The sequence below is a fragment of the Nocardioides zhouii genome, assembly GCF_004137345.1.
Classification (GTDB): domain Bacteria; phylum Actinomycetota; class Actinomycetes; order Propionibacteriales; family Nocardioidaceae; genus Nocardioides; species Nocardioides zhouii.
In genome coordinates this window covers 1-56,636 of record NZ_SDWV01000018.1, presented here as the reverse complement: position 1 = coordinate 56,636, position 56,636 = coordinate 1, and the positions used below count along the sequence as shown (strand labels likewise).

Genomic DNA, 56,636 nt, shown 5'->3' with positions numbered 1-56,636 from the left:
ACCTCAACGCCCTCCTCGGGTTCGCCCGGCCGGGCGAGTTCGGCGGCGACGTCTCGCACCTCAACCTGCACAAGACGTTCTGCATCCCGCACGGTGGCGGCGGCCCCGGCGTCGGCCCGGTCGCCGTCCGCGCGCACCTCGCGCCGTACCTGCCCTCCCACGCCGCGCACCCGGAGTCCGAGAAGCGCGAGGGCATCGGTGCGATCAGCGCGGCGCCGTACGGTTCGGCGGGCATCCTGCCGATCACCTGGGCCTACATCCGGATGATGGGCGGCCCCGGCCTGACCCGCGCGACCGCGGTGGCCGTGCTCTCGGCCAACTACATCGCCCACCGCCTCGAGGAGCACTTCCCGGTGCTCTACCGCGGCCACGGCGACCTCGTCGCCCACGAGTGCATCCTCGACCTGCGCGGCATCACCAAGGCGAGCGGCGTGAGCGTCGACGACGTCGCCAAGCGGCTCGTGGACTACGGGTTCCACGCGCCGACCATGTCGTTCCCGGTCGCCGGCACCCTCATGGTGGAGCCGACCGAGTCGGAGGACCTGGCCGAGATCGACCGCTTCTGCGACGCGATGATCGCGATCCGCGGAGAGATCGCCCGCGTCGAGGCGGGGGAGTGGACGCCGGAGGACTCGCCGCTGCGCCACGCACCGCACACGGCTCGCGCCCTCGTCGGCGACTGGGACCGCTCGTACACCCGCGAGCTCGCGGTCTTTCCGCAGGGCATAGACCCCGACAAGTACTGGCCCCCGGTGGCGCGCATCGACCAGGCGTACGGCGACCGGAACCTGGTCTGCGCGTGCCCGCCGCCGGAGGCGTTCGCCGAGAACTGATCGGGGCGCCCGATGGTGGACCCCCACTAGGGTCTCTCCATGAGTGACCAGCGCCAGCGACTGCTGGACGTGGCGCAGGCCGAGGGCCGGCTGACGTCCGTGGTCGGTGCCGTCTTCGACCGCTACGGCGCGGTGTGGGCCGGCGGGGCGGGCGACGCGCCGGGGCTCGACGGCCAGTACCGGATCGGGTCCATCACCAAGACGATGACCGCCGTCCTGGTGATGCAGGCCCGCGACGCGGGACTGCTGGACCTCGACGACCCGCTGTCGGCCCACCTCGGCGAGGTCGGCTACGGCGAGGTGACCGTGCGCCACGCGCTGGCGCACGCGTCCGGCATGCAGAGCGAGCCGCGCGGACTGTGGTGGGAACGCACGCGGGGCCGCGACTTCACCTCGCTCGCCGCCGCCAACGACGGCTCCGGCCGGGTCGCCGGGCCGGGGGAGTGGTTCCACTACTCGAACCTCGGCTACGGACTCCTCGGTGAGGTCGTCGCGCGGCGCTTCGGCGCGCCCTGGCGCGAGCTGGTCAACGAGCGGCTGCTCCGGCCGCTCGGCATGCGGTCGACGTCGTACCTCCCGAGGCCAGGAGCCCAGCCCGGCTGGAGCGTCGACCACTTCACCGGCATCCGCGTGCACGAGCCGCTGACCGAGACCGGTGCGATGGCGCCGGCCGGCCAGCTCTGGTCGACGCTGGCCGACCTCGTGACGTGGGGGCAGGTGCTCGGCGGCACGCGCCCCGACCTGCTGACGCCGGAGACGCTGGAGGAGATGGGCCGCCCGGTGCAGCCGGGCTACGGCCTCGGCCTGATGCTGGGCGTGCACCCGGGCGGCCGGCTCGTCGGGCACGACGGCTCGATGCCCGGCTTCATGGCGTCGCTGCACGTGGATCCCGACAGCGGCATCGGCGCGGTGGTGCTGACCAACGCCACGACCGGCATCGCCCCGCAGGACCTGGCCGTCTCCCTGATCGAGGGTGATCCGGACGCCTCGGAGGACCGACCCGCGCCCTGGCGGCCGACGGCGGTCCTGCCCGACGACGTGGCCGGCGTGCCGGGGGTGTGGTTCTGGGGCAACACTGCGTACGACGTGCGCTGGCACAACGAGGGTCTCGAGCTGCGGCTGATGGCGCGCGGCGGGCTGCTCAAGGAGCGCTTCGAGCTGTCCGGCGGCGTGCTGCGCGGCGTCCTGGGCTACCACCGCGGCGAGCCCCTCGACGTCGTACGCCGTCCGGGCGGGTCGATCAGCCACCTCGAGTGCGCGACCTTCGTCTACACGCGGACGCCCTACGACCCGTACGTCGACATCCCGGGCGGCCACCCGACCCGGCTCGCCTGACCGGAAGAGCCTGCCGCGGCGGGTCTCCGAGCGCTACTGTTGCGGCCGTCGGGGGCGGCTGCACCCGCGTGGATCCTTCCGGAGGGAATCGGCAATGGGACTCTTCCAGGCTGTGAGCGGCGCCATCGGCGGCACGCTGGCCGACCAGTGGCTCGACTTCTACACGGTTCCCGACGGGCTGCCCGCCACGGCCGCGGTCTTCCCGGCCGTGCGCCGGGACGAGAACCAGGGGCGCGGCGCCAACGCCGGCGCGTCCGACGGCGTGATCACCAACGGCTCGAAGATCGTCGTGCCGGAGGGCTACGGCCTGGTGTTGATCCAGGACGGTGCCTTCACCGGCTTCGCCGCCCAGCCCGGCGGCTACATCTGGGACTCCGAGGAGTCGGCCTCGCAGTCGGTCTTCTCCGGCGGTGGCCTCGTCGACTCGCTGATCAAGCAGAGCTGGGAGCGCTTCAAGTTCGGTGGTCGCCCCGGCTCGCAGCAGACCGCGATCTTCGTCGCGCTCAAGGAGCTCCCCAACAACAAGTTCGGCACCCAGTCGGAGATCTACTGGGACGATGCGTTCCTGAACACGCAGGTCGGCGCCATCACGCGCGGCACGTACACGCTCAAGATCACCGACCCGCTGACCTTCATCCGCAACTTCGTCTCCGCGGGCGTCATCAGTGGCAAGGGCGTCTTCGACTTCACCAACATCGACAACCCCGCGGGCGAGCAGCTCTTCAACGAGGTCGTCGGATCGCTCGCGCCGGCCTTCTCGATGTACACCAACGACCCCGCCAAGGGGAACCGGATCGCGCGGCTCCAGCAGGACTCCGTCGGCTTCGCGCAGTCGCTCTCGGCCGCGGTCGAGGAGAACTACCGGTGGCGCACCGACCGCGGGCTGGAGATCGTCAAGACGGCGATCATCTCGATCGAGTACGACGAGAACACCCGCGAGCTGCTCAAGAACGTCCAGCGTGCCGACGCCCTGTCGGGCTCGCGCGGCAACTCGAACCTCCAGGCGTCCGTCGCCGCGGGCATCGAGTCCGCCGGCGAGAACGCCGGACCGGGCGGGCTGATCGGGATGGGCATGGCCACCGGTGGCATGGGCCTCGGCGGCCTGCAGCAGCCGACCCAGCAGGCGCCGGCCGCTCCCCCCGCTCCGGCGGCACCGGCTCCGGCCGCCGCACCCGCCGCCGACGACCCGGTCGCGGTGCTCAAGCGCGCCAAGGAGATGCTCGACGCCGGCCTGATCACGCAGGAGGACTACGACGCCGCGAAGGCCAAGGCTCTTGGCATCTGACCAGCCCCCGCCGCGCGACCCGGACGGCCCCGTCTTCGACGGTCCGCCGCTCTCCCTCGAGGAGGAGCTGGCGGCAGCGCGCGCCGAGCCCGAGCCGGGCCCGGACATCGACACCGTCAACGAGTCACTGAACGACGGCATCAACCGGTGCCCGAAGTGCGGGTCGACCGACGTACGCCAGCGCGCCACCACCGGCATGCTGGTCTGCCTGTTCTGCCGCCACGAGTGGCAGGAGGCGCGGGTCGAGGAGGAGTTCGGCCTGGGCGTCGGCATCGACGAGCTCCAGGGCGTCGTCATCGCCGGCGGAGCGGGGGAGATCTCGTCCGACGACGACGTCATCACGATGACCTGCGGCGGGTGCGGTGCCGACGTCGTGGTCGACACGGCCCACGCGATGAATGCCCGCTGCCACTGGTGCCGCCACACCCTCAACGTCAACCAGCAGACGCCGAACGGAGCGGTCCCCGACGCGGTGCTGCCGTTCCGGCTGACGCACGCCGAGGCCGTCGAGAAGATCCGCGAGTTCGCCTCCAAGCGGCGGCTCTTCGCGCACCCGCGGTTCAAGAAGGAGTTCATCCCGGAGAACGTGCTCGGCGTCTACCTGCCCTACCTCGTGATCGACGCCCGCGCCGAGGCGGCGTACGCCGGGACGGGCGAGGTGGAGACCCGACGGTGGACCGAGAAGAACGGCGACAACTCGACGACCTACTACGCCGCCGATGTCTACCGCCTCGATCGCTCGGTCGCCTTCACCGTCGACGACCTGACCGTCGAGGGCGCCGCGGACCGCGCCCAGATGGGCGGCTCCACCACCAACAACATCGTCAACACTGTCCTGCCGTTCGACACGAAGAACGCGGTGAAGTGGAACTCCAGCTATCTGGTCGGCTTCACCAGCGAGAAGCGTGACCTCGACGTGAGCGACCTGGAGCCGGTGCTGGAGGACCAGCTGCTCTCGATCGGTCGCTCGCAGGTGGAGGGCTCGCTGACGCAGTTCGACCGGGGCGTGCGCTGGGAGGCGGAGAAGGTGGACGTCGGCGGCTCCCGCTGGGTGTCCATGTACCTGCCGGTGTGGCTCTACTCCTACTACCAGGAGAACACCAAGATGCTGCACTACATCGCGGTCAACGCGCGTACGGGGGAGACGATGGGCAGCGTCCCGGTCTCCCAGTGGCGGCTGCTCGCCGCGGCGCTGACGGTCGGCACGGTCCTCGAGGGCATCGCGGGCTGGATCCTGGTGGTGTCCGCATGATCGCCGAGATGACCCAGGTGGTGGTGATGGCGGGCGACGGCGCCCCTGGGTGGATCCTCGCCGCCGGCCCGGCGGGTGGGGCAGCGACGTACTGGGCGCTGTACCGCTACTACCGCAACACCGACAAGTCGCACGCCTACGAGCGCGACACCCTCATCGCCGCGCAACCGGTGCAGGGCAACCAGGAGAAGGTCGACCACATCTCACGGACCCGCGACTCCGACATCGACGGCGACAACTCCGGCAACCACCGGGCGCGCGTCCAGCGGCTCGGCTGACCTCGCGCTCTGTACGTTCCGGCGCTTGGCGCCCGGAGGCGGTGCGTGAGGGGGGAGTCCGATGGTCCGGGAGCCCCCTCAGACACCGCCCGGGGATGTGCGCTGGGCTGGGACGGGAGCGGGGTCAGACGCCCTGCGACACGCTCGACATGTTGAAGTCGGGGATCCGCAGGGCGGGGGTCGCCGTACGCGAGAAGTAGTCGTCGCCCCACTCGCGGCTGAAGCTCGGCACCGACTCGGTGGCGGCGCTGAAGCGGTTGAGCAGGTCGATCGGGCTCTCGTTCCAGCGGAAGTTGTTGGCCGCGCCGACGATCTCGCCGTCCTCGATGACGTACACGCCGTCACGGGTGAGGCCGGTGAGGAGCATGGTCTGCGGGTCGACCTCGCGGATGTACCAGAGGCAGGTCAGCAGCAGCCCGCGCTGGGTGCCGGCGATCATGTCGTCGATCGTGCCGGCGCCGTCACCGACCTCGAGGACGAGGTTGTCGATCATCGGCGTGACCGGCTGGCCGGTCATGCCGGCCGAGTGGCGGGTCTGGAGCAGCCCGGTGAGGAGGCCGTCCTGGACCCAGTCGGTGCGCTCGAGCGCGAGGCCGTTGTCGAAGACGGAGTCGGTGTTGTCGGAGGAACCGGTGATCACGAACGGCGCGCACTCGAGTCCGGCGTACGTCGGGTCCGAGAACAGGCTCACGCCCGGCGCCGCGACCTTGTCGCCGATCCGGGTGCCGCCACCGCGACGGCTGTAGACCGACTCGCCCTCGTGGGCGACGCGGGCACCCGCGCCCCAGTAGGCGTCGATCATCAGGTCGGCGACCGACGAGGGCGGCAGAATCGTGTCGTAGCGACCGGCCGGCAGGTCGATCCGGCGCTCGGCCCAGCCCAGGCGCTGCTTCACTGTCGCGGCCATGGCTGCCGCGTCGACGTCGCGGAAGTCGCGGGTGGCGCCGCCGGTCCAGGCGCTGCGGGTGAGGGAGGTGTCCTTGCCCGTGCAGGCGTAGTGCCCGGTCGGCTGGACGTGCCGCAGGCGCAGGCCGCGGCTGGAGCCGAGGTAGGTGGTGGCGACCTCGTGGTTGACGAAGCCGTAGAGCAACCGGTTCTCCGCCGTCGCCTGGACGAAGGCCTCGCCCAGCGCCGGCGCGAACGCGCGGTAGACGCCGATGTCGGTCGTCTCCGGCTCGGTGTCCCAGTCGGACGAGGTCACGTCGCCGATCAGCTCACCCGCGTCCTCGGCGGGGGAGCCGGCGCGAGCGGCGGCATCGGCAGCCTGCACGAGCGCCGTGACCTGGTCGGGCGTGGACGCACTGCCCGACACCGACCCGGTGGCGATCCCGCCGTCGACCGCAGCGAAGCTGACCACGGTCACCGAGACCTCGGTCATCACGCCGTTGGTGGTCAGCGTGTTGTTGGCCCACCGCAGGTTGGCGCTGGTGATGTCGCGGACGATCGCGACGCAGTCGTCGGCCGTGGAGGTGGCGAGCGCGTGCTCGACCAGCTGCTGGGCCGTGGTTGTGCCGCGCAGGGAGATGGTCATCAGTGGCCCGCCTCGTGGATGGTGTTGAGGATGTTGATGCCGCGGAAGAGCGACGTGGGGCAGCCGTGGCTGACCGCCGCGACCTGGCCGGGTTGGGCCTTGCCGCAGTTGAAGGCGCCGTGGAGCTCCCAGGTGTCGGGTCCGCCGACGGCCTCCATCGAGCCCCAGAAGTCCGTGGTGGTGGCCTGGTAGGCGACGTCGCGGAGCATGCCGTCGAGCTTGCCGTCGGTGATCTTGTAGAACCGCTGGCCGGTGAACTGGAAGTTGAACCGCTGCATGTCGATCGACCACGACTTGTCGCCGACGACGTAGATCCCGCGCTCGACGCGGGAGATCAGGTCGTCGGTGGAGAGGTCGTCGGTGCCCGGCATGAGCGAGACGTTGGCCATCCGCTGGATCGGGATGTGGCCCGACGAGTCGGCGTACGCGCAGCCGTTGCTGCGGCCGTCGTTGAGCTCGGGCTTGAGGTGGCCCATCGAGCGGTCGAGCTGGTAGCCCACCAGCACGCCGTCGCGGACGATGTCCCAGGTCTGGGTCTGCACGCCCTCGTCGTCGTAGCCGACGGTGGCCAGGCCATGCTCCTGGGTGCGGTCGCCCTGGACGTTCATCACCGGCGAGCCGTACTGCAGCGTGCCGAGCTTGTCGTACGTGGCGAACGAGGTGCCGGCGTAGTTTGCCTCGTAGCCCAGCGCCCGGTCCAGCTCGGTCGCGTGGCCGATGGACTCGTGGATGGTGAGCCAGAGGTTGGACGGGTCGATGACGAGGTCGTACGTGCCCGCCTCGACGCTCGGCGCGACCAGCTTCTCGGCGAGCAGGTCGGGCGTGGCCGCGAGCTCGGCATCCCAGTCCCAGTGGGCACCGGTGAGGTACTCCCAGCCGCGGCCCGCGGGCGGCGCGATCGAGCCCATCGAGTCGAAGATCCCGGTCGTGGCGTCCTCGCCGCTGGCCTCGAAGCCGGGCTGCAGTCGTACGCGCTGCTGGGTCGTCCGGGTGCCGGCGAGGTCGGCGTAGTACTTGTTCTCCTGCACCTGCTGCAGGAAGGCGGTCGCGTGTGCGACGGCATCGCCGGCGCGCAGCCGCTCGGTCCAGCCGACCAGCAGGTCCGCCTTCTCCCGGGTCGGGACCTCCAGCGGGTTGATGTCGTAGCCCGAGACCCAGGTGACGTTGTCGTGCACTGGCTCGGGTGCGAGCTCGACCGGCGTCGTGGTCATCGCCGCCGCCACCTTCGCCACCGCGACGGCGGTCTCGGCCACCCGGCGGGCCTCGTGGTCGGTCAGCGCGACCCCGGAGGCGAACCCCCAGGCGCCGCCGTGGACGACGCGTACGGCGAAACCGAGGTCCTCGGCGTCGCTCGCGGTCTGCAGGATGCCGTCGCGGGCACCGAGGTACTGGTAGCGGATCCGCTCGAGCCGGAAGTCGGCGTGGCTGGCTCCCAGCTCCTGGGCGCGGGCCAGGGCCACGTCGCCGAGGCGACGGTGGGGCAGGTCGCTGAAGGTCGGGTCGAGCCCGGGCGCACTCATGTCTCCGAACCTATCCGGAGGTCGTACGCCGACCGCGACCGGCGTCCCCGCGGTCCGCCCGACCGGGCGGCGAGGCGGCGCAGTCAGCCGAGGGTGAGCGACGTACGGCTGCCGTTGCGGCCGCGGTGCACGCGGAGCTGGGTGGGGATCCGGGTCTGCAGCTCGGGGACATGGCTGACGACGCCCACGACCCGGCCGCCGTCGCGGAGCGTGTCGAGGGTGTCCATCACGTCCTCGAGGGTCTCGGAGTCGAGGGAGCCGAAGCCCTCGTCGACGAAGAGCGTGTCGAGGTCGGTGCCGCCGGCCTCGTCGGTGATCACGTCGGCCAGGCCGAGGGCGAGAGCAAGGGAGACCACGAACGTCTCGCCGCCCGACAGCGTCGCGGGGTCGCGGCTGTCGCCCGTCCAGTCGTCGCGTACGAGCAGGCTGAGGCCGCCGCGGGTCTCGCCGGCGCCGCGCTCACCGGAGTGGACCAGCGAGTAGCGCTGGCCGCTCATCGTGGCCAGGCGGAGGTTGGCCGCGTCGACGACCTGGCCGAGGCGGTGGGCGAGGACGTAGGCCGACAGCCGCATCTGGAGCCGGTTGTCGGGGTGCTTGCCCTCGACGAGTGCGGCCATGTCGGCCGTGAGGTCGTAGTCGGCGCGGACGGGTGCCCACGCAGTGAGCGCCGCGTCGACCTGTTCGGCCAGCCCCCGCAGGCGCCGGCCGCGGTCGCGGAGCCGCATGTCGGTCTCGCGCGCGAGCGCGGCGTCCTCCTTGGCGCGGTGGTGCTGCTGGGCCAGGGCCTCGAGGTCCGGCGGGTCGGCGGCGGCCGACAGGACCAGCGCCTCGTCGGCGAGCAGGTCCGCGACCCGGGCCGCCTCACGGTGGTGGCGGTCGATCTGCTGCTGCAGCACAGCCAGGTCGGCGTCGGACAGCCAGGCGGCCGCGGCCCACGCGGAGGAGTCGAACCCGGCCGATGCCGCGAGGGCGTCGGCGGCCTCCTGGGTGCTGGCGGCGGTGGCCCGGGCGCGGGTGAGCTCGGCGGTCTGGGCCAGGCAGTCGCGGGCGAGCTGCTCGGCCTGCTGGTGGCGAGTGGTCAGCGTGTCGAGGTCGACGCCCTCGGCGCCGACGGCACCGATCTGGTCGCGCAGCCCCTGGACCTTCGAGTCGAGGACGGCGATCTCGGTGTCGAGCCGCCCGGTCGTCGCGGCCAGCTCGTCGTGCTCCCGGGCCAGGTCGGACTGCTCGGCGGTCAGGGCCTCGACACGCGTCGCCCACGCGTCGACCGTCGAGGCCTCGCCGCGGGCTCGCTCGAGGTTGCCGAGGGCGGCCTCCTCCTCGACCAGGAGATGCTCGACCGAGTCACCGGACTCGGCGAGCGCGGCGGCCCGCTGGGTCTCCAGGCCGCGCACCTTCTGGGCATGGGCCTCGACGACGACCTCGAGGTCGTCGACCTCGCGCCGCGCTTCGCGTTCGGTGCTCTCGTCGGGGGCACCGGGAGCGGGGGAGGCGGGGGAGGGGTGGTCGACCGAGCCGCACACCGGGCAGTCGGCGCCGACGGCTAGCTTGCCCGCGATCTCGGCGGCCATCCCGTCGAGGCGCTGCTCACGAATCTCGACCAGGGTCTCGCGGGCGAGGAGCCGCGACTGGGTGGTCGCGGCCAGCGCCTGCTCGGCCATCTTGAGCTGCGTCGTCAGCGACTCTGCGGTCCGGGCCGCCCGGGTGCGGGAGCGGAGCACCTCGAGGTCGGCGGTGAGCGCCTCGGCCAGCGCCTGGGACTCGCGGGCCGCCTGGAGGCGCGGCTCGAGTGCCCCGAGCACCTGGGGGATGTCCTCGGACCGGGCCTGGATGCGGACGAGCTCGGTGGTGGCCTCGTCGCGGGAACGGGTCAGTCGCCCGAGGTGCCGCTCGAGGTCGGTGGCCTGCCGCTCGAAGGGGCGTACGCGGGCGATCTCGGTCAGCGTGCTGGTCGCCGTGCGCTGGTGCTCGGCGATCTCCTGGTCGTCGAGCGACGGCACCCCGAGCATCGTCGCGAGCTCGTCGCGGGCCGCCCTGCTCTGCTGGTCGAGCTCGCGCACCTCCGCCCGCGCGCTGACCGCGAGCTCGTGGAGGGGACGTACGCCTGCCGCGCGCTGCGCCTGCGCGACCTGGTGCAGGCGGTCGTCGTGCTGGGGCGTGGCCGCCTCCACGGCGGCGCGGGCGCGACGTGCGGCGGCATAGGTCGCGCGACGTCCGGCCAGCTCGATGCCGGCGGCGGAGGCCTCGGATGCGGCCACCTCGGCCATGGCGGCGGCATCCACCCGGAGCGTCTGCTCGACCGACGCGGTGACAGCGGAGGTGGTCAGCTCGCCGATCCACCCGCGCAGGCCTTCGGGGTCGGCAGCCCAGTCGTCGGGCGCCGAGTCGCCGGCGACCTCGCTGACCCGGCTGACCAGGTCGGCGACGCCACCCTGGTGGTCCTGCGTGGTGCGACGGAGCTGCACCCGTCGATCGCGCAGCCAGCCCTCGATGCTGTCGAAGCGACCGGTCTGGAAGACCTGCTGGAGGAGCGCCTGCCGTTCGTCTGAGCGGGCCCGGAGGAACGCCTGGAACCTGCCCTGAGGCAGCATCGCGACCTGGCAGAACTGGGTGAGCGTCATCCCGACCAGGCGGGTCACGAGGTGCCCGGTCTCGTCGAGCCGCGTGCTGAGCGGCTGCCACTCGTCGGCGCCGTCCTCGCCCGCGCGGCGCTCGGAGATGACCACCCGGGCCTGCTCGGTCGTGGTGCCGGCGCCCCGCTTCTTGGCCCGGGTCCAGGCAGGCGAGCGGTCGATGCGGAACCGGCGGCCGGACAGGGTCGCCTCGAGGACGACGCGCGGCACGACGTCGTCGTCGGCGTGGTCCGAGCGCAGTCGCTTGGCGACCGCGCGGTCACCGGGGACGTCGCCGTAGAGCGCGAAGCAGACCGCGTCGAGGACGCTGGACTTGCCGGCGCCGGTCGGCCCGCTCAGCAGGAACAGCCCCGCGTCGGAGAGCGCGTCGAAGTCGACGGTCGTGGCCTCGGCGAACGGGCCGAACGCCGTGATCTCGAGCTGGTGGAGCCTCATCCGGCTCCACCCGTGTCGGCGGTGTTGGTCGCAGCACCGACCAGCACGTCCTGGTCGGGGTCGTGGCAGCACCCGTCGACCGCCTCCTGGAGGAGCGTGGTCTCGACCTTGTTGGCCTTGGTGCCGCGCACGTGGCGTACGAAGTCGAGCGCGATGTCGTGGTCGCTGGTGCCGGACGCGGGCCGGGCCGGTGCCTTCGGGTCGACCGTCGACGCGGGGAACTGCAGCACCAGGGTGTGCGGGAACCGACGGCGCAGCTGCTCCATCGCCCGGGCGGGTCGAGGCACGTCGGACAGCGTCACCTGCACCCAGTCGCCCTCGCGGTCGGTCAGGGACGGGTCCTTGAGCAGCTCGCTGAGCTTGCCCGAGATCCGCGAGAGCCGGCGGGGGACCGGAGCGTCGATCCAGCTGGCGCTCGCCAGCCCCTTGGCGCTGAGATCGACGAGCCACGAGCCCTTCACCTGGTCGGCCTCGGAGAACGAGTAGGCCAGCGGCGACCCGGAGTAGCGCAGGCCGGGGGCCAGGACGTGGGACCCGTGCAGGTGACCGAGCGCGGTGTAGTCGATGCCGTCGAAGACGCTGGTCGCGACGCGCGAGACCCCGCCCACGCTGATGTCGCGCTCGGACTCCGACGGCTCGGCGCCGGCCACGAACGCGTGGGCCAGCACGACCGAGCGGGTCTTGGTGCGCGCGGCCAGGTCGGCGCGTACGCGGGTCATCGCCTGCGTGAGGGCGGCCTCGTGGCTGCGGTGGCTGAGCCCCCAGGGCTCCAGGAGCGCCGACGGGTCGAGGTAGGGGATCGCGTGGATGGCCACGTCGCCGAAGCGGTCCTTGAGCACGACCGGCGTGCCGACCGAGGACGCGTCGGTGCGGACGTGGACGCCGGCGAAGTCCATCAGCCGCGAGCCGAACCCGAGCCGCTGGGCGCTGTCGTGGTTGCCGCTGCTGACCACCACCTTGGCGCGTGAGGCAGCCAGCCGGGCGAAGGTCTCGTCGGCGAGCGCCACCGCGTCGACGTGGGGGAGCGCGCGGTCGTAGACGTCGCCGGAGACGACCACGACGTCGACCTTCTCCGACTCCACGACCGCGAGCAGGTGGTCGATGAACGCACCCTGGTGGCCCAGGAGGTCTTCGCGGTGGAAGGACCTCCCCAGGTGCCAGTCGGAGGTGTGGAGGATGCGCACGAGGTGACCGTAGAACGCGGCACCGACAGTCGTGGGCCACCACGCCGCCAGCGCAGATCAAGGCTCAGCAGTAGTTCACCGTACGACCGGGTGAGGTGAAGCCCCAGAGCTCGATTCCTGCCTCACGGGCCAGCCGCGCGGCGAGGCTGGTCGGTGCGCCGACCGCGACGATGGAGCCGATGCCGCTCGCCGCGGCCTTCTGCACCAGCTCGAAGCCGACCCGGCCGCTGAGGACCAGGCACGCGGCCGCCGGCGGGTCGCCGCCGAGCACGCGTGCGCCCACCACCTTATCCACGGCGTTGTGCCGCCCGACGTCCTCCCGCACGACCAGCATCGTGCCGTCGGCGTCGGCCAGCGCGGCCGCGTGGACGCCGCCGGTCCGCTCGAACACCACCTGCCGCTCGCGCAGCGCGTCCGGCAGCCGGCGTACGACGTCCGCGCCGGGGCGTACGCCGGACCAGGGTGTCGCCGAGACGATCTGCAGGGCCTCCGCCACGCTGTCCTTGCCGCAGACCCCGCAGGCCGACGAGCCTGCGGACGCGGCAACGTGGCGGTGTGGCAGGTCGGCGGCGCCGGTGAGCGTCACCGTGACGACGTTGAACTCCTGCTCGGGGTCGAGGTCGTCGTCGGTGCAGTAGGCGACCTGGCCGAGGGTGCTCGGCGACGCGAGGCCCTCGTTGACCAGCCAGCCGGCGGCCAGCTCGAAGTCGTGGCCGGGGGTGCGCATGGTGACCCAGGCGCGCCGCGGCTCGAGACCGCCGACGCGGACGCGGATCTCGAGCGGCTCCTCGGTCACCAGACGGTCCTCGCGCTCGATCTCGGAGTCGCCCGCGTGCTCGACGACGCGCGTCCTCACCGAGGGTCCGGGCCGTCTCGCGCGCTCGATCGTCACCCCTCGACCCTAGCCCGCCGGTGGCCGAGATCACGTCGCCCTCGATGCGTGGTCGGCGTACGAGGCTCCCTAGAATGTAAGAGCCGCATCGGAGCGGTTACGTCTTACACATTGCACGCTCATCACTGAGGACCGGGAGTCCTCGGAAGGACAGATCTCCATGACCACGCAGCTCCACCTCGCCAACAGCCTCGTCCACGCGCGGGCGTACTCGGCCGAGGACCGCGCCCTCCTGCGCAACGTGGAGATCGCCCGCAGCGAGGAGCGCCGCGCGCGCCGCGCCGCCCGCCGCTCCCGCTGACACCACCCGAGCTGCGTCCGACCCCCACTCGGACGCGTTGCGGCGCTGCCGCAGCACCCGACACCCTGCCAGGGCACGCTCTGGCAGGGTGTTCTGCATGAGCACCCCACGACGTTCTTCTCCTCCGCTCCGCTCCTCCGAACAACGCCGCAGGGACCCCGCATGATGGACGACCTGCGCAGCGTCGAGCTCACCCGCATCGGACCGGCCCGCTTCAAGGCCACCAACTTCCGTGGCGGCGAGACCTTTTTCGGGACCGGGGGAGAGGACCCCGACTTCACGCCCGTGGAGCTGTTGCTCGCGGCGATCGCCGGGTGCGGTGCCCTCGATGTCGAGGCGATCACCCACAAGCGGACGACGAGCACCACCTTCGAGGTCCACGCCGAGGGCACGAAGGTGCGCGACGAGCACGGCAACCACCTGGCCGGCCTGCGGGTGTCGTTCGACATCGCGTTCCCCGACGGGCCCGACGGCGACGCCGCCCGCGACCGGGTGCAGGGCGCGATCGAGATGTCCCGCGACCGGCTGTGCACGGTCTCGCGGACCGTCCAGCTCGGCGAGGACGTCGCCTACGACGTCAGCCGACCGTGACCTTCTCGATGGTGACGTCCTCGTTGGGGGTGCCTCCGCCGGCCGGGTTGGCGCCGTCGTTGCCCACGGCCGCGATCGCGTCGATGGTCGTGAGACCGGCCTCGTCGATCGTGCCGAAGACGGTGTAGCTCGGCGGGAAGTTCGAGTCGCGGAAGACCAGGAAGAACTGCGAGCCGTTGGTGTCGGGGCCGGCGTTCGCCATCGCGAGCGTGCCGGCGGGGTAGGTCTCGTCGCCGGTCAGCTCGTCGGCGAACGAGTAGCCCGCGCCGCCCGAGCCGGTGCCGGTCGGGTCGCCGCACTGCAGGATGCCGAAGCCGTCCTGGTCACCGATGCGCGGGCACGGGGTGTCGTCGTAGAAGCCCTGCTCGGCGAGCGAGACGAACGAGTTCACGGTGCAAGGCGTCGCCGCGGCGTCGAGCGAGAGGCCGATGTCGCCGAAGTTGGTGGTGATCGTCGCGGTGACGGTGCCTCCGGCCGGTGCGTCGGCCGCGGGCGGCTCGACCTCGCGCGCCGGCTCCTGGCCGTCAGCCGGGTACTCGCAGGTGGCGGTCTCGCCGCCCGCTCCCTCATCAGCCGACGCGGAGGTCGACTCCGACGGCGATGCGCTCGAGGTGTCCTCGGCAGTGACGTCCGCCTTCCCGTCGCTCTCGTTGCCGCAACCGGCAAGGGTGAGCACGGACAGGCAGGCCGCTACGGCGGCGAGTCGCTTCAGCATGTCGACGATCGTAACCAGCGGCCCGTCACATCTCCTCGTGGGTGTCCGGGTCGCCGCCGAAGAGCCGACCGTCGTCCTCGCCGAGGCCGGTGATCGCCGACATCTCCGCCTCGCTGAGCTCGAACTCGAAGACGTCGAGGTTCTGCGCCTGGCGCTGCGGGTCGCCGGACTTGGGGATCGGCAGCGACCCGAGCTGCACGTGCCAGCGCAGGATGACCTGGCCGGGGGTGACGCCGAACGCCTCGGCGGCCGCGGTGACGGCCGACTCGTCCAGCGGCGCGCGCCGCTTGCCCATCGGGCTCCACGCCTCGGTGCGTACGCCGAGCCGCTCGTGCACCGCGCGCATCCCGGCCTGCGGGAAGCGCGGGTGCAGCTCGACCTGGTTGACCGCGGGCGTGACGCCGGTGTCGTCGATGATGCGGGCCAGGTGCTCCTCGGTGAAGTTGGAGACGCCGATCGAGCGGACCAGCCCGTCCTTCTGGAGCTGCACGAGCGCGCGCCACGCCTCGACGTACGTGCCCTGCGACGGGTTGGGCCAGTGGATGAGGTGGAGGTCGGTGCGCTCCACCCCGAGGCGCTCGAGCGACCCGCGCACCGAGGCGATCGCGTCGTCGTACGCGTGGTGGCGGCCGGGGATCTTGCTCGCGACGACGACCTCGTCGCGCGGCAGGCCCGAGCGGCGGAGCGCCGCGCCGACCTCGGCCTCGTTCTCGTAGTTCACGGCCGTGTCGAGCATGCGGTAGCCGGCCTCGAGGGCGGAGACCATCGCCGACGTCCCGTCCTCGCCCCGGAGCGGATAGGTGCCGAAGCCGATCGCCGGGAGGCTGGTGCCGTCGTTGAGGACGTACGTCGGGATCGAGATGTCTGCCATGGCTCCAACGTAGGCCGTCCGCGAAGCGTCAGCGTTCGAGCCGGAGCTCCTGGGCGTCGACGTCGGCCGAGCGGCGCTGCGCGATCACGTCGCGGCCGTGCGTGTCGGACGTGTGGCGATGTGGGCGTCCAGGCGACCGCATCGTCACACGTTGGCTCGAGGGGAGGTGCTGGGCGAGTGGACCTGCCTTAACTGACATAATGTCAGTTATCGGCGATATTCGTACGCTCGAAGACCCCTTCTGGCACTGCTCCTCACGGTGTCACTGCTCCGGACAGGAGCTCCACCACGTGCGGGTCGATCTCGCGAGCCGCTTCGCGGTGCCACAACGTCCTGAGGAGAACCTCCGCCGGGGCGACGACGTCGACGGGATCGCCGTTGCCGATCACGACGCTCTCGTCGAGGTCCGAGGCCGTCAGCCGGACCGCGGTTGCCAGAGGCGTCGTACGCCCCAGTCGTACCTGACGTGGGTACAAGACGTCGACGACCTCCGCCACGCCGTCCCAGGCGAGCTCCGGGTCGATCGGCCGCGCCACGCCCAGGGCGTGCTCGGCGTCCCAGAGGTGCATGGTGACCTCGTGGACCTGGCGCCGACGCCAGAATCCGGCGGTCCTGTTGTCGCGATCCAGGGTCCAGGCGGGTGCCTCGGCCGGTCGAGCCGCGAGGACGTCGATGAGGGCCGAGGCGTGCAGGAGGTACCAGGCGGAAAGTTCGATGGCGTCGCCGGCCGGTGTTGGCGCGGGCTCGAGGCTCGGGTCGCCCTCGACGACGGCATGAGCGGCCCACTGGTGCACGCCGCCGAGGTGGTCGGTCAGGTCACGCAGCGTCCATCCCGGGCACGACGTGACCTCCCGGGCCGGGTCGCCGTGCTCGACGACCTCAGCGAACCGCTCGGCCTGCGTGCGCAGCAGGTCGAGCCAGCTGCGGTCGAGCGCCGGGCTCACGCGAACTTGCCGTACTTCTTGTGCATGGCCTGCTTGCTCACGCCCAGCATGGTGCCGATCTCCGCCCAGCTGTAACCGTGGATCCGGGCCCGGCGTACGGCCACCGCCTCGGCCGCGGCCAGCTCGTGCTTGGCGCGCGCGATCCGCATCAGCTCCGTCAGGGGACTCTCCTCCCCCGGCTCCTCGGCGTCCACGGCGGTTCTCACATCGTCAATCTTGATTGACGATCGAGGATCTGTCAACCCACGTTGACGGCCTGTTCCTTCGTCAGGTGGAGGAGCCACTGGTTGCCTCCGGTGTGGATCAGCGCGAACCGACGCACACCGTCGCGACCGTGCAGCGAGAAAACGAGCCGACGCTCGTCCCGGTCGTGCTCCTGCCACGTGCCGGTGTCGGCGATCGACTTGTGTTCGTCCTCGAAGTCGATGTGGTCCAGCTCGTGGTCGTCGACCCCGATGGCCAGCCGGTCGTGTGCCGGGTCGTCGGGCAGGCCCTTGGGCACCGCCCAGCTGCGCAGGACGCCGTGCTCCTCGAGTCGCAGGTCGAAGTGCGGGCTCGGCTTGCGGTGGTCGTGCAGCACGAAGCGCGGCTCTGCTGGCATGTCGACGACGCTACGCCGGGGCTCGGACAGCCCGGAACGACGTCGAGGCGAGCCCGGAGGCCACCAGCGCGAAGACGACCGCCGCGACCACCAGCATCGGGCGGATGCCGATCGCGTCGGCGAGCACTCCGGCGATCGGCGCGACGACGACGATCACGGCACGGTTGATGGAGCGCAGGGTGGTGTTGGTGCGGGCCTGCAGCTCGTCCGGTGTGACGAGCTGGCGATAGCTCATCTCGTGGGAGTTGCTCATGCCCATCGCGAGTCCGTAGAGGCCCTGCCCGAGCATCAGCAGGGCAATCGCTGCCGCCCGTGACGTCGGCTCCCCCGCCAGCACCATCGCGACGACGCCGCACGTGATGATCGAGTGGCACAGGATGATCGTGCGACCGGTCCCGAGCCGCCTGCCGACGGCTGTCGTGATCGTCGTCCCGACGACTGCCCCGACTCCCCCGATGGCTCCGACGAGACCGAACTGGAAGGCGGTCAGGTCGAGGGTGAGAAAGGCGTACGGAGCCAGCACGACGCCGACGATCGCGTGGCCGACGAACCAGCCGTGGGTGGCGATCGCCAAAGTGCGCAGGCCGGATCGGCCGTACGCCCAGCGCACACCCTCGACGATGTCGGCCAGGAGCCCGCGCGCCGTGACCCCGGTGCGCGTGGGTGGCTCGTCCACCTTGATCCGGCGCAGGGTGATGGCCGAGTAGAGGTAGGTGAGCGAGTCCACCAGCACCGCAAGAGGAGCCCCGATCGTGCTGACGAGCAGGCCGCCGAGCGCCGGCCCGGCCATCGACCCGACGGCGTCCGCACCGTCGACCCGGGCGTGCGCGGGCTGCAGCTGGGCCGGCTCGACCAGGCGCGGCAGGAACGACATCGTCGCGGCCATGTTGACCACAGCGGCACTGCCGTACGCGAAGACGATCACCAGCAGCGCGCCCAGCGACAGCGCGTCGAGCCACCACAGCAGCGGCACGATCAGCAGGAGCACCGCCTGGACGAGATCGGTGCCGATCATCAGTGGCAGCCGGCGACGACCATCAACGAGGGCGCCGACGACCAGACCGAAGACCAGGTAGGGCAGCCACCGCGACGCGTTGAGCCAGCCGACATCGGAGGCGGTCCCGTCGAGGGTCAGGAGCACCAGGGCCTGCAGCGCGAAGAGGGTGACGTACGTCCCGAGCGTCGACACCGCGTCGGCCCGCCAGTAGAGCGAGAAGGATCGCGAGACGAACACCCCGCTGTCGCTCACCCGGGAAGTCTCCCATCCGCGGCTCGCTAGGTTCGTCGGCATGGGACACCGCGTGCCGTTCTCGTCGTTGCCGATCGACCAGTCCGAGGTGGCGTACGACCACGGCCCCTACTCCGTGCCACGACCGGACGTCGCGCGCGGTCGTACCACGCAGTGGAAGCTGTCCGATTCGCGCGCCTATCCCGGCACCAGCCGCGAGATGTCGGTGCACGTGCCGGCGAGCGCTCCGGCAGGACCCCTGCCGGTCATCGTCTTCCAGGACGGCGCCGACTTCCTGGACCCCGGCGACGAGATGCGTGCTGCGGTCGTGCTCGACAACCTCGTGGCGGACGGGGCGATCCCGCCGGCCGTTGGTGTCTTCGTCGACCCCGGCAACCGCAACGCCGAGTACGACGCGGCTGACGCGACGTACGCCGGCTTCCTCGTCGACGAGGTTCTCCCCCGCGTCAGCGAGGTCGCGCCGATCAGCGACCGGCCGCAGGACCGGGCGCTGTGCGGGTTCAGCAGCGGCGGGAACGCGTCCTTCACCGCCGTCTGGCACCGCCCCGACGCCTTCGGCAAGGTCATCGGTCTCTCCTCGAGCTTCCCGCAGGTGCACGGCACGCCGTTCCCGCAGTGGATCGTCGACGAGCCGGTGCGCGACCTGCGGATCTTCCTGCAGGTCGGCCACCGCGACCTCGGCTGGGACGAGCCGAACGACAACTGGCTCGCTGCCAACCTCGAGGTCGGCGCCGCGCTGCTCCGCCGCGGCTACGACGTACGTCTCGTGGTCGGCGACGGTGGCCACGACGGCAACCACGGCGGTGTGCTGCTGCCCGATGCGCTGCGCTGGCTCTGGCGCTGAGCGTCAGCCGAACCGGCGGACCTGGTAGGTCCCGACCGTGGTGGCGACGACCTCGCCGCCGGCGTCGGTGAGCGTCGCCTCCAGCACGAACTCGCCCTTGCCCGTCGACAGGGCGTCGCGCCGCACGCGCGCGACCTCGTCGTCGGACAGCGACGCCGAGGCGCGTACGACGCCCAGCGCGGGCCGCCGGAACCGGATGGTCGACTCCTTGACGAGCGGCACGAAGCCCGCGAGCTCGCCGTCGAAGTCGAACGTCGCGAGGGCCAGGACACCGCCGAGCATCTCGGCCACGCTGTAGAGAGAGCCGGCGTACGTCACGCCGAAGTGGTTGACGTTGGGCTCCGGCGGCAGGTCGGCGATCGCACGGCCGGGAGCGACCTCCACGACGCGGATGCCCATGGCCTCCAGGATCGGCACGGACCCCACGCCTGCCTCCACTCCCAACGTATAGGCCATCAGGGGGCTTGCCGCAAGGCCCCGGTGGTCCTTCACACTGCACGGCGTGATGCCGCACGACACCGCTCCCTTCGCCCTTCCCGACACCCTCGCCGCCAAGTTCGACCCGGCGCTCATCGACCAGGACCGTGCCCACTTCCGGGCCATCGCGACCAGCCTCGAGCACGCGATCGCCGAGCTCGGGGCGAGCCTCGCCGAGACCCGCAGGGGCACCGCCCGCTACGGCACGGCGGCCCTCGAGCGCGACCAGGAGGTGCACCGCCAGACCGCTCGTCTGCGTGCGCTCCGCCGCTTCGACCTCGACCTCTGCCTGGGCCGGATCGTCCACGAGGATGGCGCAGAACCGACGTACGTCGGGCGCTTCGGGCTCGCCGACCCGGACGGCCGGCGGCTGCTGGTCGACTGGCGCTCGCCCGCGGCCGAGCCGTTCTTCGCCGCCACCCACGCCCAGCCGTACGGCCTCGTGAGCCGCCGCCGCTACCGCTGGACCGGCGGCCGGATCGTCGACTACTGGGACGAGGCGTTCACCGAGGAGGGTCTCCGCCACACCGCGGCGCTCGACGACCAGTCCGCGTTCATCGCCACCCTCGGCGGCAGCCGTACGCCCCGGATGCGCGACGTGCTCGGCACGATCCAGGCCGACCAGGACGCCATCGTCCGCGCGGGCTCCCGCGGCGCGCTCGTGGTCGACGGCGGTCCGGGCACGGGCAAGACGGTCGTCGCGCTGCACCGCACGGCGTACCTCCTCTACGCCGACCCGCGACTCGGGCACCGACGCGGCGGCGTCCTGTTCGTGGGGCCGCACCAGCCCTACCTCGCGTACGTCGGCGACGTGCTGCCCAGCCTGGGCGAGGAGGGCGTGCAGACCTGCACCATCCGGGACCTGGTGCCCGAGTCGCCCGCTGCCGTCCCCGAGCCCGACGACCGCGTCGCCGCGCTCAAGGCCGACGCCCGGATGGTCGCCGCGATCGAGCCCGCTGTCGCGCTCTACGAGGAACCACCGACCGAGTCGCTGCTCGTCGAGACGCCGTGGGCAGACGTCCGGATCACCGCCGCGGAATGGGCCGAGGCGTTCGATGCTGCCGATCCCGGCACGCCCCACAACCTCGCCCGCGACGACGTGTGGGAGGAGGTGCTCACGATCCTCACGGACAAGATCGACTCGGACGAGCTGTCGGCCGATGACGTCCGGTCCGTCCTGGGCAGGCATGCCGGCCTGCGCGACACCTTCGACCGCGCCTGGCCGCTCCTCGAGCACACCGACGTCGTGGGTGATCTGTGGACCGTCCCGGCCTACCTCCGCCGGTGCGCACCCTGGCTCGAGCCCGACGAGGTGCAGGCGCTGCGCCGCGCCGACGCGGAGGCATGGACGTACGCCGACCTCCCGCTGCTCGATGCCGCCAGGCTGCGGCTGGGCGACCCGGAGGCCTCGCGGCGCCGACGGCGTACGGAGGCCGCCGAGGCCCGCGAGCGCGCCCGGATGAGCGAGGTGGTCGACGACCTGCGCACCACCGCTCGCGAGTCGGGCGCAGACGAGTTCGGCGACGGTCTCGTGTCGATGCTCGTGCACGACGACCTGCGGACCGCTCTGGTCGATGACGGGGCGTTGCCGACGGCCGACCCCGACCTGCTGGCCGGTCCGTTCGCCCATGTGGTGGTCGACGAGGCGCAGGAGCTCACCGACGCCGAGTGGCAGATGCTGCTGCGGCGCTGTCCGTCACGCAGCTTCACCATCGTCGGCGACCGCGCCCAGGCCCGGCACGGCTTCGCCGAGTCGTGGACCGACCGGCTCGAGCGCATCGGGCTGCCCGGTGTGACCGTCGCTCCCCTGACGGTCAACTACCGCACGCCGGCCGAGGTGATGGCCGAGGCGGAGCCGGTGATTCGCGCCGTGCTGCCGGAGGCCAACGTGCCGACCTCGATCCGCGAGAGCGGCATCCCGGTGCTCCACTCCCCCGCGGCCGACCGCGACGCGATCATCGAGGAGTGGCTGGCAGCGCACGCTGACGGCACGGCGGTCGTCATCGGCGATCCGACGTACGTCGGCGCGCCGCGCGTACGCTCGCTCGCGCCCGAGCTGGCCAAGGGCCTCGAGTTCGACCTGGTCGTCCTCGTCGACCCGGACCGCTGGGGTGACGGCGTCACCGGCGCCGTGGACCGCTACGTCGCGATGACGCGGGCGACCCAGCGCCTGGTCGTGCTGACGTCATGAGAATCTTGGGTGCGAACCTCGCATTCTCATGACGTCACGATCGGTCCGGGTCGTCCTCGTCGGCGCTCGAGACCATGAACTCCCAGACCAGTCCGTGGGCGATCAGCACGAGGAAGATCAGCAGGATCGCCTCGGCCTGGATCGGCTTGATCTGCAGGGGCGTCACGATCTCGGGGACGGCACCGACCACCGCGACCAGGGCATAGACGGCGACGACGACCCACTGGTGTCGCATCAGCGGCCCCTGGATGCCGGGTCGGGCCCTCGAGCGCCGCAGGAGCCGCATCGTCGACACGCCACCGATGACCGCGATCCCGACGAAGCTGACCCGCCAGATGGCCGGCGTCTCGGTGCCGCCGACCTGGGCGAACAGCCCCATCAGCGCCGGGAGCAGGAAGGACAGGTAGACACCGCCGACCACGGCGCGGTGGCCCGGGTCGCGCAGCCAGGCCTCGTGGCGCTGCACGACCGACCACCACAGGCCGAGCAGGGTGAAGCAGGTGGCGGAGAACAAGGCGTAGAAGGTCGTGACGTCCATGGCGCTCCTGGCAGGTTGCCGACCATGCTAGAGCGCGCGGCCGGCCTCCAGCACGTCTCGCAGCGCGGTGATGTCCTCCGGCGCGACGCGGCAGCAGCCGCCGACCAGACGGGCGCCGGCGAGGAGCCACGCCGCCACGTCTTCGGCGGAGAAGGCGGACGGGCCTTCCCACGCGCGGGTCTCGGCGTTCCAGGACTGGCCGGAGTTGGGGTAGACGACGGCTGCGCCGTGCGCGCCGGCCAGCGGCACGGCGTCCCGAGCATCGACGGGTGACGTGCAGTTGATGCCGATGGCGATCACCTCGGCGACGTCGGCCGCCATGTCGAAGGCCTCGCCCAGGTGCTCGCCGGCTCGCGTACGACCGGCCGCTGCGGACAGCGACAGCCAGGCGGGCACGCCGCTGCCGTCGAGCTCGGCGAGGACGGCCTCGACCTCGGCCAGGCACGGGATGGTCTCGATCGCGAGCACGTCGGCGCCCTCCCCCACCGTCGAGGCGAGGACGTCGAGGCGAGGCCGGTGGAAGGCGCGCAGGCCGGCGACGTCGAGGTCGTAGTCGCCTCGGTACTCCGAGCCGTCGGCCAGCACGGCGCCGTACGGACCGACGGACGCAGCGACCCAGGCACCGGGCGCGGCCTCGTCCCGGGCGGCTGCTGCGAGCGCCACGCTGCGCCGGAGGAGCAGCTCGACCTCGTCGCGGTCGACGCCGGTGGCGCCGAAGCCCTCGAAGGAGACCTGGTAGGACGCCGTCGTCGCGACCTCGGCGCCCGCGGCGAAGAACTCGCGGTGCGCCCGCTCGATCGCTGCCGGGTCGTCGCGCAGCAACCGCGCGGACCAGAGGTCGGACGACAGGTCGTGGCCGTGGCGCTCGAGCAGCGTGGCCAGCCCGCCGTCGAGGACGACGGGACGCTCGGCGATGGTGTCGCGGAGGGAGGCGTGAGGAGTCACGGGACGAGTCTGGCACCCGAGGGGTGTGCCCGCGCCTTGGTCTCGTCGGCAACGATCGCCGCGTGCCAGAGGGACACACGATCCATCGCCTCGCGCGCCGCCATGCCCGGCTGCTCGTGGGCCGGCCCGTGTCCGCCGACAGCCCGCAGGGCCGCTTCGAGGACGGCGCGCGGCTGCTCGACGGACGGGTCCTCGGGGCGACCGACGCGTGGGGCAAGCACCTCTTCCACCGCTACGACGACCTCTGGCTGCACGTCCACCTCGGCCTGTACGGGAAGTTCCGCGACGGCACCCTGCCGGCACCGCCCGCCGTCGGCGCCCTGCGGCTGCGGCTCGTCGGCGCCGGCCACTGGCTGGAGCTGCGCGGGCCTACGGCGTGCGAGGTCCTCACCACCGCGGAGCGCGCGGTCGTCCTCGCCCGGCTCGGCCCGGACCCGCTGCGCCGCAGGCCGGACGTCGAGGCGTTCGTGGCGCGCGTGCTGCGCAGCCGGGCGCCGATCGCCACCCTCCTGATGGACCAGTCGGTCGTGGCCGGCGTGGGCAACGTCTACCGGGCCGAGGTGCTGTTCCGGCAGCGGCTCGACCCGTACCGTCCGGGGCGCGACCACGACGCGGCAGTCCTGCATGCCCTGTGGGACGACCTCGTCGTCCTGCTGCGGGCCGGTGTCCGGGCGGGCCGCATCGTCACGACCCTGCCGGACGACCGCGAGCGCCCGGCGGGGCGGCCGCGCAGGGTCGACGCGCACTACGTCTACGGCCGCGCGGGCCTGCCGTGCCGCGTCTGTCGTTCGCCGGTGCTGGACGCCCAGATCGCCGCGCGGCGGCTGTTCTGGTGCGCGGTCTGCCAGGCCTGACCGCGCTCAGCCGCCGACGTACGCCGACAGGTGCTTGCCGGTCAGCGTCGGCTTCTTCGCCGACACCATGTCGGCCGGTGGACCCTCGAAGACGATCGTGCCGCCGTCGTGGCCGGCGCCCGGACCGATGTCGATGATCCAGTCCGCATGGGCCATCACGGCCTGGTGGTGCTCGATCACGATGACGGACTTGCCGGAGTCGACGAGGCGGTCGAGCAGGCCCAGCAGGTTCTCCACGTCGGCGAGGTGCAGGCCGGTCGTGGGCTCGTCGAGGATGTAGATGTCGCCCTTGTCCCCCATCTGCGTCGCGAGCTTGAGCCGCTGGCGCTCGCCGCCGGACAGCGTCGTGAGGGGCTGGCCGATCGACAGGTAACCCAGGCCGACGTCGACGAGCCGCTCGAGGATCTTCGCCGCGGCCGGGATCTTCGCCTCGCCGTCGCCGTTGCCGAAGTGCTCCAGTGCGCCGACGACCGACATCTCGTGCACCTCGGCGATGTCCTTGCCGCCGAGCGTGTAGTCCAGCACCTCGGCCTTGAAGCGACGGCCCTCGCACTCCTCGCACGGCGACTCGACGGTGGCCATCGGGCCCAGCTCGGTGAAGATCACGCCGGCGCCGTTGCAGGTCGAGCAGGCACCTTCTGAGTTGGCGCTGAAGAGTGCTGGCTTGACGCCGTTGGCCTTGGCGAACGCCTTGCGGATCGGCTCGAGCAGTCCGGTGTACGTCGCCGGGTTGCTGCGCCGCGAGCCTTTGATCGCGCCCTGGTCGATCACGATGACCTCGTCGCGACCGGCCAGCGAGCCGTGGATCAGCGAGCTCTTGCCCGAACCGGCCACCCCGGTGACGACGGTCAGCAGGCCGAGCGGCACGTCGACGTCGACGTCCTTGAGGTTGTGTGTCGACGCCCCCCGGACCTCCATCGCACCGGTGGACTCCCGTACGGCCTCCTTGAGCCGCGCCCGGTCGTCGAGGTGCTTGCCGGTGATCGTCCCGCTCGCGCGCAGGCCCTCGATGTCGCCCTCGAAGCAGATCGTGCCACCACCGGCGCCGGCACCCGGACCGATGTCGACGACGTGGTCGGCGATGGCGATGGTCTCCGGCTTGTGCTCGACGACGAGGACCGTGTTGCCCTTGTCGCGCAGCTGGAGGAGCAGGTTGTTCATCCGCTCGATGTCGTGCGGGTGCAGCCCGATGGTGGGCTCGTCGAAGACGTAGGTGACGTCGGTCAGCGACGACCCGAGGTGCCGGATCATCTTGGTCCGCTGGGCCTCCCCGCCCGAGAGCGTGCCCGCGGGGCGGTCGAGCGAGAGGTAGCCCAGGCCGATCTCGGAGAACGAGTCGAGCAGGTGCTGCAGTCCCTTCAGCAGCGGCGCCACCGACGGTTCCTTCAGCTTGCGCACCCAGTCGGCGAGGTCGCTGATCTGCATCTCGCACAGGTCGGCGATCGACTTGCCGCCGATCTTGGACTTCCGCGCCTCGGGCGTGAGCCGGGTGCCGTCACAGTCGGGACAGGTCTGGAAGGTCACCGCCCGGTCCACGAAGCGCCGGATGTGCGGCTGCATCGCCTCGGGGTCCTTGGACAGGATGGACTTCTGGATCTGCGGGATCATCCCGGTGAAGGTGAGGTTGATGCCCTCGACCTTGAGCTTGGTCGGCTCGGACCACAGCATCGTCTCGCGCTGCTTCTTGGTGAAGCTCTTGATGGGCTTGTCCATCGGCAGGCCCATGCCCTCGAACAGCCGGCCGTACCACCCGTCCATCGAGTAGCCGGGGACGGTCAGCGCGCCGTCGTTCAGCGACTTCTCGTCGTCGTACAAGGCGGTCAGGTCGATGTCGTTGACCTTGCCCATGCCCTCGCAGCGCGGGCACATGCCACCGAGGTAGACCTCCTGCTTGACCGTCTTCCGCTCGGTGTGGCCGGCCTTCTCGGTTGTCATCATCCCGCTCGCCTTGCGGGTCGGGACGTTGAAGGAGTACGCCGTCGGCGGGCCGACGAACGGGTCGCCGAGCCGGCTGAACAGGATCCGCAGCATCGCGTTGGCATCGGTCGCGGTGCCGACTGTCGACCGCGGGTTGGCGCCCATCCGCTCCTGGTCGACGATGATCGCCGTCGTCAGGCCCTCGAGGTGGTCGACATCGGGCCGGGCCAGCGACGGCATGAACCCCTGCACGAAGGCGCTGTAGGTCTCGTTGATCATCCGCTGCGACTCGGCCGCGATGGTCGCGAAGACCAGCGAGCTCTTGCCCGATCCGGAGACTCCCGTGAAGACGGTCAGCCGCCGCTTGGGCAGGTCGACGGACACGTCCTTGAGGTTGTTCTCCCGGGCTCCCTCGACCCGGATGAGCGCGTGGTCGTCGGCTGGGTGTGTGGTCGTCATCGTGTGCGTCTCCCCGTGTCCTGCGGCGACTGTCCCGTGTGCGTGCCGGTGGCAATCCTGCCAGTACGACGACCGGGCGCGCGCGAGTGTGACGGCCTCCCTCCCGCCCCTCGGGATGGGGCCCGGCGGAGGTCCCCCGTGCGAGGGTCGAGGCATGAACCACGACGACAAGACCGGGACCGTTGCCGAGATCGTGAAGGAGACCCGCATCGCGGTGCTGACCTACGTGTCGCTCGACGGCGCGCTCGTCTCCACGCCCATGGGCATGCAGGACTTCCAGGACCCGGGGACCACCTGGTTCCTCACGCAGCGCAGCAGCGACAAGGTCGGCGCGCTCGAGGCCGACCCGCGGGTCAACGTGTCGTACTCGAGCAAGGCCGGGTGGGTGTCGCTGTCAGGCACCGCCCACGTCAGCGACGACCGTGCCAAGCTCGAGGAGCTGTGGGACCCCTCCGCCAGCGCCTTCATGTCCGGCGGTCCGGAGGACCCCGACAACGTGCTGCTGCGCATCGACGGCAACACGGCCGAGTACTGGGAGTCCCCGGGCGCGATCGGGGTGGCGTTCCAGATGGCCAAGGGCCTGGTCACCGACAGTGAGCCCGACCTCGGTGACAACGACACCGTGAACCTCTGACAGGCTCGGGCCCATGCTCGTAGAAGCCCGTGGGCTCGCGTCCGCCGATGACGCCTGGCTCCGCTTCACCACCCCGGCGACCTGGTCGGTCTGGGCGCCGCTGATCCGCAGTGTCGAGGCGTCCGACGCCGAGCTGCGAGTCGGCACCACCGGACGTGTGAACGGACCGGCTGGCGTCTCCGTCGACTTCGAGGTGACCCACCTCGACCCGGAGCAGCGCACCTGGTCGTGGCGCACGGGCCGCGGCCCGGCCGAGGTCCACATGGACCACCACGTCGTCCCTGCTGCCGGTGGCGGCAGCCGCGCCTTCCTCCGCGTGCCGGGCCGCTCGGCGTCGCTGCTCCAGCCCTACCGCGTGCCGGCGCTCGCCGCCCTGCGCGGCCTGGTGCGGGACCGCAGCGGGCTGGGCGCCGCTGAGGAGCCGGTCGAGTCCTTCGACTTCGCCTTCACCCGGTCGTACGCCCTCGCCGGGCGCCCCTTCGGCATCACCACGAAGACGACCGGCGCCGAGGTCGGACCGCACTGGCTCTACGTGCGGTACGGGCCGTGGCGCCTGCTGACGCCGCGCAGCAACATCGCCTCGGCCGAGGTGAGCGGTGGCTTCTCCTTCGTGAAGACTGCCGGCCCGCCGCACCTGTCGTTCAGCGACCGCGGCGTCTCGTTCACCAGCAACGGCGACCGCGCGCTTTGCCTGAGGTTCCACGAGCCGGTGCCCGCGATCGACCCGACCGCGACGATCACCCACCCGGGCGCGACGTTGTCGGTGGCCGACCCCGAGGCGCTCGCCGCGACCCTCGCCATCCCGTACGGCGTCTAGTCAGGCCGGTGCGACCAGCTGGTGTCGCACCACGCGCCGCCGCAGCGTGGGCGAGGACACCACGTCGTACCCCGCATCGAGGAAGACCTGCAGGAGTCCCACAGAGGCCTCGTCCCAGATGACGGTCTTCCCCGGCGGTGGCTCGATCGGGTAGCCCTCGAGCACCCTGGCGCCGACCTGCGCGCCGTACTCGACGGTGGCGGCGGCGAGCTCGTACGTCAGGCCGGCCTGGCGCCAGCCCTTGCGCACCACGAAGCACGTGACCGACCAGACGCCCTCGAGCTCCGGGTCCATCCGCATCCAGGGCTGCTTCCGGGCCCACAGCCGGGGGTAGTTCTCGCGCGGCTCGACCGCGACCCAGCCGGCCGCCTCGCCGTCGACGTACCCGATCAGTCCGGACGTCGGGCCCGCGGTGCCGCACGCGGTCTGCTCGACCAGCGCGACGTCACGCTGCTCCTGGGTGGTGTCGCGCCAGATCCAGCCGGGCACCTTCATCGCCTGGCACCGGCACTTGGCGGCTCCGCTCGTGGCGAAGACCGCCTCGACGTCCTCCGCCGTCGCCTGGTTGGCAGGGACCCAGGTGAACTCCGGCATGCGGCGACACTACGACTCGATCCCGGATCCGCGCCCTAGGCTCGCGCCATGGGAATCGTCCACCGGGCCACGCTGTCGCCGTCCAAGCAGGAGATCGTGGAGGGCTGGCTGCCCAGCCGGTCATGGGCCGCAGGTCGCACGATCGTCGAGAAGGTCGCGGAGTACCGCCTCGACGACCCCGACGGCGAGGTGGGCGTCGAGACCATCCTGTGGCGCACCGACGACGGAGCGGTGCTCCAGACACCGCTCACCTACCGGGCCGAGCCGCTGGCCGGCGCCGAGGCGCACCTGATCACCACCACGCAGCACTCGGTGCTCGGCGAGCGATGGGTGTACGACGGGTGCGGCGACCCGGTATGGGCCACGACGCTCGCGGCCGCGATCGCCACCGGCGGGCGGCAGTCGCAGATGTACGTCGAGGACGAGGGCCGGCGCGTCGACATCCCGGCGCGGATGCAGGTGCGCGGGAGCGACGGCGAGTCGTCCGGACCTGCAGTGACGACCATCGACGCGACGAACGACGACGGCGACGTCACGACCGTGCGTGCCCCCGGCGTCGAGCTCGTCCTGGCCCGCGTCGTCGGCGCCCCTCTGGGCGAAGGTGCTCACCTCAGCGGAACGGTCGGCGACGGTGCGAGCACCGTGCTCGCTGTCCTCCGGCTGACCTGACGCCGTCAGGCCCGCGCGACCTGCAGGCCCAGCCACTCCCCCAGCGACTCGAGCTCACGGTCGACCCGCGCGCGACGTCGGGCCGACCAGTCGCCGTCCTCGTGCACGGCGTCGACGACCAGCACTCCCGCCTCCCGGTCGGCGGTGGCGTCGACCTTGCCGACCAGCTCGTCGCCGTCGAGGACCGGCATCGCCCAGTAGCCCCACTGGCGCGCGGCCGCGGGCTTGTACATCTCCAGCTGGTAGTCGAACGCGAAGAGGTCCTCCATCCGCTTGCGGTCGAAGACCAGCCGGTCGACGGGCGAGAGGATCGCCGTACGCCCCTCGAACGCGTCGTCCAGTAGCGGCGGGTCCACCCGCCACGCACCGCGTACGCCCTCGACCCGGGCGGGCTCGCCGACGTCGCGTACGTCGTAGGGCTCGTGCCACGCCTCGAGGGCGCGAGGGCGGGCGAGTCCCAGCGCGCGGAGGCGTCGCGCCGCCATCGCCCGGTGCGCCTCCTCGCCCGGCACGGTCGGGTCGCCGGGGTGGATCCGCTCGGCCAGGTCCCACCGGCGCTCACGACCCTCGCGGGAGGCGACGGCGACCTCGCCTCGCTGCTCCATGCACTCGAGCAGCTTCATCACGTTCTTGTCGTTGGTCCAGCCGCTCGAGCGCCACGGCACCTCGCAGGTGTCGGGGACGTCGCGTGCGGCGGTGGGTCCGTCGGCGCGTAGCATCGCGAGAATCTCGCGGCGACACCCGTCGTTGGCGGCGACCCAGTCGGCGAGGTCCTCCTGCCACTCCCGCAGCGGCGGCACGCCGGGCCAGGCGTCCATGTCGGCCCGCAGGAGGGCGATGTCCTCGCTGGGACGCAGCATCGCGTGGTGCTCGACCAGCGCGCCGTTGCCGAGCAGCTCGTCGAGGTCGTCGGTGTCGTAGGCGGTTCCGAGGCGCGTCCAGAGGGCGAGGTCCGCGTGGTGCGCGACGACCCGCGTCAGGTCGACCTGCAGGAACCCGAGGTGTCGCACGACGTCCAGCGCGTCCGTGGGCGGGTCGGCGTCCAGCAGCTGGGCCCGTACGGCGATCCGGCGGGCCTGCTGCCGCGACAGCTCGTGACCCAACGCCTGTGCCATGCGCCGATCCTAGGTCGAGCGCCGACCGGGCTGGACCACCACGGCCCAGGACGGCAGGAGGGCCATCAGCGCCTGACCCGAACGGATCATTCCCTCACGAAATCGGTCAGATCTCGTCAATCGGCCCAGATGCTCCGTCATGCGGTGCCACGCTCGACGTCTCAGCAGCAACAAGCGGGCACCGCCCGGATCGCAACACGGCAACAGCAAGTGGGGAGCACGGCCATGTGGGACACCGTCGAGACGAACTCGGTGCACCTGTCGCACGATCTTCCGTGCACAGGCTGCGGGCACGCCGTCCACACCTACCTGCCCTGCTCGGACACCTGCGACTGCGCGAGCGGTCGCGACCGGCTGCTCAGCGCTGTCTGACCCGGTCCACGACCTTGTCGCGGTAGCGGCGCTTGATCCCGCGACCGAACCGCTGGCGCACCTTCTCGTGCGCCGGAGGCCGGCCGTGCTCGTCCAGCTCGTAGCTGGCCACCTTGGCCAGCCGCGGCCGCTCGTGGTCGTCGATCACCTCGCCGGTGACCCACCACATCTTCAGGCTCGGCCCGGTCACCGTCAGGCAGGCCAGGTTGTTGTCGAACCACGGGCCCTCGGCGTAGCGCCACGTGAGCGGCGCGTCCGCCACGTGGGTCGACTTCGACGCCAGACGCCCGATCGGCCCGGCGACGCCGTACGACAGCACGGCGGTCGCGAACCGCATGTTGCGCGACAACGGGTTGCGGATCGGTGAGCAGACGGCCTGCAGGATGGTCGACCGCATCGGCCGGCCACCGTCGGCCGGCTCGGCCTCGCTGACGTAGCTGTGGTGCACGTCGCCGGACAGGAAGGTGACCGTCGAGGGCGCGCGACCCCGCTCCCCCGCGGCGACCTCCATCGCCTGGTGCGCCACCGCCTGGAAGCTGTTCTGGAAGGCACCCCAGTGCTCGAGGTCCACCACCTGCCGCAGCTTCTCGCCCAGCCGGCCCCCACGGTCGCCCCACGCTCCCCCCGCCAGCGCCTCGCTGAAGGCCTCGAGGTGGTGGAGGCCGCGAGCGAGCAGGAAGGGCAGCGAGGTGCCGATGAGCAGGTGGTCCACGTCGCCGCGCAGCTGCTCGTCCAGCCAGGCCGCCTCGTCGGCGTCGAGCAGCGCCCGGTCGTCCGGATCGAGCTGTCGGGCCGCACGCGAGTCGACGACGACCAGTCGGACCTGGGTGTCGAACTCTCGCGTGTAGCTCCACCGGTAGGTCTGCGGCTCCTCGTCGACCCGTTCGGCGAAGGCGTCGATGATCGGGCCGAAGTCGTATCCGTCGTCGCCCGCGTGCGCCAGCACCTGGGCGTACAGCTCGTCCTGCCGGCGCTCGGCGGGCGACATGTTGCCGAGGTGCTGGTAGACCCAGTAGGACCCGAGCCCCGCGACGATGCGGCCGTGCCACCACGAGGTCGACTCCATCTCGCGGCGCCACTCCTGCGAGGTGTTCCAGTCGTCGCGGATGTCGTGGTCGTCGAAGATCATCGCGCTCGGCACCGTCGACAACAGCCAGCGGTTGGCGGGGTCGGACCATGCCAAGGCGTAGAGGTGCGCGTACTCCTCGTAGTCCTGCAGCTCCGTCCACGGCGGCGCCTCGATGTCGCGGCGCGACTCGATGAAGGCGCGCATCTCGTCGGTGGTCTCGTCGGCGTAGACCTGGTCGCCGAGGAAGAGCACGAGGTCGGGCAGCCGCTCCGGGGACAGGTCGGGATCGTCCTCGTCGGCGGCCGGCACCAGGTCGGCCGACCGCAGCGCCCAGGCGCGGAGCGCGTCCACGCCATGGGTGCCGTTGCCCGCGGCGTCGTGGGACACCGACGTCCGGCACGAGCCGAAGGCCATGCTCAGCGGACGGCCGTCCTCGAGGGTGGCGATCACCGATGCCGGGAACGGTGAGTCCAGCTCCGGCCACACCTGCTCGCCGTCGACGGCCACGGTGTAGGACTGCGTGCTGCCGGGCTCCAGGCCGTCGAGCTCGACGAGCGCGTAGTGGTGACCGTGGACGACGAACGTACGGGCGCTCGCGGAGTCGCCGCCCCGGTCCACGGTGACCAGACCCGGCTCGCGGGTCTCCACCCACACGGAGGCTGAGGTGTCGTCGACGTAGCGCAGCAGCGGGCCCAGGACCAGGCGGTCGTTCTCGGCGCTCACGGCTGCAGCAGGACCTTGATCGCGCGGCGCTCGTCCATCGCGCGGTAGCCCTCGGCGGACTCCGACATCGGCAGGGTCAGGTCGAACACCTTGCCGGGGTCGATCGCACCGGAGAGCACCCGCTCGAGCAGGTCGGGGAGGTAGCGGCGTACGGGCGCCATGCCGCCCGCCAGGCCGACGTTCTTCTGGAACATCCGGCGTACGGGCAGCTCGACGCCGTGGGGCACGCCGACGAACCCGACCGTCGAGCCGGGGCGGGCGATGGCGAAGGCGGTCTTCATCGACTCGTCGGTGCCGACGCACTCGAGGACCGCGTCCGCGCCCACGCCGCTGGTGAGGTCGGCGATCCGGGCGCCACCCTCCTTGCCGCGCTCGGCGACGATGTCGGTCGCGCCGAACGCGCGGGCGATCTCCTGCCGGGGCTCGTGGCGCGACATCGCGATCACCCGCTCGGCGCCGAGCTGGGCCGCGGCCAGCACACCGCACAGCCCGACCGCGCCGTCGCCGATCACGACGGCGGTCCCGCCGGGCTTCACGCCAGCCGCCACGGCAGCGTGCCAGCCGGTGGCCATGACGTCGGACAGCGTGAGCAGCGACGGGATCAGTGCGTCGTCGGGCCTGCCGTCGGTCTTCACCAGGCTGCCGTCGGCCTGGGTGACCCGGGAGTACTCGCCCTGGCCGCTCGCGGTGAAGCCGAGGTTGTCGCAGACCGACTGCACGCCCGCGGTGCAGTGGGCGCACGTGTTGTCGCAGTGGCAGAAGGGCACGATGACGAAGTCGCCGGGCTTGAAGTCCTTGACCGCGCTGCCGACCTCTTCGACCACGCCGACGCACTCGTGGCCGATCGTCGCGCCGCTGTCGATGTCGTTGGCGCCGCGGTAGGGCCAGAGGTCGGACCCGCAGATGCAACCGGCGACCACCTTGACGATCGCGTCGGTGGCCTCCTCGATCACCGGGTCCGGGACCTCCTCGAAGCGGATGTCGCCGGGCGCGTGGATGGTGGTTGCTCGCATGTCAGCGATCCTGCCACGGACGTGTGGCAACCTTTTCGCCCGGAGGTGCGTCTCCTCCGCGACAGCGCCGAGTCCGCAGGGGAGCACCACATGCCGCACCGCTCGCTGGCCGCCCTCGCGGGTCTCGTCCTCACCGCCGGTACGACGTGGCTGGTCGCCGCGCCCGTCCAGGCCGCGGCTCCCACGACGTGCCAGGGCAAGCCGGTGACGATCGTGGCCACCAGGACCGTCACGGTCGGCACCGAGGGTGACGACGTCGTCGCGATGGAACCCGGTGGCTGGACCCGCTTCGATGCGCTGGGCGGCAACGACACCGTGTGCCTGGCGCTCCCGGCCGAGATCACCACCGACCACTACGGCGGTCGTGATCGGATCGCGAGTGTCGACGCAGGCGCAGGGGACGACACCGTGGTCAACCTGATGCCGGTGAGCGCGTCGGTGTCTCGCACCACGGTGGTTCTGGGCCTCGGCAGCGACACCTTCAAGGGCGCAGACGTGGGCGAGGTGGTCCATGCCGAGGCGCTGGGCTACGGCGGGCTGCCGGCCGCGGACCCGGCGATGACCGGACCGCAGCGCGACGTGGTCACCGGCGTGGCCGAGGTCTGGAGCACCGCGCCGGTCGACGGCCCCAACACCGACCGCATCACGTTCGGCAGCCACGCGGCCCGCGCCGTCATCGACGGCCGCATGTCCGGCGACGGGCTCCTCGACGTCTCGGCAGCGCCGGAGGCGACCCTCGTGCTGCCCAGCCCCGACCGCCTGCGCCCGGTCACCTACGGCGGGGTGCTCGTGGACAACCAGGCACGTCAGGTCGTCGCCGGCTTCCCGACGCTGACGTGGGTGGGTGACTTCCAGAGCTTCGAGATCGGCTCCCCCACCCGCGTGCTGGGCGCCGCGGTCTCGTTCCTCGGCAGTGACGCGGCCGATTTCGTGTACTTCAAGGACACCAACGTCGGGGACGTTGCCCTCGGCGGAGGCGACGACTACCTCTCCGTGCAGGGACTCAGCCTCGCCGAGCTGCCGGACTCCTCGGTCGGCGGACCGGGGCGCGACACCGCGTACCTCGAGGTGCCGTGCCAGGAGCGCCTGGTGGTCCGTCTCGATGACATGGCGTCATGCGACGGCAGGTCCGGAACGTTCACGGGCTTCGAGGTGGTGGGCGCCGGGAACGACGGGCCGGACGTCGCCACCACCCTCGTCGGGACCGCCCGGAGCGACGATCTGCGCGCGTACGGGAACAAGGCCGTGGTCGTGGTGGGCGGCGGCGGCTCGGACCAGATCTTCGGGGGTGCCCCAGTCGTCCGCGTACGTGCGGGCGGCGGCGCCGACCGCGTCATCGCCCGCGGCCTCGACGTCGTGGTGCGAGGTCAGGCCGGCCCCGACCGCGTCGAGCTGGTGGCGGACCGAGGTGCTCTCGAGAGCGGCGTGGGGCACCGCCAGCGAGTGGCCCTGGGCGGCCCGGGCGCTGATCGGCTCACCGGCGCGGCGGACCGGTTCGCCGACCGGCTGGTCGGCGGCGCGGGCAGGGACCGGGCAGACGGCGGGAAGGGCCGACGTGACTATTGCACGGCCGAGGTGACCCGCGGCTGCGAGCGTCCCTGACCCGGCTGCCACGGCGATCGGCAGCCAACTCACCCCTGCGGGGCCGTGACGTACGGCATCCGGCCGTCGTTGACTGTCGATGTGATCCGCTCCCTGACTTCGCTCGCCCTCGTCCTCGTCGCAGCGTCCGTGCCCGCGGCCCAGGCGGCACCCGCCGCTGCGGGGCAGCCCATCGACGTGTTGGTGATCGGCGACTCCTACTCGGCAGGCAACGGCGCCAGCGGCACGACGTACGGTCCGGCGGGGTGCTACCGCAACAGCACCCACTGGGGCGAGAGGTACGCCGCCGGGCTGCGCGACAAGGGCTACGCGGTCACCCTGACGAACCACGCCTGCAGCGGCGGTCGTACGCCTGACGTGCACACGCCGCGGCCGATGGACACCCAGTCCAACCGCACGACTCCTGCGCCCGCCGGCGTGACGACCACGGCCCAGGCCGACGCCCACCTCGCTGCCACCGACCCGTGCAACGCCGGCACGTTCCCCGCCGAGGAGTTCTGGACCTACCGCGCCACGTCGGTCCTCGCCGGCACGATCGTCTACGACTGCACGCGCACCCTTCGTCCGCAGGCCGACTTCGTCACCCCCGAGACCGACCTCGTGGTCTTCACGATGGGCGGCAACGACGCAGGCTTCAGCACGATCGTGCAGGGCTGCTTCGTGGTCGCCACCCGCACCGCCGATGCGTGCCGCACCTCGGTCGACGCCGCCCGGGCCCTGATCCCCGCCATCAAGCAGCGGCTCATCGACGACGTCGCTGCCCTGCGCGCCCACGGCCTGCGCTCGGACGCGAAGATTGTCCAGCTCGGCTACCCGTTCCTCCAGGTCGACAACGGGTTCTCGCTGCTCGATCTCCCCACGCCCTACCCGGCTGGTGACGAGGTGCGTCGCCTCATCACGGACGCCACGGCGCAGCTCGCGACCGTGCCGGCCGTGGTGAACGCCAGCAACCCCGGCCTGATGACCTTCGTCGACGGGGTGACGGCGAAGTTCGCCGGCCACGAGCCGGATGCCCAGACGACGAACCCGCAGACCTGGATCAAGGAAGCGCTGAGCGGCCCCGACACCAACGTCTGGTACCACCCCAACGACGCCGGCCAGGCCGCGTACTCGGAGCTCCTCCTCGCGCGGGGGACGTTCGGGGCGGGCGGGACCACCGCGACTCCCCCGGCACCGACGGCCACCCTCCGCGTACGTCCCACCCGGCGCGCCTTCGATGCCGGCCGACCCGTGCGCCTCAAGGTCGCCGTACGCCTCTCCGACGGCACCAGGCCCGCCGGTCGGGTCGTCGTACGCCGCGCGCACCACCGCAAGGTGCTCGAGCGGCGGCGGCTGACCGTCGCCCGCGACGGACGCCTCCGGGTGCGCGTCGACGGACTCGGTGCGGGGCGCCACGTGCTGGTCGTCACCTACCGCGACCGGACCGCTCCCCGCGTCCGCGACCGCGTCCGGGTGAGGCTCCTCACGCGCGACGCTCGCTGATCCCGGGACCCCCGATCGGGTGGATGGCTTTATCTCATATTTGAGATACCGTGATTCGCATGGCTGACTACAAGGGACGGATCGGCAACCTGATCCGCGACGCACGCAAGCACCGGGGCCTCACGCAGCACCAGCTCGCCGAGCTGCTCGGCACCAGCCAGAGTGCGATCAACCGGATCGAGAAGGGCCACCAGAACCTCTCCCTCGAGATGCTCGCGCGCATCGGCGCGGCCCTCGACTCCGAGATCGTCGCCCTCGGCGCCGGCCCCACCCACCTGCGCGTCGACGGCCCCACCACGCTGTCCGGCTCGATCGACGTCAAGACCTCCAAGAACGCCGGAGTCGCGCTGCTGTGCGCCTCGCTGCTCAACAAGGGACGTACGACGCTGCGCAAGGTCGCCCGGATCGAGGAGGTCAACCGGCTGCTCGAGGTGCTGAACTCCCTCGGCGTCGCGACCCGCTGGATCGGCGACGAGAACGACCTCGAGATCATCCCGCCCGCCGAGCTCAACCTCACGGCCATCGACGAGGCAGCGGCGCGACGCACCCGCTCGGTGATCATGTTCCTCGGCCCGCTGCTGCACCGCTACGAGCAGTTCGACCTCCCCTACGCCGGTGGCTGCAACCTCGGCGAGCGCACGGTCGAGCCGCACATGTCGGCGCTGCGCCCGTTCGGGCTCGACGTCAAGGCCACCGACGGCAGCTACCACGCGAGCGTCAACCGGGCCATCGAGCCGACTCGTCCGATCGTGCTGACCGAGCGCGGCGACACGGTCACCGAGAACGCGCTGATGGCTGCCGCGCTCCACCCGGGCACCACCGTGATCCGCAACGCGTCGTCCAACTACATGGTCCAGGACCTCTGCTTCTACCTGCAGCGACTCGGTGTCGAGGTCGAGGGCATCGGCACCACCACCCTGCGGGTCACCGGCAAGGCGTCGATCGACGTCGACGTCGACTACTCCCCCTCCGAGGACCCGATCGAGGCGATGTCGCTGCTCGCGGCGGCCATCGTGACGAAGTCCGAGATCACCATCCGCCGGGTGCCCATCGAGTTCCTCGAGATCGAGCTCGCCACGCTGGAGGAGATGGGCTTCCGCTACGACCGGTCGGACGAGTACGTCGCCAACAACGGCGAGACCCGCCTGGTCGACCTCACCACGTACCCCTCCGAGCTGCGGGCGCCGCTCGACAAGATCCACCCGATGCCGTTCCCCGGCCTCAACATCGACAACCTGCCCTTCTTCGCCGTCATCGCGGCGGTCGCGGAGGGCCAGACCCTGCTGCACGACTGGGTGTACGAGAACCGCGCGATCTACCTCACCGAGCTCAACAAGCTCGGTGCCCAGGTCAAGCTGCTCGACCCGCACCGGGTGCTCGTCGACGGCCCGACCCACTTCTCCGGCGCGGAGATCGTCTGCCCGCCTGCGCTGCGCCCGGCAGTCGTTCTGCTGATCGCGATGCTCGCGTCCAAGGGCCGCAGCGTGCTGCGCTCGACGTACGTCATCCACCGCGGCTACGAGGACCTCGCCGAGCGGCTCAACGAGCTCGGCGCCAACATCGAGACGTTCCGGGACATCTGAGACACGCAGCAGGGCGCGCTTGCGCGCACTGCGTTGCGTGGCCAGATCGAGTGGGCCCCGCGGCTGAGGTGCGAAGCCGCGCATGGGCCGTATCGAGATCTCACCTTCGAGGTGGGTCTCGATACGCCTCGCTCGTTCCTCACTCGGCTACTCGACCAGCGAGGGGGCGAGGGTCAGTTGAAGAGTGTCTCCACCCAGGCGCGGGACACCCGGCCGGTGGAGGGCGGGGCGGTCATGTCGGCGGTGATGCGGGGCATGGGCGCGGTGTGCTGACCGGCGTTGCGGTGCCAGTCGGTCTCGGCCTCGATCAGGACGCCGAGGTCGACGCGGGCGAGGAACACGCCGTGCCCCTCGGGGCACTGGTTGACGGTGGCCTCACCGAGCCTGCGCTCGTCCATCTCTGCGCTGCACTGGGGACAGGTGATGCTCTCCATCCCCCGAAGGTACTCCTCAGCCCCATACTTCTGCCGTGAACTCACCGCACTACCTCGACTCGCCCCGCCCGCTGGCTTTTGCCCACCGTGGTGGCGCCTACCACCCCGAGATCGAGGGCCTGGAGAACACGATGGCGGCCTTCACGCACGCCGTGGACCTCGGCTACACCTACCTCGAGACCGACGTCCACGTCACGAGCGACGGCGTGCTGCTCGCGTTCCACGACACGGTGCTGGACCGGGTCACCGACCGGACCGGCAGCATCGCCGACACCACCTACGACGAGGTGCAGCAGGCGCTCATCGGCGGCCGCGAGCCGGTGCCGACGCTCGCCGAGCTCTTCGACGCCTTCCCCGGTGCCCGCTTCAACATCGACCTGAAGTCCGAGGGCTCGGTGGAGGCGCTGGCCGCCTTCATCGAGGAGCGCCAGGCGTGGCACCGGGTGCTGGTCGGGTCGTTCTCAGGCCGGCGGATGGGCGCCTTCCGGAGACGTACGGCCGGCCGGGTCGCCACCTCGGCCCACCCCCTCGAGGTGGTGGCCTTCGTCCTGTCGCCGAGCGCCCGACTGGCCCGGTTGCTGACGCGGGGCCGGCCGCTCGCGCTCCAGGTGCCGCATCGTCGGGGTCGCTTCGTGGTGGTGTCGCCCGGGCTCGTACGCCGTGCGCATGCGGCCGGCGTGCAGGTGCACGTCTGGACCATCGACGACCCAATTGAGATGAACACCCTCCTGGACCGTGGTGTCGACGGCATCATGACCGATCGCACGGACATACTCAGGGACGTGCTCCGCGATCGCGGACAGTGGCACGGCTCCGAGCCGGCTCCGGAAGGTGACTGATGACCGACATCGACGGCGGGATCGCCAACCTCAGACCACTCGCCCAGGCCGAGGAGCAAAAGGCCTGGTACTGGTACGACTGGGCCAACAGCGCGTACACGACCACCATCGGCACGGTCTTCTTCGGGCCCTACTTCATCAGCTTGGCCGAGAACGCCGTGGGCGGCGAGGAGGGGCGCTTCGACGTCGGCCCGTTCACGCTGCCGCCGGACTCGCTGTTCTTCTGGCTCATCACCGTGTCCACGATCCTGTCCGCGGTGATCCTGCCGCCCCTGGGCGCGTACGCCGACCGGGTCGCCAACAAGAAGCGCCTGCTCGCGACGCTGGCGTGGACCGGCTCGTTCTTCGCCGCGCTGATCTTCTTCGCGACCGGCGACAACTGGCTGCTCGCCGCCGTGGGCATCGTGTTCGGCAACCTGTTCTTCGGCGCCGCTGGCGTCGTCAACGACTCGATCCTGCCGCTGATCTCGGACGAGAACGACCGCGACCGGGTCTCCTCGCGCGGGTGGGCCTTCGGCTACCTCGGTGGCGGCCTCCTGCTCGTGATCAACCTCGGCGTCTACCTCGGCCGCGACGCGATCGGCCTCGACGAGGGCCTGGCCGCGCGCCTGTGCATGCTCTCGGCCGCCGCGTGGTGGGCCGGCTTCACGTTCATCCCGTACCTGCGCCTCAAGGACCACCCCCCGGTCGACGTCGAGCAGGTCGAGGGCACCGCCCTGCGGCGCAGCTTCGGCCAGCTGGCGGCGACGCTGCGCGACATGCGCAACTATCCGATGGCGCTCACGTTCCTGTTCGCGTACCTGTTCTTCAACGACGGCATCCAGACCGTCATCGCCTCGGCCTCGGTCTTCGGCTCCGAGGAGCTCGGCCACTCCCAGACGATCCTGATCGCCACGATCCTGATGGTGCAGTTCGTCGCCTTCGGCGGTGCCCTGCTCTTCGGCCGGCTGGCCGCCCGCTGGGGCGCGAAGCAGTCGATCCTGTTCGGGCTCGGCATCTGGTGCGTCATCGTGACGGTCGCCCTGTTCCTGCCCGCGGGCAACGTGCCGTTCTTCCTCATCCTCGGAGCTGCGATCGGCGTCGTCCTCGGCGGCACCCAGGCCCTGGCGCGGTCGTACTTCTCCCTCCTGATCCCGCGTGGCAAGGAGGCGGAGTACTTCAGCTTCTACCACGCGATGGACAGAGGAACGTCCTGGTTCGGCACCGCCACCTTCGGCATCGTCCTGGCGGTGACGGACTCCTACCGACCGGCGATCTTCGCGCTGATCGTGTTCTTCGTCGTCGGTGGCCTGCTGCTGACCCGGGTCGACACCGAGCGCGGGATCCGCGAGGCCGGCAACGACGTACCGCGGGTGATCTGACCCACACGTTTTCTGCGGCGTAACCGCGGCGCACTGCACCCTTGAGGGTGAAGTTCACCCCGCCTGAGCGGCCTGTCCACGCTCAGCGAATCCGTGGAATGTGGGCTGCCCCGCTACGGTTGAAAGATCATAGAGGCGGGCCGCGCCGTCACGAGCGGCGTCACGGATCACCGTTTGGTCCGTCTCACCTTTACCCGAAACACAACAACGGGTGTCAGCAACCCAAACGGAGGTGGGCACGGTGGCGGAGCGCACACTGCGTGGCGCGAGGCTCGGCGGCCAGAGCTTTGAGGACGAGCGAGGCATCGAGTTCGCTGCTCGTCAGCAGGTCGGCTACCTGTGCAAGCAGGGCCATGAGTTCGAGGTCACGATGTCGGTCGAGGCCGACATCCCGGCCAACTGGGAGTGTCCCCGTTGTGGGGCGGAGGCACTCAGCACCGCCGGCATCCTGCCGGAGGCCAAGGTGGAGAAGCCGGCTCGTACGCACTGGGACATGCTCCTGGAGCGTCGCTCGGAGAAGGAGCTCGAGGACATCCTCAAGGAGCGCCTCGAGCTGCTGCGCGGCGGAGCGATCGGCCCCGCGCACCTGCACCGGGCCAACCGCAAGAAGCGGGTCTCCTGAGCCTTCCGGCTCAGCTCACTCGACCACGTCGCCCCGGACCACCGGGCCCTCGGGCCCAGGTCCGGGGCGTCTGCCATTTCCCGGGCCAGCGCTGCCCGAGTCGAAGCCGGGTCCGAACCCGGCACCGAAGGTGGGCACGACGACCAGCCGGCGCTCGACCACCGAGGTGAGCAGCCGCCGGGCGACGGGTCGCGTGAAGGGCAGGATCAGCAGGATGCCGGCCAGGTCGAGCACGAAGCCCGGGCTCAGCATGAGCGTGCCACCGATGAGGATGAGAGCGCCGTCGGCGAGCTCGCGCGCCGGCATCCGCCCCTGCTGCAGGGCCTGGCGCAGCGCGGCCCACGCGCGGCCGCCCTCGCGCTTGATCAGCCACGCGCCGATCATCGAGTCGAGCACCAGCAGGGCGATGGTCCACCACGGACCGACGAGCTGGCCGACCTGCAGGATCGCCCAGATCTCCGCGAGCGGGATGAGGACGAAGGCGGCGACCAGCACGGGGCGTAGCCACCCGCGACGGCGGGTCGGCGTACGCCGTGGTGCGGCCGGGTGGCTCATGGCCGGTTCCGCCCCCGGCGCAACCGGGCGCGGCGCTCGGACAGGCCCCAGCGGGTGATCAGCTTGAGCGACTCGCTCGCGACCTGGCCGCTCATCTTGGAGTCGCCGCGCTCGCGCTCGATGAACTCGATCGGCACCTCCGCGACGGTGAGCCCGCGGGTCACCGTGCGGTAGGCGAGGTCGGTCTGGAACACGTATCCAGTAGACAGCACCGATCCAAGGTCGATCGTCTCCAGCGTGGAGCGGCGGAAGAGCCGGAAGCCGGCAGTGGCGTCCTTGACCTTGATGCCGAGGAGCAGGCGCACGTAGAGGTTGCCGCCGCGCGAGAGCGCGAGCCGCTGGAGCGGCCAGTTGACCACCGACCCGCCGGGCACGTAGCGCGAGCCGATGACCAGGTCCGCGGTGCGCAGCGCGTCGAGCAGGAGGTGGAGCTGCTCGGGCTGGTGGGAGCCGTCGGCGTCCATCTCGCCGATCACGTCGTAGCCGGCCTTCAGCGCCACGTCGAAGCCGTTGAGGTAGGCCGCACCCAGCCCGGCCTTCTCGGTGCGGTGCACGACAGAGATCGCCGCGTCCGCGTCCGCCATCCGGTCGGCCAGCTTCCCCGTGCCGTCCGGGCTGTTGTCGTCCACGACCATCACGTCGACGCCCGGTTGCGCGGCGCGCAGCCGCCCCACGATCCACTCGAGGTTCTCGACCTCGTTGTAGGTCGGGATCACCATCACGCACCGCCCGAGGCCTTCGACGCTCACGCTGGGTCACTCCGCTCCACGATCGGGTCGACGGCGTGGTCGCCGTGACGGCGACGACGATAGGTGATCGCGACGAGTGCCGTGTGCAGGACCAGGAATCCGAGCGCCAGCCGCCCCGGCCAGACCCCGAGCCGCACGGCGGGTGTGATCGTGGTGCTCAGCCCGACGGTCTCGACGAGGACCTCCTGGCCGCGGGCCGGGACGGACGCGACAACCTCGCCGTCGGGGCTGACGACGCCGGAGATGCCGTTGACGGCCGCGACGACCACCCAGCGCCCGGTCTCCTGGGCGCGCAGCCGGCTGATCTCGAACTGCTGGGCGAGCTGACCGGTCCGGCTGAACATCGCGTTGCTGGTCTGCACCGTCACCAGCTCGGCGCCGCGCGCCACCTGGCCACCGATGCCGTCGTCGTACGCCACGTCGAAGCAGATCGCGTCGGCCACGCGGACGTCCCCGATGCGGATCGGCTCGAGGCTGGTGCCGCGCACCATGTCGCGCGGGACCATCGTCAGCTTGCCGTACGTCGCGGGGATCAGGCTGCCGCGGAACGGGATGTACTCGCCGTACGGCACCGGGTGGAGCTTGGTGTAGCGGTCGCCGCTGCCCAGCCCGGGGCGGTAGACGATGCCCTGGTTGAGCACGTGCGTCTCGTCGAGCGGGTCGCCCGAGACACCGCCGACGAGCACCGGGACGCCGATCGCGTCGGAGGCCGCGATGATGCCGGCGTGGACGCCCTCGTCCGTAAAGGGGTCGACGGCCGTCGAGTTCTCCGGCCACACCACGAAGTCGGGCTGGGGCTGCTCCCCCAGCGCCACCGCTCCCGCGAGCTCCTCGGTGAGCCGGACGTGGTTGGCCGTCACCTCGCGGTGGTGCGCCACGACGTCGAGGCCCGTGCCGGGCACGTTGCCCTGGACGGCGGCCACGGTGGTGGTGCCGGACTCGACGACCTGGAACGGCACGAGGACGGGTGCGACCGTGACGACCGCGAGCCCGGCGACGACGGCGTACGTCGTGCGGTCGACGGTGCTGTCGCGCAGCTGCAGCAGCACCCAGGCGAGGCTCGTCCCGGTGAGGGCGACGAGGAGGCTGACGCCGGTCATCCCGATCCACGGGAGCGACTCCGCCCAGGGGGTGTCCGCGGTGGCGTAGACGAGCCGACCGAATGGCATCCCGCTGAAGGGGAAGCCGCTGCGCCAGGTCTCGACGCCGACCCACCACAGGGCCGTCCAGAGGGGCCACGCGCGGTGTCGCATGCTCCAGGCCAGCCCGACGCCCAGCGGCACGAAGAAGGACGCCTCGAGGGCGCACATGGCGATCCACGCGTCGGTGCCGACCGAGCGCATCCACACCATCACGGCGTAGGCGAAGGTGATGCCGAAGAGCAGGCTCGGCAGCCAGGCGGAGCGCGGGCGCAGGCCGCGGACGGACAGCACGAGCGCCGCGATCGCGGGAGGCATCAACCACGAGAACCCGACCGGCTCGAAGGCGGCCGCGAGCACGAGTCCGCCGACCAGGGCGACGAGGCAGCGGAGCGGCACGTCCCAGACCGTAGCCGACGTACGAGCGCCTGCAGGGTGCGGGAGGAACGCCGGGGCTTCGGACCAACACGCGACCGACTGGCTGTCGATCGCGCGAAGTTGTCTACGGCTCCGTGGTTCCTCCCGCATCCGGCCCTCGCAGGGCGCGCTCGACAAGACGCCGGACGGTGGGCATCGCTGGCTTCGCGTACCCCACGTCGGACCTCCCGCTGCCGAAGGCGCCACCCACGAGCTGCACAGGCGGACGACCGCACCCTGCCCCGCGGGAGTGGGAGTGTCAACACGTGCGTGACCTGCACGAATGCGCGAAACCGCAGGTCAAGGAGGGGTGTTCACGCCGAAACTCGGATCGTTAAAACTGCGCCGCTCGGCGTGTCGCTGGATGACACGCCGAGGGTCAGCTCGCGGTGCGGTCCGGGGCGGGGGGTACGACCACGGTGCCGGTCGCGGTGGTGGCGACGACCGGCGGGTCGAGGACCTCCGCGGCACCGGGCGCGTCGTCCGTCGGGGCACCGCGGCCGATGACGTGGACGGCGAACTCCATCACCCGGCTGCGGGTGCCCTCCTTGACCAGGGTGGCCGTGATCTCGAGGACGTCGCCGGCCCGGACCGGGGCCTTGAACTGGACGTCGGAGTAGGACGCGAAGAGTCCCTCGTCGCCGTCGAGGACGATGCACATCTCGGTCGCGACGTCGCCGAACAGGGCGAGGCTGTAGGCGCCGTCGACCAGGTTGCCGGCGTAGTGGGCGTGGGAGTACGGCACGTAGCGACGGTGGGTCACGACGGTGCCGACGCGGCTGGTGCTCATGACGCTTCCTTCGTGGTCGGGGTGGACGTGAGGCGGTGCACGATGAACGAGGCGACCTCGCCCGGCGTCGTACCCCGTGTGAAGACGCGGTCGACACCGAGCTCGCCGGCCATGGTCTCGTCGAAGCGTGGACCGCCGACGACGAGGAGCGGGCGCTTGGCGGGCGGGTAGGCCTCGCGGAAGGCCGCCGACATCTCGCGGGTGTTGAGCAGGTGGGCGTCGCGCTGGGTGACGACCTGGGAGACGAGGACGGCGTCGGCCTTCTCCTCGCGGGCCGCCTCGACGAGCTGCGGCACCGAGACCTGCGCGCCGAGGTTCACGACCTTGAGCTCGCGGTAGTACTCGAGGCCCTTCTCGCCCGCGAAGCCCTTGATGTTGAGGATCGCGTCGATGCCGACGGTGTGGGCGTCGGTGCCGATGCATCCGCCCACCACGACCAGGCGGCGGCGCATCGATCGCTTGATCGCGGCGTTGGCCTCCTTGGGCGTCAGCAGCGGGTAGTCGCGCTCGACGACCTCGACCGTGCTCGGGTCGACGAGGTGGTTGACCCGGCCGTAGACGACGAAGAACGTGAAGCCCTCCCCCATCGGCTTGGCGTGCACGACGAGCGCGGGGTCCATGCCCATCTTGTTGGCGAGCTGGACCGCGGCGCCCTCGGCGACCTTGGAGTGCTCGATGGGGAGGGTGAAGGACAGCTGCACCATGCCGTCGCCGGTGGTGTCGCCGTACGGGCGGATGAGGTTCACTTCGCCTCCAGGATCTCGGTCGCCGGGTTGTAGTAGTCCGACGCCTTGCGCGCCACGCCGTCGAGGCCGCGGCCCTTGTGGGGCGGCCGCTTCATCAGGCCGAAGGTGCCGTCCGCGATCGCGGAGAGCAGCGGCGGCTGGCCCTTGACCGTACGGTCGTCCTTGATCTCCTCGAGGAGGGCGACGGCCTCGCCGAGCACCTCGCGGGCCCGGTTGGCGATGAAGCCGTCGGGCGCGGGCCGGAAGTCCTCGTGCAGCTTGCCCGCGGCGTTCATGACGTACCGGACGTTCTGCAGGGCGAGGTCGCGGTCGGAGATCCACGGCGTCACGACCGCCTCGGTCATCATCCCGACGAGCAGGATCCCCTGGCCGGTGAGGGCACCGACGAGGTTGAAGAAGCCGTCGAGCAGGTAGCCCTTGAAGATGTCGCCGGTCATGTGGCGCGTCGGAGGCATCCACTTGAGGGGCGCGTCGGGGAACAGCTCGCGGGCGAGCATCGCGTGGGCGAGCTCGAGGCGGAACGAGTCGGGCACCTCGGGGTCGATCTCGAAGGCGTGGCCGAGACCGAGCTGCCAGTCCTCGAGCCCGGCCTCCTTGGCGAAGTACTCGTTGAGCAGCTGGCTCGTCGTCACCGTGTGCGCGGCCTCGATGGCGTCGGCCGTGGTGAGGTAGTTGTCCTCGCCGGTGTTGATGATGATTCCGGCGCGGGCGTGGACCTGACGGCTGAAGCGCTGGTCGACGAACGTACGGATCGGGTTGATGTCGCGGAAGAGGATCCCGTACATCGAGTCGTTGAGCATCATGTCGAGCCGCTCGAGGCCGGCCAGCGCCGCGATCTCCGGCATGCAGAGGCCGGAGGCGTAGTTGGTGAGCCGGACGTAGCGGCCGAGCTCCCGCGACGTCTCGTCGAGTGCGGCGCGCATCAGGCGGAAGTTCTCCTGGGTGGCGTACGTGCCGGCGAACCCCTCACGGGTGGCGCCCTCGGGCACGAAGTCCAGCAGCGACTGGCCGGTGGAGCGGATCACCGCGATCACGTCGGCGCCCTCGCGGGCGGCCGCCTGGGCCTGCGGGATGTCCTCCATGATGTCGCCGGTCGCGACGATGAGGTAGATCCACGGCTTGCTCGGCGCGTCGCCGATCTTGGCGATCATCTTCTCGCGCGAGGCGCGCTGCCGGTCGATCTGCTTGATGCCGGCGCCGACCGCCTTGCGCGACGCTGACGTCGCGCGGGTCGCGTCCCGGCCCTCGGGGATCCGGAACGTCACCGACCCGGCGGCCGCCTTCTGCGCGAGGGTGAGCAGGTCGTCGGCCTCGCCGCGGAGCAGCGCGTCCCAGACGGGCAGGCTGACGCCGTGCTCGAGCCCGACGTCGGCGCGTACGGCGTCGGCAAGGCGGTTGACCCACGGCGTGCCGTCGGGGTCGGCGCCGCCGAGTCCCGCCAGGCGCAGCGTGGCCCGCTCGACCGAGACGGTCGTGTGCTGGGTGGCCAGGTCGACGATCGGCTTGCCGACCTGACGGGCGAGGGTGCGCGCCCGGCGTACGTCGGCGGTGTCGATGCCGAGCTGGCTGGTCCGCTTCGCCATCAGAGCCTCCGCTCGAAGAGTCCGCGGACGCCGGCGTCGGCGCGGAGCAGCTCCATCGCGTACGCCGCGTGACCGGGGACGTAGCCGTTGCCGACGAGCATCCGGACGTCGGCGGCGAGGCCCTCGGCGCCGAGCGCGGCGGCGCTGAAGCTGGTGGCCATGGAGAAGAAGATGACGGTGCCGCCCTCCGCGGTGGCGAGGATCGCCCCGCCCTCGCAGCCGGGGACGTCGACGCAGACGACGGTCACGTCCGCAGGTCCACCCGCCGCGCTGACCGCGTCGCGCAGCGCGATCGGGTCGCGGGCGTCGGCGATCGTCACCGCGTCGGCGAGGCCGGCTCCGGCGAGCAGGTCGTGCTCGGCCTCGTGCGGCACGACGCCGATGGTGCGCGCCGCGCCCGCGGCACGGGCGGCGGCCAGGCTCAGCGAGCCGGACTTGCCCGCACCACCGATGACGGTGACGGTCGGCGCGCTGGTCCCATTAAGGGTGGCGCGGTCGACGTACTCCCCCACCACGCGCGCGGTCAGGGCCGGTGCGCCGCACACGTCCATCACGCTGAGCGACAGCGCGGGGTCGAGGTCGTCAGGGATGACCGCAGCGATGGAGCGGCCGAAGAGCACGGCGTAGCCGTCGCACGGCACCTGCTCGCTGTGGCCGTCCCAGCTCGCGAGCTCGTCCTCGATGACCAGCGGGGTCAGCGTGAGGCTGACGAGCGTGGCCACCCGGTCGCCGACCGCGAGGCCGAGCGGGGAGTCGGGACCGACCTCCTCGACGGTGCCGACGAGCATGCCGCCCGAGCCCGTCACGGGGTTCTGCATCTTGCCGCGCGAGGCGACGATGTCGAGCACCTCGGCGCGTACGGCGGCCCCGTCGGTCTCGCCGTACTTCGTGTGCGTGCGCTCGAGCTGGCGGAACGACGCCGCGTCGAGGTTGAGCCTCTCCACGCGGACCCTGACCTCGTCGGGCCAGAGGTCGGCGCGGGTGTCGAGGCGCTGTGCGGCCTGCGGCAGCACGACTCGGTCGTCCAGCACACGGTGCAGGCCGGTGGGATCTCCGGTGCGGAGCTCCGTCGACGGATTCATAACAGGTGATCCTTCTCGTCTATCCCCACAACAGCAGCAAATCTTGCGGCGTGGCATTGGACTGGCCGCACGTTCTCCACGTACTCTTTCAGATGTGTCGCCGCACACACAACCGGCGCGCCGCGACACTGCCTCACCGACGCAGAACCCCCGAGGAGAACCATGAGCATCGAGACCGCCAGCCGACCGGGCATGGCCCTCGCCACCGGCCAGCCCTACCCCTACCAGCGCGTCGAGCTCGTCGAGCCGGACTGGACCCGGTTCCCGGGGTGGAAGGATGTCACCGCCGAGGAGTGGGCGTCGGTCCAGTGGCAGCGCGCCCACTGCATCAAGAACGTCAAGCAGTTCCGCGAGCTGATGGGCGACCTCGTCGACGAGCGGTTCTACGCCGACCTCGAGCGCGACCAGGCCGAGCGGGCCACGATGTCGATGCTCGTGCCGCCGCAGATGATGAACACGATGGCGCCGGACGTCGAGCCGCACGGGGCCGGGTCGCTCACCGACGCGTTCTACGCCGACCCGATCCGTCACTACATGATCCCGGTGTTCTCGGACCGTCGCACCGACTGGTCCTCCCACCCGCACGCCGCGCGCGACTCGCTCCACGAGCACGACATGTGGGCGACCGAGGGGCTGACCCACCGCTACCCGACGAAGGTGCTCGCCGAGCTGCTCCCGACGTGCCCCCAGTACTGCGGCCACTGCACGCGCATGGACCTGGTCGGCAACTCGACGCCGGTCATCGAGAAGCTGAAGTTCGGCGGCAAGCCCAACGACCGCATCGGCGACATGCTCGACTACCTGCGTCGTACGCCGTCCGTGCGCGACGTCGTGGTGTCCGGCGGCGACGTGGCCAACATGCCGTGGCCCCGTCTCGAGGCGTTCCTCACCCAGGTGATGGAGATCGAGAACATCCGCGACATCCGGCTCGCGACGAAGGCCCTCATCGGCCTCCCGCAGCACTGGCTGCAGCCCGACGTCGTCGAGGGCGTCAACCGGGTCGCCACGATCGCCCGCTCGCGCGGCGTCTCGCTGGCGATGCACACCCACACCAACCACGCGAACTCCGTCACGCCGATCGTCGCCGAGGCGACCCGCGCGATGCTCGACGCCGGCCTGCGCGACGTACGCAACCAAGGGGTGCTGCTCAACGGCGTCAACGCCGACCCGCACGCGCTCCTCGACCTGTGCTTCCGCCTCCTCGACGGCGCGCAGATCATGCCCTACTACTTCTACATGTGCGACATGATCCCGTTCTCGGAGCACTGGCGGGTCTCGGTCGCCGACGCCCAGCGGTTGCAGCACCACATCATGGGCTACCTCCCGGGCTTCGCGACCCCGCGCATCGTGTGCGACGTGCCGTTCGTCGGCAAGCGGTGGGTGCACCAGCTCGCCGACTACGACACCGAGCGCGGCATCTCCTACTGGACGAAGAACTACCGCACGTCCATCGAGTCCGACGACGCCGACGCCCTGTCGCGCCACTACGAGTATTACGACCCGATCCACACCCTCCCCGCCGCCGGCCAGCAGTGGTGGGAGCAGCACGGCCGCCTCGACGAGGCCTCGCTCAAGGCCGCCGAGATGGCCGAGGCGTCGCGCCGTACGGCCGCGCTCCAGGCCTACTGACGCCTCCTTCTGCAGGAGTCCCCGCCTAAGCGGTGACTCCTGCACAGGTCGGCCGTTGCAACGGCCCAACCGCGTCGGAGTTCGCGCACCTCCACCGGCGCCCCGGCCCGGGCGTGGGCCGGCTTCTGTCCACAAGACGGCCCGCGCGTGCCTCGTCCACAGGGCAAGCAGGCGTCACGCCCGCGGTGTCCGCGCGCTCGTTCATGTTCGTCCCATGGACAACGGTGAGAACTTCCCGATCGGCCTGCACGACGTCTGGCTCCGGCGCGAGCTCATCGACGCGGGATGAAGCGACCGCGACATCGCGCGGTCCCTCGCGTGCGGACTCATCGATCGCCTGCGCTACGGGGCCTACGTCGATCACCAGCTCTGGGCGTTGCTCGACTCTGACCGGGACCGACACCGCGCACGGGCACGAGCGGTGCTCAGGACGGCGCACCCGGCCAGCGTCCTCACGCACCAGTCGGCCATGGCGGAGCACCTCGACTCCCTGTGGCGCCTCTGCCTCGACGACGTCGCCCTGACCCGGACCGACGGCGTGGCCGGGCGACACGAGGCAGGGATCGTCCACCACTCCGGCAGCTTGCACCTGCCCGACATCACCTTTCGTCACGGCGTGCCCGTCTCCAGCGCGGCCAGAACCGCGATCGAAATCTTGACCACGAGCGACTCCGAGCTCGGATTCTGCATGCTCAACGCCCTGCTTCACGCTCGGCGTACGACCTTGGCCGAGGTCCGCGAGGTGGCCGCGCGCACCGAGCACTGGCCCAACACCCTCGGCGTACGCATCGCTCTCGGTCTCGCCAACCCCAAGCTGTCGAGCATCGCGGAGAGCAGGACCTTCCACCTGCTCTATCGGGAGAACATCCTCCTTCCCGAGCCCCAGGTGGACGTCTTCGACGCCCACGGCAGGCTGCTGGGTCGGGTGGACTTCGTCTGGCGACGGCACGGCGTGTTCCTCGAGTTCGACGGTCGGCTCAAGTACCTGCTGCACCGCCGCAAGGGCGAGTCCCTCGCGGACTACGTCATGCGTGAGAAGCAGCGGGAGGAGCGCATCTGTCAGGAGACTGGGTGGATCTGCATCCGGATCGGATGGGCTGATCTCGAGAACTTCAAGGCGACCGCGCAGCGCATCCGGGCAATCCTGGCCAAGCGGTCACCGGCGGCCGCCTGAGTGTCAGAGGCGGAAGCCAAGGACCTTCGCGCCCGGACCCGCAAGCTCATCGGGCGTCACCGGGCGACCATAGAGAAGACGTGCGATCGCCTCGGCTGAGGCAGTCACCTCTGGCCCTTCTCCACGAGACCACTCGACGTCGCGCGCCACCAGGCGTACGCCCTCGATCCGACGAGCGGCGTTGCCTCCGACGACACCGTTCAAGGGCCACGGGGTCTGCAGCACGAACTCGCCCACTGGGCCGAGGGCGTCTGCAGGGATCGGGTGTGTGAGCCCGAGCGGACGTCGTACGTCGATCCCGTGTACGACGGCGTCAGCGAGGGCGGCCACAGTGGGCATGCCGATCGGCTTCGCGCCGGACTCCAGGTTGCGCTCGAGCTGATCCATGATCCGGGTACGTCCGCGCTCGCTCCAGCCCACTGCCGTGGCGGCGATCATCCGGTTCACGGACAGCCTGTTGCGAAGCATCGCGACAGCTCCGGCTGCCGGCCCCAGGACCGGCGCCCACGCCAGGTGCGCGGCGACGTCGATGACTCTCCACCCGCTGCACAGCGACTGCTCGTCCCACTGCTCGGTCGACAGGGACCCCAGCGTGTCCAGGAAGCCCCGGCGTTCTCGCCGCACCAGGTCGGTCAACGGGGTCGTCATCGGCGGGCTCCTCGTCACGGGTGTCGACGAACGGGTTCGGGTGCAGCGCACCTGTACGGGCCCCGTGAACGTACCTCTCGGCTGACGACCGAGGAAGGCCTCGAGGATCCCACTGGTCACACACCTCGGCTGACTCTTGCGCTGTTGGGCTGTTGCGAAGGCCTACCCGCGCGGGAGTCACCGCCTAAGCGGTGACTCCGACAAAAGAACGGCTACTCCACCGGGCGGTTCTCGTACGGCGTGGAGAGGACGATGGTGGTCCGGGTCGAGACGCCGGCGGCACCACGGATACGGGCGAGCAGGTCCTCGAGGTCGCGAGGGGTGGCGACCCGGATCTTGAGGATGTAGGACTCGTCGCCGGCGACCGACCAGCACGACTCGATCTCAGGGATGCCCTCGAGGCGCTCGGGGTAGTCGTCGGGCTGGGACGGGTCGATCGGCGTGATCGAGATGAACGCCGTCAGCGGGCGGCCGAGCTGGTCGTGGTCGACGGTCGCGCCGTAGCCGAGGATCAGGCCGCGCTGCTCGAGCCGCTTGACGCGCTGGTGCACCGCCGAGGTGGACAGGTCGGTCGCCTTGCCGAGGTCGGTGTAGGACATCCGGCCGTCAGCCGCCAGCAGGGACAGGATCTGGCGGTCCTTGGACTCGACGTCGGAGGTGCTCACGCGGGTCAGACTAGTCGGAGCCGGACAGCGCCTGCACGAGACGTACGGCCGACTGACCGAGGTCCCAGCGCTGGTCGAGCGCGACGACGGCGTCGTGGTCGGCGGGCGTACGCGGGCGGGTCAGGTCGGGCGACCCGAGGTCGAGGTCGCGGCGTACGGCGACCACCCGGGGCGCGACGGCGAGGTAGTCGGCAGCGGCCTTGATCTTCCCGCGCGGACCGGGGCCCATGTCGGAGTCGGGATCGGCGGCCGCTTCGACCACGCCCCCGACCGTGCCGAACCGGTTGAGCAGCGTCGCGGCGGTCTTGTCGCCCACGCCGGCCACGCCCGGCAGCCCGTCGGACGCATCGCCCCGCAGCGTCGCGAGGTCGGCGTACTGGTCGGCGTCGACGCCGTACTTCGCGCGCACCCACGCGTTGTCGACACGCTCGTGCTTGCTGACCCCGCGGGCGACGTAGAGCACCCGCACCGCCGCCTCGTCGTCGACGAGCTGGAAGAGGTCGCGGTCGCCGGTGACGATGTCGACCGGCATGCCGGCACCGGTCGCCAGGGTGCCGATGACGTCGTCGGCCTCCATCTCGGCGTGCCCGACCTTCGCGATGCCGTAGGCCTCGAGCACGGACTCGATGATCGGGATCTGCGTCTCGAGGGGGTCGGGCACCTCCTCGACGTCCGGTCGCGGGCCGGGGATCGCCCTGACGACGCGGTGCGACTTGTACGACGGGATCAGGTCGACGCGCCACTGCGGGCGCCAGTCGTCGTCCCAGCAGCACGCCAGGTGCGTCGGGTCATACTCCCCCAGGAGCCGGCTGATGAAGTCCATGAGCCCGCGCACCGCGTTGACCGGGGTGCCGTCGGGTGCGCGCAGCGAATCGGGGACGCCGAAGAACGCGCGGAAGTAGAGCGACGCGGTGTCGAGCAGCAGGAGGCGCTGGTCGGAGGAAGCGGTCATGTCAGGCACCCTCTCACTCGGCCAGCACGCTGTAGGCGATCACGCCCCGCTTGAGCGACTTCGCCGCGGCTCGCGCGGTGGAGCGGAGCGGGCTGTCGCCGGCCGCGTCGGCCACCTGCCCGCAGAGGTCGAGCAGCTGCTTCATCCAGCGGACGAAGTCGCCCGCCGAGAGTCCGGTCACCCGAAGCACGTCGTCGAGGTCGTCGCCCTCGGCCCAGCGCCAGGCCGCCCAGGCGAACCCCATGTCGGGCTCGCGGAGGAAGTCGAGCTTGTGGTCGCGCTCGAGGGCGTCGAGCTGACCCCATACGCGTACGAGCTCGGCGAGCGCCGGCCGCACCTGCCCGCCGGGCATCTTCGGCGACGACGCGTCGTCCGCTCGGCGCGCCTCGAAGACCAGCGCGGACAGCACCGCGGCGAGCTCGGACGGAGCCAGCTCGTCGAAGAGCCCCGCCCGGATCGCCTCGGCGGCGACGAGGTCCATGTCGGTGTAGATGCGCCGCAGGTGGGAGCCCTGCTCGGTCACCTTGTCGCCGTCGAGGTAGCCCAGCGCCGTCAGCACGTCGCAGACGCGGTCGAAGGTGCGCGCGACGGTGTTGGTGCGCGTCTCGACGCGGCGCTTGAGGGTCTCGGTGTCGCGCTCGAGCTTGTAGTAGCGCTCTGCCCAGCGCGCGTGGTCCTCGCGCTCAGGGCACTGGTGGCACGGGTGCGCCTTGAGGTCCGCGCGCAGCCGCCCGATCTCGCGGTCGGCGGGCGAGTCGCCGAATGAGTCCTGCTTCGTACGCCGCGACGGCCCGTCGTTGTCGCGCGGCTTCGCACGCAGCGCCGTCGCGAGGTCGCGCCGCATCGCCGGGTTGCGGCCGTTGAAGGACTTCGGGATCCGCAGCCGGCCAATCGCCTCGACCGGCACCGGGAAGTCCATCGCGGCAAGGCGCCGCGCCTGCCGGTCGGCCGTCACGACGTACGGCCGCGGCTCGTCGCCGGCGTGCCCTGGGTCGATCACGACTGCCAGTCCGCTGAACTTGCCGGCCGGCACGTTGATGACGTCGCCCGGCTTCAGCCGGCCCAGGGAGTCGAGCGCCTCGGCCCGTCGGTCCTGCCGACGCTCACGGGCCGCGCCCTTCTCGAGGTCGGAGATCTTCCGGCGGAGGCCGGCGTACTCCATGAAGTCGCCGACGTGGCACGTCGCCGCGTCGCGATAGCCGTCGAGCGCCTCCTCGGCCTTGTGCACCTGGCGCGCGAGCCCGACGACCGCCTTGTCGGCCTGGTACTGCGCGAACGACTGCTCCAGCAGCTCGCGCGAGCGCGCCCGGCCGAACTGGTGCACGAGGTTGACGGCCATGTTGTAGGACGGCCGGAACGACGAGCGGAGCGGATACGTACGCGTCGAGGCGAGGCCGGCGACCTCGCGCGGGTTCATCCCGGGCTGATAGAGCACGACGCCGTGGCCCTCGATGTCGAGGCCACGTCGACCGGCTCGCCCGGTGAGCTGCGTGTACTCCCCCGGCGTCAGGTCGGCGTGCGTCTCGCCGTTCCACTTCGACAGCTTCTCGATGACCACCGTGCGGGCCGGCATGTTGATGCCGAGCGCGAGGGTCTCGGTGGCGAAGACGATCTTGACCATCCCTGCCTGGAAGAGCTCCTCCACCACCTGCTTGAAGGCGGGCAGGAGGCCGGCGTGGTGGGCGGCGATGCCGCGGGTCAGCCCGTCGAGGAACTCGTGGTAGCCGAGGACGTGGAGGTCCTCCTCGGGCAGCGCGCGCGACGCCTCCTCCACCCGCATGAAGATGTGGTCGCGCTCGGCGGCCGTGGTGAGCCGGACGTTGGCCCCGACGAGCTGGCTGACCGCCGCGTCGCAGCCGGCGCGGCTGAAGATGAACATGATCGCCGGCAGCAGGCCCTCGCGGTCGAGCCGCTCGACGACCTCGACGCGGCTCGGGATCCACACCCGGCGGCCGCTGCCCTCGGAGCGGGGATTCTTCGACGACCCCGGCTTGCCCTTGCGGGGTGACTTGCGGTCCCGCATCAACCGCGTGCTGGCCCAGTCGTCGCGGGCGATCCGGGTTAGCTCGTCGTTGACCGGCGCCCCCTCCTTCACGAAGCCGGCGCTCGCGTCGACGTCCGAGGACGCGAACAGGTCGAGCAGGCGCCGACCCACCATCACGTGCTGGAAGAGCGGCACCGGCCGCTTCTCCTCCAGGATCGTCGTGGTCTCACCGCGGACGGTCGCCAGCCACTCGCCGAACTCCTCGGCGTTGGAGACGGTGGCCGACAGCGAGACCAGCGTGACCGACTCGGGGAGGTGGATGATGACCTCCTCCCAGACCGCGCCGCGCATCCGGTCGGCGAGGTAGTGCACCTCGTCCATCACGACGTAGCCGAGACCCAGCAGGGTGCGCGAGCTCGCGTAGAGCATGTTGCGCAGCACCTCGGTGGTCATCACGACCACCGGCGCCTCGCCGTTGACGACGTTGTCGCCGGTCAGCAGGCCGACGTTCTCGGCGCCGTAGCGCTTCACCAGGTCGTGGTACTTCTGGTTGGACAGCGCCTTGATCGGTGTTGTGTAGAACGCCTTGCGGCCGGTCTGCAGGGCCAGGTGGATCGCGAACTCGCCGACGATGGTCTTGCCCGAACCGGTGGGCGCCGCGACCAGCACGCCGCGACCGCCCTCGATCTCCTGGCAGGCCCGGATCTGGAAGTCGTCGAGCTCGAAGCCGTAGAGGCCGGAGAACTCCTTGAGCATCGGGTAGGGCTTGTCGCGCTGGAAGGCGGCGTAGCGCTCGGCCGGTGTCGGTTGGTCGCCGGTCCCGTCCGGGGAGTTCAGGGGGGCGCTCACTGGTGCACCATCCTCTTGTCGGTAGTTCCAGATGGGCTGCCGATGCACCCCTGGTCCCCACCGGACCACC

General features: G+C 71.2%; 52 protein-coding genes (1 of these 52 running past the window's edge). 21 read left to right on the top strand and 31 right to left on the bottom strand.

What is annotated here, in order from left to right; all coding sequences use genetic code 11:
- The 5 genes from gcvP to EUA94_RS16210 form a co-directional block, all read left to right on the top strand.
- Positions 1-833, top strand: partial view of an aminomethyl-transferring glycine dehydrogenase gene (gcvP, locus tag EUA94_RS16230; protein WP_242494927.1) — the final stretch only. Its footprint begins 1,936 nt before the window's first position; only the last 833 of its 2,769 coding nucleotides appear in the window; its start codon lies beyond the left edge, outside the window; the stop codon is at positions 831-833.
- Positions 834-872: 39 nt separating this feature from the next.
- Positions 873-2,168 carry a serine hydrolase domain-containing protein gene (locus tag EUA94_RS16225; RefSeq protein ID WP_129427933.1) on the top strand — a complete coding sequence of 432 codons (1,296 nt, stop codon included), beginning with the start codon at positions 873-875 and terminating at the stop codon, positions 2,166-2,168.
- Positions 2,169-2,262: 94 nt separating this feature from the next.
- Entirely contained in the window at positions 2,263-3,453 is a 1,191-nt protein-coding gene (locus tag EUA94_RS16220) for an SHOCT domain-containing protein (protein ID WP_129427932.1), read from the top strand.
- Positions 3,443-4,705, top strand: coding sequence for a zinc ribbon domain-containing protein (locus tag EUA94_RS16215; protein WP_129427931.1), 1,263 nt, complete (start codon positions 3,443-3,445; stop codon positions 4,703-4,705). The genes EUA94_RS16220 and EUA94_RS16215 overlap by 11 nt, the downstream gene beginning before the upstream one ends.
- Positions 4,702-4,983, top strand: a complete 282-nt coding sequence (locus EUA94_RS16210; protein ID WP_207210582.1) for a hypothetical protein — start codon at positions 4,702-4,704, stop codon at positions 4,981-4,983. Before EUA94_RS16215 ends, EUA94_RS16210 begins: the two co-directional genes overlap by 4 nt.
- 124 nt (positions 4,984-5,107) lie before the next feature.
- On the opposite strand, the gene EUA94_RS16205 is transcribed toward EUA94_RS16210, so the two are convergent.
- From EUA94_RS16205 to EUA94_RS16185, 5 genes are all read right to left on the bottom strand, one after another.
- The gene (locus tag EUA94_RS16205) at positions 5,108-6,514 is read right to left on the bottom strand and encodes a metallopeptidase TldD-related protein (protein WP_129427930.1); all 1,407 of its coding nucleotides are present in this window, start codon (positions 6,512-6,514) and stop codon (positions 5,108-5,110) included.
- Positions 6,514-8,034, bottom strand: coding sequence for a TldD/PmbA family protein (locus EUA94_RS16200; protein WP_129427929.1), 1,521 nt, complete (start codon positions 8,032-8,034; stop codon positions 6,514-6,516). The genes EUA94_RS16205 and EUA94_RS16200 overlap by 1 nt, the downstream gene beginning before the upstream one ends.
- Positions 8,035-8,117: 83 nt before the next feature.
- Positions 8,118-11,102 carry an AAA family ATPase gene (locus EUA94_RS16195; protein ID WP_129427928.1) on the bottom strand — a complete coding sequence of 995 codons (2,985 nt, stop codon included), beginning with the start codon at positions 11,100-11,102 and terminating at the stop codon, positions 8,118-8,120.
- Positions 11,099-12,286: an exonuclease SbcCD subunit D gene (locus EUA94_RS16190; RefSeq protein ID WP_129427927.1), complete on the bottom strand. Its 1,188-nt coding sequence runs from the start codon at positions 12,284-12,286 to the stop codon at positions 11,099-11,101. Before EUA94_RS16190 ends, EUA94_RS16195 begins: the two co-directional genes overlap by 4 nt.
- Positions 12,287-12,350: 64 nt before the next feature.
- Positions 12,351-13,178 (bottom strand): formate dehydrogenase accessory sulfurtransferase FdhD, encoded by an 828-nt coding sequence (locus tag EUA94_RS16185; protein ID WP_207210581.1) that lies wholly within the window; start codon positions 13,176-13,178, stop codon positions 12,351-12,353.
- Positions 13,179-13,338: 160 nt separating this feature from the next.
- Here EUA94_RS16185 and EUA94_RS22220 point away from each other — a divergent pair, with 160 nt between their 5' ends.
- Together EUA94_RS22220 and EUA94_RS16180 are read left to right on the top strand one after the other, a co-directional pair.
- Positions 13,339-13,479: a hypothetical protein gene (locus EUA94_RS22220; RefSeq protein ID WP_165356935.1), complete on the top strand. Its 141-nt coding sequence runs from the start codon at positions 13,339-13,341 to the stop codon at positions 13,477-13,479.
- Between the two features lie 162 nt (positions 13,480-13,641).
- The gene (locus tag EUA94_RS16180) at positions 13,642-14,070 is read left to right on the top strand and encodes an OsmC family protein (protein ID WP_129427926.1); all 429 of its coding nucleotides are present in this window, start codon (positions 13,642-13,644) and stop codon (positions 14,068-14,070) included.
- Here EUA94_RS16180 and EUA94_RS16175 read toward each other — a convergent pair.
- The 6 genes from EUA94_RS16175 to EUA94_RS16150 form a co-directional block, all read right to left on the bottom strand.
- Positions 14,057-14,785 (bottom strand): peptidylprolyl isomerase, encoded by a 729-nt coding sequence (locus tag EUA94_RS16175; protein ID WP_129427925.1) that lies wholly within the window; start codon positions 14,783-14,785, stop codon positions 14,057-14,059. The genes EUA94_RS16180 and EUA94_RS16175 overlap by 14 nt on opposite strands.
- Positions 14,786-14,810: 25 nt before the next feature.
- Positions 14,811-15,656: an aldo/keto reductase gene (locus EUA94_RS16170; protein WP_129427924.1), complete on the bottom strand. Its 846-nt coding sequence runs from the start codon at positions 15,654-15,656 to the stop codon at positions 14,811-14,813.
- 254 nt (positions 15,657-15,910) lie between these two features.
- The gene (locus EUA94_RS16165) at positions 15,911-16,600 is read right to left on the bottom strand and encodes a maleylpyruvate isomerase family mycothiol-dependent enzyme (RefSeq protein ID WP_165356934.1); all 690 of its coding nucleotides are present in this window, start codon (positions 16,598-16,600) and stop codon (positions 15,911-15,913) included.
- Positions 16,597-16,806 carry a hypothetical protein gene (locus tag EUA94_RS16160; protein ID WP_129427922.1) on the bottom strand — a complete coding sequence of 70 codons (210 nt, stop codon included), beginning with the start codon at positions 16,804-16,806 and terminating at the stop codon, positions 16,597-16,599. The genes EUA94_RS16165 and EUA94_RS16160 overlap by 4 nt, the downstream gene beginning before the upstream one ends.
- A gap of 32 nt (positions 16,807-16,838) precedes the next feature.
- A complete protein-coding gene (locus EUA94_RS16155) occupies positions 16,839-17,201 on the bottom strand; it encodes a DNA polymerase ligase N-terminal domain-containing protein (protein ID WP_129427921.1) in 363 nt (120 codons plus the stop codon).
- 10 nt (positions 17,202-17,211) lie between these two features.
- Positions 17,212-18,450: an MFS transporter gene (locus EUA94_RS16150; protein ID WP_242494923.1), complete on the bottom strand. Its 1,239-nt coding sequence runs from the start codon at positions 18,448-18,450 to the stop codon at positions 17,212-17,214.
- Positions 18,451-18,490: 40 nt separating this feature from the next.
- Here EUA94_RS16150 and EUA94_RS16145 point away from each other — a divergent pair, with 40 nt between their 5' ends.
- Entirely contained in the window at positions 18,491-19,294 is an 804-nt protein-coding gene (locus EUA94_RS16145) for an alpha/beta hydrolase (RefSeq protein WP_129427919.1), read from the top strand.
- A gap of 3 nt (positions 19,295-19,297) precedes the next feature.
- Here the strand turns inward: EUA94_RS16145 and EUA94_RS16140 are convergent, their stop codons facing one another.
- Positions 19,298-19,711, bottom strand: a complete 414-nt coding sequence (locus EUA94_RS16140) for a PaaI family thioesterase (protein ID WP_165356933.1) — start codon at positions 19,709-19,711, stop codon at positions 19,298-19,300.
- An 88-nt stretch (positions 19,712-19,799) separates the two neighbouring features.
- On the opposite strand from EUA94_RS16140, the gene helR reads away from it, so the two are divergent.
- Positions 19,800-21,962, top strand: coding sequence for an RNA polymerase recycling motor ATPase HelR (helR, locus tag EUA94_RS16135; protein WP_207210587.1), 2,163 nt, complete (start codon positions 19,800-19,802; stop codon positions 21,960-21,962).
- Between the two features lie 34 nt (positions 21,963-21,996).
- Here helR and EUA94_RS16130 read toward each other — a convergent pair whose 3' ends face one another.
- Together EUA94_RS16130 and mmuM are read right to left on the bottom strand one after the other, a co-directional pair.
- Positions 21,997-22,500 (bottom strand): hypothetical protein, encoded by a 504-nt coding sequence (locus tag EUA94_RS16130; RefSeq protein ID WP_129427916.1) that lies wholly within the window; start codon positions 22,498-22,500, stop codon positions 21,997-21,999.
- Between the two features lie 27 nt (positions 22,501-22,527).
- A complete protein-coding gene (gene mmuM, locus EUA94_RS16125) occupies positions 22,528-23,445 on the bottom strand; it encodes a homocysteine S-methyltransferase (RefSeq protein WP_129427915.1) in 918 nt (305 codons plus the stop codon).
- A gap of 62 nt (positions 23,446-23,507) precedes the next feature.
- Between mmuM and EUA94_RS16120 the strand changes: the two genes are divergently transcribed.
- The gene (locus tag EUA94_RS16120) at positions 23,508-24,299 is read left to right on the top strand and encodes an Fpg/Nei family DNA glycosylase (protein WP_129427914.1); all 792 of its coding nucleotides are present in this window, start codon (positions 23,508-23,510) and stop codon (positions 24,297-24,299) included.
- 6 nt (positions 24,300-24,305) lie between these two features.
- On the opposite strand, the gene EUA94_RS16115 is transcribed toward EUA94_RS16120, so the two are convergent.
- Complete coding sequence (locus tag EUA94_RS16115; RefSeq protein ID WP_129427913.1) at positions 24,306-26,675, bottom strand: ATP-binding cassette domain-containing protein; 2,370 nt, start codon at positions 26,673-26,675, stop codon at positions 24,306-24,308.
- Positions 26,676-26,829: 154 nt separating this feature from the next.
- Between EUA94_RS16115 and EUA94_RS16110 the strand changes: the two genes are divergently transcribed.
- Together EUA94_RS16110 and EUA94_RS16105 are read left to right on the top strand one after the other, a co-directional pair.
- On the top strand, positions 26,830-27,309 hold the full coding sequence (locus EUA94_RS16110) for a pyridoxamine 5'-phosphate oxidase family protein (RefSeq protein ID WP_129427912.1): 480 nt from the start codon (positions 26,830-26,832) through the stop codon (positions 27,307-27,309).
- A gap of 13 nt (positions 27,310-27,322) precedes the next feature.
- Positions 27,323-28,126 (top strand): SRPBCC family protein, encoded by an 804-nt coding sequence (locus tag EUA94_RS16105; protein WP_129427911.1) that lies wholly within the window; start codon positions 27,323-27,325, stop codon positions 28,124-28,126.
- Here EUA94_RS16105 and EUA94_RS16100 read toward each other — a convergent pair whose 3' ends face one another.
- Complete coding sequence (locus EUA94_RS16100; protein ID WP_129427910.1) at positions 28,127-28,720, bottom strand: GNAT family N-acetyltransferase; 594 nt, start codon at positions 28,718-28,720, stop codon at positions 28,127-28,129.
- A gap of 48 nt (positions 28,721-28,768) precedes the next feature.
- Between EUA94_RS16100 and EUA94_RS16095 the strand changes: the two genes are divergently transcribed.
- On the top strand, positions 28,769-29,389 hold the full coding sequence (locus EUA94_RS16095; protein WP_129427909.1) for a CG0192-related protein: 621 nt from the start codon (positions 28,769-28,771) through the stop codon (positions 29,387-29,389).
- Between the two features lie 5 nt (positions 29,390-29,394).
- Here the strand turns inward: EUA94_RS16095 and EUA94_RS16090 are convergent, their stop codons facing one another.
- From EUA94_RS16090 to EUA94_RS16080, 3 genes are all read right to left on the bottom strand, one after another.
- On the bottom strand, positions 29,395-30,504 hold the full coding sequence (locus EUA94_RS16090) for a DNA glycosylase AlkZ-like family protein (protein ID WP_129427908.1): 1,110 nt from the start codon (positions 30,502-30,504) through the stop codon (positions 29,395-29,397).
- 358 nt (positions 30,505-30,862) lie between these two features.
- Positions 30,863-32,668, bottom strand: a complete 1,806-nt coding sequence (locus EUA94_RS16085; RefSeq protein WP_242494922.1) for an alkaline phosphatase D family protein — start codon at positions 32,666-32,668, stop codon at positions 30,863-30,865.
- Positions 32,665-33,681: a zinc-dependent alcohol dehydrogenase family protein gene (locus tag EUA94_RS16080; protein ID WP_129427907.1), complete on the bottom strand. Its 1,017-nt coding sequence runs from the start codon at positions 33,679-33,681 to the stop codon at positions 32,665-32,667. The genes EUA94_RS16085 and EUA94_RS16080 overlap by 4 nt, the downstream gene beginning before the upstream one ends.
- A 90-nt stretch (positions 33,682-33,771) precedes the next feature.
- Here EUA94_RS16080 and EUA94_RS16075 point away from each other — a divergent pair, with 90 nt between their 5' ends.
- From EUA94_RS16075 to EUA94_RS16065, 3 genes are all read left to right on the top strand, one after another.
- On the top strand, positions 33,772-35,283 hold the full coding sequence (locus tag EUA94_RS16075) for a hypothetical protein (protein WP_129427906.1): 1,512 nt from the start codon (positions 33,772-33,774) through the stop codon (positions 35,281-35,283).
- A gap of 81 nt (positions 35,284-35,364) precedes the next feature.
- Positions 35,365-36,765, top strand: a complete 1,401-nt coding sequence (locus tag EUA94_RS16070) for an SGNH/GDSL hydrolase family protein (RefSeq protein ID WP_165356932.1) — start codon at positions 35,365-35,367, stop codon at positions 36,763-36,765.
- Positions 36,766-36,824: 59 nt separating this feature from the next.
- A complete protein-coding gene (locus tag EUA94_RS16065; RefSeq protein ID WP_129427904.1) occupies positions 36,825-38,348 on the top strand; it encodes a helix-turn-helix domain-containing protein in 1,524 nt (507 codons plus the stop codon).
- A 173-nt stretch (positions 38,349-38,521) separates the two neighbouring features.
- On the opposite strand, the gene EUA94_RS16060 is transcribed toward EUA94_RS16065, so the two are convergent.
- Positions 38,522-38,782: a zf-TFIIB domain-containing protein gene (locus EUA94_RS16060; RefSeq protein ID WP_129427903.1), complete on the bottom strand. Its 261-nt coding sequence runs from the start codon at positions 38,780-38,782 to the stop codon at positions 38,522-38,524.
- 35 nt (positions 38,783-38,817) lie between these two features.
- Here EUA94_RS16060 and EUA94_RS16055 point away from each other — a divergent pair, with 35 nt between their 5' ends.
- The 3 genes from EUA94_RS16055 (at position 38,818) to EUA94_RS16045 (ending at position 41,604) form a co-directional block, all read left to right on the top strand.
- Positions 38,818-39,621, top strand: coding sequence for a glycerophosphodiester phosphodiesterase family protein (locus EUA94_RS16055; RefSeq protein ID WP_129427902.1), 804 nt, complete (start codon positions 38,818-38,820; stop codon positions 39,619-39,621).
- Positions 39,621-40,982, top strand: coding sequence for an MFS transporter (locus EUA94_RS16050; protein ID WP_129427901.1), 1,362 nt, complete (start codon positions 39,621-39,623; stop codon positions 40,980-40,982). Before EUA94_RS16055 ends, EUA94_RS16050 begins: the two co-directional genes overlap by 1 nt.
- A gap of 241 nt (positions 40,983-41,223) precedes the next feature.
- Positions 41,224-41,604, top strand: coding sequence for an RNA polymerase-binding protein RbpA (locus EUA94_RS16045; RefSeq protein ID WP_129427900.1), 381 nt, complete (start codon positions 41,224-41,226; stop codon positions 41,602-41,604).
- A 15-nt stretch (positions 41,605-41,619) separates the two neighbouring features.
- On the opposite strand, the gene EUA94_RS16040 is transcribed toward EUA94_RS16045, so the two are convergent.
- The 7 genes from EUA94_RS16040 to kdd form a co-directional block, all read right to left on the bottom strand.
- Positions 41,620-42,159: an FxsA family protein gene (locus EUA94_RS16040; protein ID WP_129427899.1), complete on the bottom strand. Its 540-nt coding sequence runs from the start codon at positions 42,157-42,159 to the stop codon at positions 41,620-41,622.
- On the bottom strand, positions 42,156-42,878 hold the full coding sequence (locus EUA94_RS16035) for a polyprenol monophosphomannose synthase (RefSeq protein ID WP_129427981.1): 723 nt from the start codon (positions 42,876-42,878) through the stop codon (positions 42,156-42,158). The genes EUA94_RS16040 and EUA94_RS16035 overlap by 4 nt, the downstream gene beginning before the upstream one ends.
- 26 nt (positions 42,879-42,904) lie before the next feature.
- Positions 42,905-44,446 (bottom strand): apolipoprotein N-acyltransferase, encoded by a 1,542-nt coding sequence (gene lnt, locus EUA94_RS16030; RefSeq protein ID WP_129427898.1) that lies wholly within the window; start codon positions 44,444-44,446, stop codon positions 42,905-42,907.
- 397 nt (positions 44,447-44,843) lie between these two features.
- Positions 44,844-45,254, bottom strand: a complete 411-nt coding sequence (gene kal / locus EUA94_RS16025; protein WP_129427897.1) for a 3-aminobutyryl-CoA ammonia lyase — start codon at positions 45,252-45,254, stop codon at positions 44,844-44,846.
- The gene (gene kamE, locus EUA94_RS16020) at positions 45,251-46,000 is read right to left on the bottom strand and encodes a lysine 5,6-aminomutase subunit beta (protein ID WP_129427896.1); all 750 of its coding nucleotides are present in this window, start codon (positions 45,998-46,000) and stop codon (positions 45,251-45,253) included. Before kamE ends, kal begins: the two co-directional genes overlap by 4 nt.
- The gene (kamD, locus tag EUA94_RS16015) at positions 45,997-47,583 is read right to left on the bottom strand and encodes a lysine 5,6-aminomutase subunit alpha (RefSeq protein WP_129427895.1); all 1,587 of its coding nucleotides are present in this window, start codon (positions 47,581-47,583) and stop codon (positions 45,997-45,999) included. The genes kamE and kamD overlap by 4 nt, the downstream gene beginning before the upstream one ends.
- Entirely contained in the window at positions 47,583-48,665 is a 1,083-nt protein-coding gene (kdd, locus tag EUA94_RS16010) for an L-erythro-3,5-diaminohexanoate dehydrogenase (RefSeq protein WP_129427894.1), read from the bottom strand. Before kdd ends, kamD begins: the two co-directional genes overlap by 1 nt.
- 162 nt (positions 48,666-48,827) lie before the next feature.
- Between kdd and EUA94_RS16005 the strand changes: the two genes are divergently transcribed.
- Together EUA94_RS16005 and EUA94_RS16000 are read left to right on the top strand one after the other, a co-directional pair.
- Positions 48,828-50,294 (top strand): KamA family radical SAM protein, encoded by a 1,467-nt coding sequence (locus EUA94_RS16005; RefSeq protein WP_207210580.1) that lies wholly within the window; start codon positions 48,828-48,830, stop codon positions 50,292-50,294.
- A gap of 469 nt (positions 50,295-50,763) precedes the next feature.
- Entirely contained in the window at positions 50,764-51,468 is a 705-nt protein-coding gene (locus EUA94_RS16000; protein WP_129427893.1) for a hypothetical protein, read from the top strand.
- Between the two features lie 3 nt (positions 51,469-51,471).
- Here the strand turns inward: EUA94_RS16000 and EUA94_RS15995 are convergent, their stop codons facing one another.
- The 4 genes from EUA94_RS15995 to EUA94_RS15980 form a co-directional block, all read right to left on the bottom strand.
- A complete protein-coding gene (locus EUA94_RS15995) occupies positions 51,472-52,116 on the bottom strand; it encodes a maleylpyruvate isomerase family mycothiol-dependent enzyme (RefSeq protein ID WP_129427892.1) in 645 nt (214 codons plus the stop codon).
- Positions 52,117-52,328: 212 nt separating this feature from the next.
- The gene (locus tag EUA94_RS15990; protein ID WP_129427891.1) at positions 52,329-52,781 is read right to left on the bottom strand and encodes an Lrp/AsnC family transcriptional regulator; all 453 of its coding nucleotides are present in this window, start codon (positions 52,779-52,781) and stop codon (positions 52,329-52,331) included.
- 10 nt (positions 52,782-52,791) lie between these two features.
- The gene (locus EUA94_RS15985) at positions 52,792-53,733 is read right to left on the bottom strand and encodes a 5'-3' exonuclease (protein WP_165356931.1); all 942 of its coding nucleotides are present in this window, start codon (positions 53,731-53,733) and stop codon (positions 52,792-52,794) included.
- A gap of 13 nt (positions 53,734-53,746) precedes the next feature.
- On the bottom strand, positions 53,747-56,473 hold the full coding sequence (locus tag EUA94_RS15980) for a DEAD/DEAH box helicase (RefSeq protein ID WP_129427978.1): 2,727 nt from the start codon (positions 56,471-56,473) through the stop codon (positions 53,747-53,749).
- Positions 56,474-56,636 lie beyond the last annotated feature (163 nt).

Excerpts from the sequence above, each read along its gene's own strand:
- EUA94_RS16225 (WP_129427933.1), top strand. The coding sequence starts at position 873 with ATGAGTGACCAGCGCCAGCGACTGCTGGACGTGGCGCAGGCCGAGGGC.
- EUA94_RS16220 (WP_129427932.1), top strand. The coding sequence starts at position 2,263 with ATGGGACTCTTCCAGGCTGTGAGCGGCGCCATCGGCGGCACGCTGGCC.
- EUA94_RS16210 (WP_207210582.1), top strand. The coding sequence starts at position 4,702 with ATGATCGCCGAGATGACCCAGGTGGTGGTGATGGCGGGCGACGGCGCC.
- EUA94_RS16205 (WP_129427930.1), bottom strand. The coding sequence starts at position 6,514 with ATGACCATCTCCCTGCGCGGCACAACCACGGCCCAGCAGCTGGTCGAG.
- EUA94_RS16200 (WP_129427929.1), bottom strand. The coding sequence starts at position 8,034 with ATGAGTGCGCCCGGGCTCGACCCGACCTTCAGCGACCTGCCCCACCGT.
- EUA94_RS16195 (WP_129427928.1), bottom strand. The coding sequence starts at position 11,102 with ATGAGGCTCCACCAGCTCGAGATCACGGCGTTCGGCCCGTTCGCCGAG.
- EUA94_RS22220 (WP_165356935.1), top strand. The coding sequence starts at position 13,339 with ATGACCACGCAGCTCCACCTCGCCAACAGCCTCGTCCACGCGCGGGCG.
- EUA94_RS16180 (WP_129427926.1), top strand. The coding sequence starts at position 13,642 with ATGATGGACGACCTGCGCAGCGTCGAGCTCACCCGCATCGGACCGGCC.
- EUA94_RS16175 (WP_129427925.1), bottom strand. The coding sequence starts at position 14,785 with ATGCTGAAGCGACTCGCCGCCGTAGCGGCCTGCCTGTCCGTGCTCACC.
- EUA94_RS16170 (WP_129427924.1), bottom strand. The coding sequence starts at position 15,656 with ATGGCAGACATCTCGATCCCGACGTACGTCCTCAACGACGGCACCAGC.
- EUA94_RS16155 (WP_129427921.1), bottom strand. The coding sequence starts at position 17,201 with ATGCCAGCAGAGCCGCGCTTCGTGCTGCACGACCACCGCAAGCCGAGC.
- EUA94_RS16145 (WP_129427919.1), top strand. The coding sequence starts at position 18,491 with ATGGGACACCGCGTGCCGTTCTCGTCGTTGCCGATCGACCAGTCCGAG.
- helR (WP_207210587.1), top strand. The coding sequence starts at position 19,800 with ATGCCGCACGACACCGCTCCCTTCGCCCTTCCCGACACCCTCGCCGCC.
- EUA94_RS16130 (WP_129427916.1), bottom strand. The coding sequence starts at position 22,500 with ATGGACGTCACGACCTTCTACGCCTTGTTCTCCGCCACCTGCTTCACC.
- EUA94_RS16115 (WP_129427913.1), bottom strand. The coding sequence starts at position 26,675 with ATGACGACCACACACCCAGCCGACGACCACGCGCTCATCCGGGTCGAG.
- EUA94_RS16110 (WP_129427912.1), top strand. The coding sequence starts at position 26,830 with ATGAACCACGACGACAAGACCGGGACCGTTGCCGAGATCGTGAAGGAG.
- EUA94_RS16105 (WP_129427911.1), top strand. The coding sequence starts at position 27,323 with ATGCTCGTAGAAGCCCGTGGGCTCGCGTCCGCCGATGACGCCTGGCTC.
- EUA94_RS16100 (WP_129427910.1), bottom strand. The coding sequence starts at position 28,720 with ATGCCGGAGTTCACCTGGGTCCCTGCCAACCAGGCGACGGCGGAGGAC.
- EUA94_RS16095 (WP_129427909.1), top strand. The coding sequence starts at position 28,769 with ATGGGAATCGTCCACCGGGCCACGCTGTCGCCGTCCAAGCAGGAGATC.
- EUA94_RS16090 (WP_129427908.1), bottom strand. The coding sequence starts at position 30,504 with ATGGCACAGGCGTTGGGTCACGAGCTGTCGCGGCAGCAGGCCCGCCGG.
- EUA94_RS16080 (WP_129427907.1), bottom strand. The coding sequence starts at position 33,681 with ATGCGAGCAACCACCATCCACGCGCCCGGCGACATCCGCTTCGAGGAG.
- EUA94_RS16075 (WP_129427906.1), top strand. The coding sequence starts at position 33,772 with ATGCCGCACCGCTCGCTGGCCGCCCTCGCGGGTCTCGTCCTCACCGCC.
- EUA94_RS16065 (WP_129427904.1), top strand. The coding sequence starts at position 36,825 with ATGGCTGACTACAAGGGACGGATCGGCAACCTGATCCGCGACGCACGC.
- EUA94_RS16060 (WP_129427903.1), bottom strand. The coding sequence starts at position 38,782 with ATGGAGAGCATCACCTGTCCCCAGTGCAGCGCAGAGATGGACGAGCGC.
- EUA94_RS16050 (WP_129427901.1), top strand. The coding sequence starts at position 39,621 with ATGACCGACATCGACGGCGGGATCGCCAACCTCAGACCACTCGCCCAG.
- EUA94_RS16040 (WP_129427899.1), bottom strand. The coding sequence starts at position 42,159 with ATGAGCCACCCGGCCGCACCACGGCGTACGCCGACCCGCCGTCGCGGG.
- EUA94_RS16035 (WP_129427981.1), bottom strand. The coding sequence starts at position 42,878 with ATGGTGATCCCGACCTACAACGAGGTCGAGAACCTCGAGTGGATCGTG.
- kal (WP_129427897.1), bottom strand. The coding sequence starts at position 45,254 with ATGAGCACCAGCCGCGTCGGCACCGTCGTGACCCACCGTCGCTACGTG.
- kamD (WP_129427895.1), bottom strand. The coding sequence starts at position 47,583 with ATGGCGAAGCGGACCAGCCAGCTCGGCATCGACACCGCCGACGTACGC.
- kdd (WP_129427894.1), bottom strand. The coding sequence starts at position 48,665 with ATGAATCCGTCGACGGAGCTCCGCACCGGAGATCCCACCGGCCTGCAC.
- EUA94_RS16005 (WP_207210580.1), top strand. The coding sequence starts at position 48,828 with ATGAGCATCGAGACCGCCAGCCGACCGGGCATGGCCCTCGCCACCGGC.
- EUA94_RS16000 (WP_129427893.1), top strand. The coding sequence starts at position 50,764 with ATGGCGGAGCACCTCGACTCCCTGTGGCGCCTCTGCCTCGACGACGTC.
- EUA94_RS15995 (WP_129427892.1), bottom strand. The coding sequence starts at position 52,116 with ATGACGACCCCGTTGACCGACCTGGTGCGGCGAGAACGCCGGGGCTTC.
- EUA94_RS15985 (WP_165356931.1), bottom strand. The coding sequence starts at position 53,733 with ATGACCGCTTCCTCCGACCAGCGCCTCCTGCTGCTCGACACCGCGTCG.
- EUA94_RS15980 (WP_129427978.1), bottom strand. The coding sequence starts at position 56,473 with ATGCTCAAGGAGTTCTCCGGCCTCTACGGCTTCGAGCTCGACGACTTC.